Raw genomic sequence first — 57,671 nt, forward strand, 5'->3', positions numbered from 1 at the left:
GTAACAGAATCGATCCAGACGATGACATCCTATATCGTTCAGGTCAGCATGGGGGATGCCACCTATGGTTCTACGATTTATTACAGTATCTATGCGGTAGGGATGACGTTGTTCCTCTTCACCTTGTTGATGAACTTGTTGGCGAATTACATGTCCCGTCGTTTTAGGGAGGAATATTGATGAAATTAGTGGAAAAGAACAACAGCAGAATCAATAAGCGACTATTGCTGAACAGCGTGGTCAAAGGACTGTTTTTTCTGGCAACCTTCTTCGGAATCGTTGTTTTGGCCATTCTGGTCATGCGGATCGTGTCGCAGGGCGCGGCTTATCTTGATTGGGATTTCTTGAGCAACTATGCTTCGAGAAGACCGGAAGACGCCGGCATCAAGGCTGCCATCTATGGAACGGTCTGGATCATGGCCATCATCGCTCCCTTGTCACTCCTTTTGGGTGTCGGAACGGCGATTTACCTTGAAGAATACGCGCCCGACAATAAATTTACGCATTTCATCGAGTTGAACATTTCGAATCTTTCCGGTGTACCATCGATTGTTTTCGGGCTGTTGGGACTGACTGTGTTTGTCCGTTTGTTGGAAATGGGCCGGAGCGTCTTGGCTGGTGGTCTGACCATGAGCTTGATGATATTGCCTGTCATCGTGGTTTCCAGCCAAGAAGCCATCCGTGCCATCCCGAGAGAGCAATATGAAGCCTCTTATGCGATGGGTGCCACGAAATGGCAGACGATTCGGACGGTCGTTCTGCCGGCAGCTGTGCCAGGCATCCTGACCGGTTCGATATTGGCGCTATCAAGGGCTGTCGGAGAGACTGCACCGTTGTTGATGATCGGAGCGATGACCTTTATCGCTTATATCCCGGAGAGTATCTGGTCCGGGTTTACGGCAATGCCGATCCAAATCTTCAACTGGGCAGGTCGTCCCCAAGAAGAGTTCCAGGCAGTCGCTGCAGCCGGAAGTATTGTCCTAATGCTTATGTTGGTCATCATGAACTCATTGGCGATCTACATCCGCAACAAGTTTTCGAAGCGTTATTAAATTAGGAGGTTACTCATTTGAACCCAGAAGTGAGCTTAAAAGATAAAAAAATGATCTATAGTGTGAAAGATTTCAATCTATGGTACGGAAATACCCATGCCTTGAAGAACATCCAACTAGATATTCCCACTAAGGAAGTCACAGCGATCATCGGACCATCAGGCTGCGGAAAGTCCACTTTCATCAAGACCTTAAATCGGATGGTAGAATTGGTTCCAATCGTAAAAATGACGGGATCAATCATTTACAATGAACAGAATATTTTTGATCCGCGGTACAAAGTGGAGCAGTTGCGTACAGATGTGGGCATGGTTTTCCAAAAGCCGAACCCTTTCCCGAAATCAATCTATGAAAATATCGCCTACGGACCAAAAATCCATGGCGTAAAAGACAAAAGCGTACTGGATGAAGTCGTTGAGAAAAGCTTGAAAGGTGCAGCGCTGTGGGATGAAGTAAAAGATCGTCTGAAAGAAAATGCCTTCGGGTTATCTGGCGGACAACAACAGCGTTTGTGCATCGCCAGAAGTCTGGCGGTCGAACCGGAAGTCCTTTTAATGGATGAGCCGACTTCCGCTTTGGATCCGATTTCGACATCCAAAGTCGAAGATCTTATCCAGACTTTGAAAAAAGACTACAGCATCATCATCGTCACCCATAATATGCAACAGGCAGCCCGGATTTCGGACCAAACGGCCTTCTTTTTAAATGGAGAAGTGGTAGAATATGATAAGACAGAAATCATTTACTCCAATCCGAACGATAAACGCACAGATGATTATATCTCTGGCAAATTCGGTTAAGACTGGGCTATAATGGGATGAGAGATGCACTGTGATGCATAATGACATGTAACAGGGGGCGAAAAGATGAGAAAAATTTTTGAAGAAGAATTGCAGGATCTGCACGTACTTTTCTCTGAAATGGGAAAAATGGTGAACGAAGCAATCTACATATCTGTTAAAGGTTTTGTGAATCATGATAAAGAGCTTGCTGCAGAAGTGATTGCGCATGATGTCGCCATCAACCAAAGAGAAGCGGAAATCGAGAAAAGATGCTTTGAATTGATTGCGTTGCATCAACCGGTCACCGGCAATCTCCGCAGAATCGTCACCATCATGAAGGCGTGCGCGGACTTGGAGCGTATGGCAGATCATGCCGTCAGTATTGCGAAGTCGACTATCCGCGTTAAAGGCAACAAGCGCAATTCCGATATCGAAGCAGCGATAGCCGAGCAGTCGGAAAAAGTAAAAGTCATGGTGGAGGAAGTACTTGCCGCCTACATCAAAACGGACATCGAAAAAGCCAAAGAAGTTGCCCTGAGCGACAAAATGGTCGATCAAGCTGCCGAACATATCTACGGACGCGCCATCGAAGAGATGAAGTTGGATCCGGAACTTGTTCTGGGTGCGACCGATTACATCATGGTTGCCGGCTATCTCGAGCGAATCGGCGATTATGTAACAAATATTTGTGAATGGATCATTTATTTGGGTACAGGGAAAATAATTGAATTGAACACAAACAACAAGTTTGAAGACTAACACAATTATGAATGCAGGATGAGAAAAGATAAAGCCAGGAAGGCCACGCAATCGAACCCGATTACGTGGTAGCTTCCTGGCTTTTTTTATGCGTTTTTGGATCACAGCAGTCAACTGCAGGTCATTGAAAATACTCATGAAAATGTAATATATATTTCTGCACCAGATATAAGACAAGCGTTCCGCCAATTTGTTATAATGTGGATAATCAGAGCGTAAATTTACAGAAAAAAAACGTGAAATCAACGTTAAAATGTTCCATCGATAAAATATATGGTGGATTTACATAAAATTTACAAAAGAGATACGAAACATTTACAAACATTCGTTACGATGGATAAGTATGTGTTCAAGGTAAATAAATGGGAGGTACACAATGAAATTAAAATACGTTTCAGCCATAGTCAGTCTCGCTGCCGTTTTCGCTCTGTCAGCCTGCGGCCCCGTAGTCGATGAGGAATCCATCACGGCGGTCGGTTCTTCTGCGCTGCAACCGTTAGTCGAGGCCGCTGGGGAACAATTCAGTGCGGAAAATCTGGGGAAATTCGTCAATGTCCAAGGCGGCGGTACCGGAACAGGCTTGAGTCAGATTGCCGCAGGTGCGGTTGACATCGGCAATTCGGATATTTTTGCTGAAGAGAGGGAAGGCATCGATGCCAGCCAATTGGTCGATCATCGTGTCGCCATCGTCGGCATCACGCCTATCGTGACACCAGGCGTCGGTGTGACCGATCTTTCCATGGAGGAGTTGCGCGGCATTTTTACCGGCAAATACAGCAATTGGTCCGAGTTGGGAGGAAAAGATTTGCCGATCGTCGTCTTGAACCGAGCCAAGGGAAGCGGAACCAGGGCAACATTCGATAAATGGGTTCTGGCCGGAGAAGAAAGCATCATCACCCAAGAGCAGGAATCCAACGGAACCGTCCGTCAGATTGTTGCTTCAACACCGGGAACCATCAGCTATGTGTCGTTCTCGTACGTCAATGAAGATGTCGAGGCGCTTTCCGTCGACGGGGTGAAGCCGACGCCTGAGAACGTTACGACAAACGCATGGGTCATCTGGGCATATGAACATATGTATACGAATGGCGAACCGACAGGCTTGACGAAAGAATTCCTGGATTACATGCTGTCGGAAGATGTCCAAGGAAGTCTGATTGAAGCGTTGGGATACATTCCTTCCACAGATATGAAGGTCGACAGGGACCTTGAAGGAAACGTAACACCGATCGAATAAAACAACTGAAATATCATTGTGATGAATGGCATCCGCCTTTTCATAGGAAGGCGCCTTTCGTCGCGGCTCAAAGTTTAAGAGGAGGGTTTCTCTTGGAAATGACACCAGGAAACTTAATGAAAAAGTCAAGTAAACGCAGATTGGAATCGTTTGGACGCACCATCAGTCTGATCAGCACGACAGTCATCGTCTTCATCGTGCTGTCCATTCTATATTTTGTCATCAGCAAAGGGATATCCACCTTTGTCACGGATGGTGTATCATTAGGGGATTTTTTGACGAAAAGCATCTGGAATCCCGGCACCGTCGCTGATGACGGCACACCATTGGTCGGAGCCTTACCGATGATCGCAGGCTCATTTTTGGTCACTTTGATTTCCGCAGCCTTGGCAACACCTTTTGCCGTTGCTGCAGCTTTGTTCATGACGGAAATTTCACCGAAATCCGGGAAAAAAATTCTGCAGCCGGTCATCGAACTGCTTGTCGGTATTCCGTCCGTTGTATATGGTTTCATCGGCTTGACTGTTGTTGTGCCGTTTGTCCGTTCCTTGTTCGGCGGTACCGGATTTGGTATTTTATCTTCTACTCTGGTTCTGTTCGTTATGATTTTGCCGACTGTGACCAGTATGTCAGTGGATGCTTTGAATGCTGTTCCGCGTCATTACCGTGAGGCTTCACTCGCTATGGGCGGGACACGGTGGCAGACCATCTATAAAGTGGTTCTGCGGGCAGCGACCCCCGGATTGTTGACGGCAGTCGTCTTCGGGATGGCGCGTGCGTTCGGAGAAGCCTTGGCGGTTCAAATGGTCATCGGAAATGCGACTTTGATGCCGAACAGCCTGGTGACCCCAGCTTCGACATTGACAAGTATTTTGACGATGAGCATGGGGAACACCGTAATGGGAACTTTGGAAAACAATGTCCTCTGGTCATTGGCGACCATCCTCCTTTTGATGGCTCTATTCTTCAATATTTTGACACGTTACATCGGTAAGAAAGGAGCCGTTAAAAAATGAATCTGAATCCCAAAAAAGTAGACAAATTTATGGTCGGCCTGATTTATTTGTTTTCCGGAACGATCATCCTTATTTTGGCCAGTCTGCTGCTCTTTATTCTATGGCGCGGCTTGCCCCAGTTTTCGTGGGAATTTTTGACGGCTCCAGCAAAATCCTTCCAGGTAGGCGGAGGAATCGGAGTACAGTTGTTCAATTCGTTCTATTTGTTGGTCCTGACCTTGTTGATCAGTACGCCACTTGCCTTGGGCGCGGCGATTTATCTTTCGGAATATGCACCTCAAAATTGGTTTACCGACATCATCCGTACTGCTATCGAAGTTTTGAGTTCTTTGCCATCCGTTGTCGTCGGTCTCTTCGGATTCCTGATTTTCGTCATCCAGTACGGTTTTGGCTTCTCGATCCTTTCGGGAGCTTTGTCCCTGACTATCTTTAATCTGCCGCTTTTGACGCGTACGATCGAAGATTCCTTGCGGGCGATCCCGTCTTCCCAGCGTGAAGCTGGCTTAGCGTTGGGCCTTTCCCGTTGGGAGACAGTGACGTTGATCATTCTTCCGGCTGCCTTGCCGGGTATTTTGACCGGAATGATTTTGGCGGCAGGACGTATTTTCGGTGAAGCTGCCGCTTTGATTTATACAGCCGGGCAGAGCGCGCCGGCTTTGGATTTCACAAACTGGAATCCACAATCCATCACAAGTCCTTTAAATATTTTCCGGCCTGCCGAAACATTGGCTGTGCACATCTGGAAGATCAACAGTGAAGGCGTAAAACCGGATGGAGCGGAAGTGTCAGCTGGTGCCTCAGCAGTACTGGTATTGGCTGTCCTCATCTTCAATCTGACTGCCAGAAGTTTGGGCAGAAGATTGCAGAAGAAGGCTACTTCAGCATAGAAACGGAAAATTGACTTGAAGGAGGGACCCTTGATGGGAAATGAAAAGATATTGGCAACGAACATCATCCAGATGCGTCCTGAGGCCGAAGTCGCCCTCAAAACAAATGATCTTCACGTTCATTATGGCGATTTTGAAGCGATCAAAGGCGTTTCCATGGAATTTGAAAAGAATAAAATCACCTCGTTGATCGGACCGAGTGGGTGTGGAAAATCGACTTATCTCCGTTCGTTGAACCGAATGAACGACACTGTTCCCGGTGCAAAAGTGACTGGGGAAATCATTTATCAAGGCATCGATGTGAACGTGCCTGAAGTTGATGTGTTCGAGATGCGGAAAAATATTGGGATGGTATTCCAAAGGCCGAATCCTTTCAGCAAATCGATTTATGAGAACATCGCTTTCGCACTGAGAAGGCATGGTCTGAAGGACAAGGCGACATTGGACGAAATCGTCGAAACCAGCCTGAAACAAGCTGCTCTTTGGGACCAAGTGAAGGATCAGTTGAACAAGAGCGCCTTAGCGCTCTCTGGTGGTCAACAGCAGCGGCTCTGCATCGCAAGGGCGATCGCTCTGAAGCCGGATATCCTGCTTCTGGATGAGCCAGCCAGTGCGTTGGACCCGATCTCGACTTCCCAAGTCGAAGAGACGTTGTTGGAGCTGAAGGAGAAGTATACAATCATCATTGTTACGCACAATATGCAGCAGGCATCCCGAATCAGTGATTATACAGCGTTCTTCTATTTGGGCAATGTCATTGAATATGATGAGACCAGAAAAATCTTTACTCGTCCGAAGATCCAACAGACGGAAGATTATGTTTCTGGGCATTTCGGCTAGGAGGAAAGCAACGTGAAAAGCACTAAACCCATTATTGAAACGCGTGATGTACATTTATATTACGGAAAGAACGAAGCGTTGAAGGGCATTTCGCTTGATTTTCATAAAAAAGAAATCACGGCTTTGATAGGGCCGAGCGGATGCGGAAAATCCACCTATTTAAGAACCTTGAATCGGATGAACGATCTGATTCCGGATGTGACGGTCACCGGAAAAATCAGTTTCAATGATCAGGATATCTATAGTCCGCAAATGGACACGGTAGAGCTGAGAAAAAAAGTCGGTATGGTTTTCCAACAGCCGAATCCATTCCCGTTTTCAGTTTTCGATAACGTGGCGTATGGTCTGCGCATCGCCGGGATGAAGGATAAGGAAAAAATCGCCCAAATCGTGGAAGAGAGCCTGAAGAAAGCAGCTGTATGGGATGATGTCAAAGATAAACTGGATCAGAGCGCCTTATCTTTATCTGGTGGCCAGCAACAACGTGTCTGCATCGCACGGGTCTTGGCGATCGAACCGGAAGTCATTTTGTTGGATGAACCGACGAGTGCCTTGGATCCGATTTCCAGTGCACAGATTGAACGGATGCTTATGGAATTGAAAGAAGATTACACGATGATCATTGTTACGCATAATATGCAACAAGCATCGCGGATCTCTGATAACACCGCCTTTTTCTTGAACGGTGAACTGATCGAATACGGGGAAACAAGCCAAATTTTCACGAATCCAAAAGAAAAACAAACGGAAGATTATATTTCTGGACGTTTCGGCTGATCCATTGCATAATGAAATATATTTACAAAGGGGTTGGTTTTTGATGAGACGAGTGTTTGAAGAAGAATTAGAGAGTTTGCACGCTCACTTTTTGAAGATGGGTGTATTGGTCAATGCTGCAATCCATAAGTCAATCGATGCTTTTGTAACGCACGACAAGGAACTGGCGCAGCAAGTCATCGATGAAGATGCAGCCATCAATAAGCTTGAGAACGATCTGGAAATCGAATGCTTCGAGCTGATTGCTTTGCAGCAGCCTGTGACTACGGACTTGCGCAAAATCGTGACCGTGATGAAAGCCAGCGCAGACTTGGAGCGGATCGGCGATCATGCAGTCAGTATCGCAAAATCGACGATCAAGGTGAAGGGCAAGAAGCATGATGCCGATATCGAAACGGCCATTGCAGAAACAGCTTTGAAGGTCATGGATATGGTCAAGGAAGTCCTGGACGCTTATGTCGTCCTTGATGTCGAACGTGCGCGGGAAATTGCGGCGCGGGATACGGAGATCGACGCGGCCGCCAAAAATATCTATGAAAACTGCATCGAACAAATGAAGCAAGATCCTGAGATCGTTTTGGGCGGAACAAACTATATGCGTATCTCCACTTATTTAGAAAGAATCGGAGATTACGTAACAAATATTTCCGAGTGGATCATTTACTTGGACTCCGGAGAAGTAGTAGAATTGAATGTCCATCATAAAATTTAATGATAAAAGCGTTGTGATACCCAAAGCGGTGTTGCAACGCTTTTTTTCTGTGTCAGTCAGAGCTTGAGCCAAGCCGGATTGCATACAGTTGCTTGATTTTGGCAGCAAGGGCAATGGCTTTCATAGAACGGATGAATTTGCTAAAATAAGGATTGAAGTAAGGGATAGGGGTCTAGGTGAGATGATGTCAGACTTGAATACAGAAACGATACAGGCAGTTACAAAAATATTCAAATTGATCGGCGATCCAACGCGTTTTTTGATTCTCCATGTACTGGAAAATCGGGAACTGAACGTAAATGCTATTGCGGAGGAACTGGACTTGGAGCAATCCGCGGTGTCGCACCAACTGAAAAAGCTGAGGGAAGCAAAGTTGGTGAAGAGCAGAAGAAACGGGAAAAACATCCTGTACAGCCAAGAGGATCAGCATGTCTACGCAATTCTCCACATGGCTGTCGAACATGCCGAACACGGTCGGGAGGATGCAAAAATTAAAACAAGTACAACAGCATCAGATAAGAAACCGCATTGAACAGGGGAGCGAACTAGTGTTCTTTTCAGGGCTGGATATGGTATACTACAGTCAAACAGGAAATCGACGAAAACCAAAGAATAAGTCAAAAAAGGATCTGAAATTATGGCAAAAGACCAAATCATCGTACGGGGAGCCCGTTCGCATAACTTGAAAAATATAGATGTCACCATCCCCAGGGACAAACTTGTCGTCATGACCGGTCTTTCTGGGTCGGGTAAGAGCTCATTAGCTTTCGATACGCTTTACGCAGAAGGTCAAAGGCGGTATGTGGAAAGCCTCTCAGCCTATGCGCGCCAGTTTCTGGGTCAGATGGACAAGCCGGATGTGGACAGTATCGATGGCTTGAGTCCAGCCATTGCAATCGATCAAAAGACGACGAACCGCAATCCCCGTTCGACAGTCGGAACAGTCACGGAAGTCAATGATTTCCTGCGCCTGCTTTTTGCACGTGTGGGTCATCCGATTTGTCCGAATGATGGCACCCCGATCAGCAGTCAATCGCCCGAGCAGATGGTGAATCAGGTGCTTGAGTTTCCGGAACGCACGAAAATGCAAATATTGGCACCGATCGTCAAAGGAAAAAAGGGACAGCACAAAAAAGTATTCGAGGACATCAAAAAGCAAGGCTATGTCCGTGTCCGCGTTGATGGGGAACTGTTTGATATTTCCGAAGATATTGAATTGGAAAAGAATAAAAAACATGACATCGCGATTGTTGTGGATCGGGTAGTCATCAAGGAGGGCATCCGTTCGCGCATCTTCGATTCGATCGAAGCGGCGTTGCATTTGGCTGATGGCTACGCCATTGTTGATGTCATCGGCAGTGAAGAACTTTTATTCAGCGAACACCATGCTTGCCCGTATTGCGGATTTACGATTGGCGAGATCGAACCGCGGCTGTTTTCTTTCAACGCGCCCTATGGAGCCTGTTCCGAATGTGACGGGTTAGGAATGAAGTTGGAAGTCGATCTTGATTTGATTGTTCCGGATAAGCAACTTTCTTTGAATGAAGGGGCTTTGGTACCGTGGAACCCGATCAGTTCAAATTACTATCCGGAAATGCTGCGTCAATTTTGTGCACAGAACGGCATCGATATGGATCTTCCGTTTGCCGAGCTTGGCCCCGACACCCAGCAAAAACTGCTGTATGGCGCTGGAGGCGACTTGTTCCATTTCCATTACCAGAATGAATTCGGTGGTGTCCGCGATGTTGATATCCCCTTTGAAGGGGTCATCACTAATGTCAATCGACGCTACAAAGAAACATCGAGCGATTTTACGCGCGAAGCGATGCGCCAGTACATGACCGAGTTGCCTTGCCATACCTGCCACGGCTATCGTCTCAATGAGCAAGCCTTGGCCGTGAAGGTGGCCCAACACGACATCGGGCAAGTAACGGAGTTTTCCATCGAAAATGCCGTCGCTTTCTTCGAGGGAATTTCTCTTTCGGAACAAGAGCAGCAGATTGCGGCACCTATACTGAAGGAAATCTTGTCACGCTTGACTTTCCTCAAGAATGTCGGCCTCGATTATTTGACGTTGAGCCGGACGGCGGGCACACTTTCTGGAGGAGAGGCGCAGCGGATCCGCTTGGCTACACAAATAGGCTCCAATCTGTCCGGCGTGCTCTACATCTTGGATGAGCCGTCCATCGGGTTGCATCAACGCGACAATAATCGGTTGATTGAATCGATGAAAAATATGCGCGACCTTGGAAACACGCTCATCGTCGTGGAGCACGATGAGGACACGATGATGCAGGCGGATTATCTGATCGATATCGGACCGGGTGCTGGCGAACTCGGTGGTGAAATTGTGGCTGCCGGAACGCCCGAGCAAGTCATGAAAAATAAGAAATCCTTGACCGGAAAATATCTGTCAGGGAAATTGTTCATCCCGGTTCCGGAGACGCGAAGGACAGAGGACAAAGGTGCCGTGAAAATCACCGGGGCTACTGAAAATAACCTGAAGAATGTGGATGCTGCCTTTCCTTTAGGGAAAATCGTGGCAGTCACCGGCGTGTCCGGCTCAGGAAAAAGTTCCTTGGTCAACAATGTCCTGAAGACGGCTCTCGCCAAAGAATTGACCCGTACGAAAGAAAAACCGGGCAAGTTCAAAACAATCAGCGGGTTCGAAGGTCTGGAGAAAATCATCGATATCGACCAAAGCCCGATCGGACGGACGCCGCGAAGCAATCCGGCAACCTATACCAGCGTCTTCGATGACATGCGCGACCTATTTGCCAGCACCAATGAAGCCAAAATCCGCGGCTACAAAAAAGGCCGCTTCAGCTTCAATGTCAAGGGCGGACGTTGTGAAGCTTGCCGCGGCGATGGCATTCTGAAAATTGAGATGCATTTCTTGCCGGATGTTTACGTGCCTTGCGAAGTTTGCCACGGCACACGCTATAATTCCGAAACGTTGGAAGTGCAGTACAAAGGCAAGAATATCGCCCAAGTATTGGATATGACCATTGAGGAAGCTCTGACATATTTTGAAGCTATCCCTAAAATCAGGCGCAAACTACAGACCATCGTCGATGTCGGACTCGGCTATGTGACATTGGGACAACCCGCAACGACTTTATCCGGTGGTGAAGCCCAGCGGATGAAATTGGCCAGTGAACTGCAGCGCGTATCAAGCGGCAAGACATTCTACATACTGGATGAACCGACCACAGGGTTGCATACGCATGATATCGCTAGATTGTTGCAGGTTTTGGACCGTCTGGTGGAAGCCGGCAACACGATCGTCGTGATCGAACACAATCTGGACGTGATCAAAACAGCCGATTACATCATCGATATGGGACCTGAAGGCGGAGCCGGCGGGGGAACCGTGCTCGCTACCGGCACTCCGGAAGAAATCGCTGAGGTAGAGGGCAGCTATACCGGCCAATTCTTGAAACCTATTCTCGAACGGGATAAAGTAAGGGATAAAAAAAATAAATAGCCAAAACAGGCTGCCTCATTTAATGATGAGACAGCCTGTTCGTCGTTGCTGTCAGATAATTTTTTTGAGGCAATTCTCTATAATTTGGAAATGTAGCATTCTTCTCCGGTGAACTGCCCTCGCTGGAGCTTAGGACAGCTAATACGCACTTTCTTTTTTCAGCAGGCAACCCTACTGTGTCCGCTAGCTTCTAGTCATTTCTGCTGAAGAGAAAATCAAACTTAAGACCTATGACAAGAGGAACGAACTTGGGCATAATAAGGACATAAGCAATAGATATCCAGAAATAGGCAAATTGAGTCCCCTGTCAGCGAATAGATAAATGGATAATCATCAAGGAGGAACTACCATGAATGAAAGAGACCGAATTTTGGCGTTGGTAAGAGAAGGCATCATCACTACAGAAGAAGCCTTGGTACTTTTAGAGAACTTAGCGAAGCGCGAAGGAAAAGATGCAGTGAAGTTCAATCAGCAGCAAGATTTCACAGATGTACCCGATACTTCATCAGAATCCTCAGAGCAAACGGCTCCAGTTTCCGATAAGGAACGGGAAGACCGCAGAAATTTGGAAAAGATTTTGGATGAGCTGGCCAGCGAAATTTCTTATTTCTCCTCTCAGATCGATGCGAAAGGCGAAGCACTCCAGTCATTGCAAAAACAAATCAACGACAAATCCGAAAAAAGGCAGGAACTGGCCACAGCAGATGAATTGGGCGATTTGACTGGCGAACAAGAAATTACGTTGATGCGTTTGGATGAAGAACTGGAGGCTCTTCGCGGACAAGTTGCCGCGCTGGAAGCCGAAAAAAGCGAGATGGAACAAAAAATGCGCAGCCTCAAGAAGGAGCATGTGGAAAATAGCGTGAAATCTTTTGGTGAGAAACTGGGCAATAAAGAGGAATGGAAAGACACAGCCACCAATTTCGCGGAACGTCTCACTAAAGCAGGCACCCAACTAAGCAAATTTTTGGTCGATACGGTCCAGACGGTCGCAGAGAATGTCGATTGGAAAGACACTGATTTCAACATCAAGATCCCAGGCTTGATCACAAGTAAATTCCAGCATGAATTCATATTCGATCAGAATACCGCGACAATCCTTGATTTTCAATTGGCAAACGGGAATGTGACGTTGCAGAGTTGGGATAACGAAACCATTTCGGTCGCTGCAGATGTGAAGATTTACGGAAAAACGGAAGAAGCGACAGCGAAGGAAGCTTTCGACGCCCGAAGTACGATTGTGATGGATGAGGATAAACTCACTTTCCGCGTTCCGAACAAACGGGTGAAATGCGATATCGTCGTCTCCTTGCCGAAACGCGAATACGATTACGTCGCAATTAAGATGTTGAACGGGAATGCGACCTTGAAAAACATTGAAGGAAAAGATTTTTACATCAAATCCACGAACGGCAATATGGTTATTTCAGGTCTCAAGGCCATCATGCTGGAGACGGATGGAGTCAACGGGAATCTGGACGTTTCGGAAAGTACGATTGTTGATGTGTTGGCGAAAACAATCAACGGCAGTCTGACGATCAAAAGCGATGTCGTCAGTGCAACTGTTTCCGTGGTGAATGGGGATGTGAAACTGTCCTATCCAGGAACAAACGCCAAACAGATCCAAGCTAGTTCCGTCAACGGTTCTGTCAAGCTGTCTTTGCCTGCTGCCAAAAGCGCAGAAGTGAAAGCAAGCAGTTCGTTGGGGAAAATCATGAACCGGATGGAGAATATCGAAATCCTCCGCCAAAAAAATGAACACACAAACAAGTATCTGGAATTCAGACGAATGGACGAAGAATCTCCGGTTATGGTAGAATTAAAGACAACAACAGGAAACATATTTTTAAAAAATAACTAAAAATAGCGATAATAAATGGCACAAATAAGGAGAGAACGAACATGAAAAAATTAACCAAATCTGCTACAGACAGACAAGTCAGCGGTGTTCTGGGAGGTATTGCCGAATACTTCGGCATCGATTCGACGATTGTGCGTGTGATCTTTCTGATTGCCGTCTTTGCGGGAGTCGGATCGCCCGTATTGCTGTACATCCTGATGGCGATCCTGATGCCTGAACCGGGCCAAAGCGGCAGCGGACAATCATTCGGGGGAACATATGGATCATCATCTTCCCGCCGCAGTTCTGACGCTTCAAGACCAGTAAAAGAAGCAAAACCAGTGGATAAACAAGAAGAGGACGACTGGAGTGATTTCTGATGGGATTCTGGAAAAAAGCAGCGGTGAACTCGCTAGTGTTCATCGCCTTAGCTTATTTCATGGCACCTTCCTTCTATGTGCATAGCCTTTGGACAGCGTTCTGGGCCAGCATTGTCTTGGGTATCGTCAATTTTCTGATCAAACCAGTGTTTTTGATCCTCTCGTTCCCGATTACGCTCCTTACTTTCGGTTTGTTCAGCTTCGTGATCAATGGATTCATGCTGTATCTGACGTCTTGGTTGGTGGGACCGGGATTCCACTTCACAAGCTACGGTACAGCGTTTCTGGTGGCTTTGATCATGTCGATCGTGCATATGTTCCTGAGCAGGGACGATGCGCATTAGTAAATTGGGTTCAACAATAGCAGTCAGTATCAAATAACCTAAATGAAGGCAGCTGAAACGATTGTTTCAGCTGCCTTTTGTTCTTTCGTATGCATGGATAAAATGTTATGATGGATAGGAATACAATAAACCACAAGCGATTCAATTATTGTTTGAGGAGAGATGAAAAAGAGAAAATCCTGCCTGATCGAGGTCAGGAAATTAAATGATAGAGTGAGGGATAAGAATGGCGAATACAGTCACTGTAAAGGAATTAGTGGATTCTTCAGGTTATGTTGTGCTGAGCGGAGAAGAGTTCTTGGGAAATAAAATCACAACCAGCGAAATCTCCAGACCCGGCGTCGAGTTGACCGGTTTCTTTAATTTTTACCCGTCGGCCCGTATCCAATTGTTGGGGAAAACGGAACTGACATTTATCGAGCGGATGACTGCAGAAGAGCGCCTGATCGTTATGAGACGCCTCTGCAGCAAAGAAACACCTTGCTTCGTTATCGGACGCAGATTGCCTGCGCCCTCAGAATTGACGAAAGCCGCTCAAGAAGCTGGTATACCGATTCTTTCGGCGCAATCCAGAACGACAAGAGTTTCCAGCAACATCACCAATTTCCTTGAGGGCAAATTGGCTGAACGCGTTTCGATGCACGGGGTTTTCGTGGATGTATTTGGAATGGGGGTCATGATTACAGGGGATAGCGGCGTCGGGAAGTCGGAGACGGCTTTGGAATTGATCCAAAAAGGACACCGGTTGGTCGCTGATGATCGTGTTGATCTGTATCAGCATGACGAAAATACGCTGATAGGTGAGGCACCAGGCATTCTTCGCCATCTGATCGAAATCCGCGGAATCGGAATTATTGATGTGATGACGCTGTTCGGGGCCGGCGCGGTCAAACAGGCTAATGAAGTCAATCTTATTGTTAACCTGGAACTTTGGAGCAAAGACAAGAAATTTGAACGTCTGGGCAGTACCGAGGAAATCGTGAACATTTTGGATGTCGGCATCCCTAAAATCACAATTCCGGTAAAGACAGGGCGAAATCTTGCTATCATCATCGAAGTGGCTGCCATGAATTTCCGTGCGAAAACGATGGGCTATAATGCCGCTGAGACTTTCGAAAGAAATCTGGAAGCTTTGATTAAAGAGAATACCCAAAAAGGCGAATAGCTTGAACAAAGGAGATTAACATGACTAATTTGATAGCCGCATTAAACCCCGTCGCCTTGTCGTTCGGCGGTTTGGAGATCCGTTGGTATGGTGTCATCATAGCGGCAGGGATACTTGTTGCCATGGCATTGGCTACGAAAGAGGCCGAGAAAAAAGGACTGGATCCGGACTTTATCGTCGACATGATGTTCTGGACGATACCGATAGGAATCATCGGCGCCCGCATTTACTATGTATTGTTTGAATTGGATTATTATTTGCAGAACCCAGGCGAAATCATTCAAGTCTGGAATGGTGGCATCGCCATTTACGGTGCGTTGATCGCCGGTATTTTGACGATCTATTGGTACACAAAACGAAAAGGAATTTCCTTTGCATTGACGATGGATATTTTGGCACCCGCAGTTCTGATTGCACAATCCATCGGCAGATGGGGGAATTTCATGAACCAGGAAGCCCATGGTGAGGAAGTCAGCCGCGTCTTTTTGGAGAATTTGTTCCTGCCTGAATTCATTATTGAACAAATGAACATCAATGGGATTTATTACCACCCGACCTTCTTGTACGAGTCGCTCTGGTCGTTGGCCGGTTTTGTGCTGATTCTGTTCCTGCGCAGAAAAGAACAACTGTTGCGTGTCGGTGAAGTAATGTTCACTTATGTCATGTGGTACTCGTTCGGACGCTTCTTCATCGAAGGGATGCGTACAGACAGCCTGTACCTTTTCGGGCCTATCCGCGTTTCGCAGGCGCTGTCCATCCTTCTGTTCCTCGGAGCAATGGTGTACTGGGCTTACAGACGCCGAAATAATTATCCGCCTGATCCCTACTACACGGATATCAGTAGAAAGAGAGTATAATAGACGAATGGAATTTAAAACAATATTATTTGATTTTGATGGCACTATCGCTGATACGAACCGACTTATCAGTGAAAGCCACTTTGTTGTCATGGAGGAAAATTTCCCGGGCCGGTTCAAAATGAAGGAAATGGCTCAGTTCAACGGTCCCAGTCTAGAGGAAATATATGGGCGTCTTGATCAGGACAGAAAAGATGAGTTGGTCGCACGTTACCGGGAAGTGATGCTGGAGAAGCATGATGAAATGATCGGACTTTTTCCTGGTATCAAAGAAATGCTTGGAAATCTCAAACAAGAAGGCTTGCGCTTAGGCGTCGTTTCGACAAAACGTACCGATGTGCTGAAAAGAGGCATATCCATTTTAGGCATCACGGATTATTTTGATACGATCATTGGGTCAGGCGATTTTTCACAACCCAAACCTGATCCGGAGTCGCTCTTTCTGGCTATGGAACGTTTGGAAGCAAAAAGAGAGACCAGCGCGATGGTCGGGGACAATCACCACGATATAGTCGCAGGCAATAATGCGGGAATCACAAGTATTTTTGTGGGCTGGTCCGAAAAAACGACTGCCTTTATCCAACCCTATCAACCAACAAAAATAGTCAAAAACCCACATGAGTTGGAAGAGTACATTCTTTCCGGCGTGAGAGTTTAATGGAGGGGAAGAGATCAAAATGAGACAAAAAGTTGCTGTACTAGGGGCTGGTTCTTGGGGAACAGCCTTATCGATGGTATTGGATGAAAATGGACATGAAGTCCGTCTTTGGGGGAATGACCCACAACAAATCAAAGAAATCAATGAGCAGCATACGAATGAGCATTACTTACCCGGTGCAAAGCTGAGTGAATCGATTGTAGCGTACACCGATCTGAAAGCTGCTATAGGTGACGCGGATGCGCTTTTGTTCGTTCTGCCGACAAAAGCAATCCGTGTAGTTGCGAAAGAAGTCGCATCATTATTGGACGGCCAAACAAGGCCGCACCTGATACATGCCAGCAAAGGATTGGAACAGGATACCCATAAACGGATTTCCGTCATCATCCAAGAAGAGATTCCGACAGAGAAATACGATAGCTTGGTTGTCCTTTCCGGACCAAGCCATGCGGAAGAAGTCGCAAAAAAAGACATCACAACGATCACTGCCGCATCCCAGGACGAAGAGGATGCAGCTTATGTGCAAAAACTGTTCATGAATCCTTATTTCAGGGTCTACCGGAACACGGATGTCATCGGAGTTGAATTGGGTGCTGCTTTGAAGAACATCATTGCCGTAGGTGCTGGGGCGCTTCATGGATTGGGTTACGGCGATAATGCGAAGGCGGCTTTGATGACACGCGGATTAGCGGAAATCAGTCGTCTGGGGATCGCTTTCGGTGCAGATCCTATGACATTCTTCGGTTTGAGTGGCGTGGGCGACCTGATCGTGACCGGCACCAGCCGCCATTCGCGGAACTGGCGAGCAGGGGATCTGATCGGAAAAGGCCAGGATCTGGATGAGGTGCTGAACAATATGGGGATGGTCGTTGAAGGTGTAGCAACAACAAAGGCCGCTTATGAGTTGGCGCAGGAAAAAGGCATCGAAATGCCGATCACAGAAGCCATCTATAAAGTGTTGTACGAGAAAGTCGATGTCAAAAAAGCAATCGAGGAATTGATGCTGCGCGAAGGCAAAGCGGAGCAATCTTCTCAAAATGTGGAAAAGGGGAGCCAATCAATATGAAGAAAGTCAGAAAAGCAGTGATTCCTGCTGCGGGATTCGGAACGCGTTTTTTACCGGCAACGAAAGCGATGGCAAAAGAAATGTTGCCGATCGTCGATAAGCCGACCATTCAATTCATCGTCGAAGAAGCAATCGCATCAGGGATCGAAGATATCCTGATCGTAACCGGAAAAAGCAAACGTCCGATTGAAGACCATTTTGATTCAAATATTGAATTGGAAGCGAATCTGCGTGAAAAAGGCAAAAATGAATTGTTGGAATTGGTTCAGGAAACGACCGGGTTGCGCATCCATTTCGTCCGCCAGTCTTATCCATTGGGGCTGGGTCATGCGGTTCTGCAGGCGAAAGCTTTTGTCGGAGATGAACCATTTGTCGTCATGCTGGGTGATGATCTCATGGAGGATGAAGTGCCGTTGACCAAGCAGTTGATGGATGCTTACGAGCGCACGCATGCTTCCAATATCGCCGTGATGGAAGTGCCGCATGAAGAAACATCCAAATACGGCATCATCGATCCGGATCAGGAACTGGAACCAGGCCTGTTCAACGTCCGCAGATTCGTCGAAAAACCGAAGCCGGAAGACGCACCGAGCAATTTGGCTATCATCGGCCGGTACTTATTGACTCCGGAAATTTTCGAAATTCTGGAGAATCAAAATCCAGGTGCCGGCGGAGAAATCCAATTGACCGACGCAATCGATACTTTGAACCAAACGCAGCGCGTCTTCGCAAAACGCTTCGACGGCAAGCGTTTTGACGTTGGAGACAAATTCGGTTTCCTGACGACAAGCATTTCCTATGGCCTCACCCATCCGGAAATAAAAGATAAATTGAAAAATTATCTGGTGGAGCTTGGTGAAAAACTGACTGCCGAGGATGAAGGCAAATAGCCGTTTTGGTAATCCGAATCCAGCCGAATATTGAGTGATAAACAATAGAAGCCGAGCCATCAATCGTTCTGCGATCAATGGCTCGGCTTCTTCTCGCTGACTTTGGAGCCATGAGCAGAATTGTGGCACAAACAATCAAGTCAGAGTAAACTATATTAGAACCAGATTCCGGCACCTGACCGGAACAGACTTGACACAAGAAGGAGATACAAAAAATATGGAACAGACTGAAACAATTTATGACGTCATCGTCATCGGAGCCGGACCAGGCGGAATGACCGCAGCACTGTACGCATCCCGATCAAATTTGAAGACGTTATTGCTGGAGCGTGGCATTCCCGGTGGGGAGATGAACAATACAGCTGAAGTTGAGAATTACCCTGGTTTCAATTCGATTTTAGGCCCTGAGTTGGCTGAACGGATGTATGAAAGCACAATGCAATTCGGGGCGGAGCATGTTTATGGCGATGTAAAACGAATTGTTGTCGACGGCGATTACCGTATCGTTGAAGCAGGCAAAAAAACCTATAAGACACGTGCCGTCATCATTGCGACCGGGTCCTACCACCGAAAATTGGGTGTTCCCGGTGAGGAGCAGTACAACGGCCGCGGCGTTTCCTATTGTGCCGTCTGTGATGGAGCTTTCTTTAAAGGCAAAAAACTAGCCGTGGTCGGCGGCGGAGATTCTGCCGTGGAGGAAGGGACTTATTTGACGCAATTCGCGGATGTCAACATCGTGCACAGACGGGATGAGTTGCGGGCTCAAAAAGTCATCCAGGATCGTGCCTTCAAAAATGAGAAAGTTTCCTTCACTTGGAATGCCATTGTGGAAGAAATCAAGGGCGACGGACAAAAGGTCACTGGCGTGGTGATCCGCAACAAAAATACCAATGAAATCACGGAAGAAGCTGTTGACGGTGTCTTCATCTATGTTGGTATCCTGCCGCAATCGGATGCTTTCCTTGATTTAGGGATCACGGATGAAGAGGGCTGGATCATCACGAATGAGCACATGGAAACGGCGATACCGGGCATCTTTGCCATCGGGGATGTGCGTCAAAAACTTCTGCGTCAAATTACGACTGCTGTCGGTGATGGCGGAGAAGCCGGAAACCGCGCATTTGCTTACATAGAAGACTTGCATGACCGCTTGGCAGCCGCCGAAGCGGCTGCTGAGACGGTGGACTGAAAATATTGTCCACACAACAACAATTTTATTGTCCAGTTCATTAGTACCCCGAAAGTTCACGTTCTGAAATCAGAGCGTGAATTTTTTTGTAGATTCAATCTTTTCGCTCAATTGGCATGCAAATAATGTTATAATATGATTAAACTAATATGGGAAGGATGATGAAAATGTCTTATCAAGAAACCATCGAGCAATGGAATGATTTTGCCTTATTAGAACCTACATTAAAAGAAGAATTAAAATCTTTGGAGGGAAATGAAGAAGCACTGAAAGATGCTTTTTTTGCTCCGCTGGAATTCGGAACTGCCGGAATGCGCGGCATCCTGGGAGTCGGGATCAATCGGATGAACATCTACACAGTCCGCCAAGCGACCGAAGGCTTGGCTCGTTTGATGGAGGCAAAAGGTGAAGAAGCGAAAAAACGCGGCGTCGCGATCGCTTACGATTCCAGACACCAATCTCCGGAGTTTGCGATGGAGGCTGCGAAAACATTGGGTGCACACGGCATTCCGGCTTTCGTTTTTGAAAGCTTACGCCCCACACCTGAATTATCCTTTGCGGTAAGACATTTGAATGCGCTAACGGGGATCATGATCACAGCGAGCCACAACCCGGCTGATTACAACGGTTATAAAGTCTATGGAGACGACGGCGGCCAGATGCCACCTGCCGATGCGGACGCTTTGACTGATTATGTGAGAGCAATTGAAAATCCACTGACCATCCAAGTGGGCGATGAAGCAGAGCTGAAAGCAGCGGGCTTGATCAAAATGCTTGGGGAAGAGGTCGATGCAACTTACCTTGACCTTGTCAAAACAGTGACCGTCGATCCTGCCCTTGTCCATGAAATGAGCAAAGAAATGAAATTGGTCTTCACGCCGCTGCATGGAACCGGGCAGATGCTGGGTGAACGTGCTTTGAAGAATGCCGGGTTTGAAGGCATCTATCTCGTGCCGGAACAGGCAGTGGCCGATCCAAATTTCTCAACCGTGAAATCACCGAATCCGGAAGAAGCTGGCGCATTTGAGTATGCCATCAAACTTGGAACGGAATTGGATGCGGATATTTTGGTTGCGACCGATCCGGATGCTGACCGCTTGGGCGCGGCCGTCCGCAAAGCAAAAGGCGAGTACGTTGTTCTGACAGGTAACCAGATTGCTTCATTGATGCTGGATTATTTGTTGCGCGCGAAAAAAGCGGCTGGTACATTGCCAGCCAACGGTACAGCCCTGAAATCGATCGTATCGAGCGAGTTGCCGACAGCAATCGCCAAATCTTATGGAGCGGACATGGTGGATGTACTGACCGGTTTCAAATTCATCGCAGAAAAAATCAAGCAATACGAAGAAGATCACAGTAAAGAATTCTTGTTCGGCTTCGAGGAAAGCTACGGCTATCTTGCAAAACCTTTCGTTCGCGATAAAGACGCCATCCAGGCCCTCGTGTTGATTGCCGAAGTAGCTGCGTACTACAAGAAAAAAGGTCAAACGCTGTACGATGGCTTGGTCGAAATTTTCGAAACACATGGCTATTATAAAGAACAGACGATTTCCGTTACGATGTCCGGCATCACCGGAGCAGAAAAAATCAAAGCGCTGATGGCCCAATTCCGTACGGAAGCACCAGCGGATTTCGCAGGCATCGCCGTATCGATCACGGAAGACTTCGGCAACTCTACAAAGACATTCTCTGACGGCTCCACTGAAAGCATCGATATGCCGAGCTCGAATGTGCTGAAATATTTCCTGGAGGACGGCAGCTGGATCGCCATCCGCCCAAGCGGAACAGAACCAAAAATCAAATTCTATATCGGTGCCAAAGCGGAAAGCCAAGCCGCAGTCGATGAAAAAGTCGCTGCTTTTGAAACAAGCATCCGTACTTTGACCGCTGAATAATCCGAAATAAACTAAAAAAAGGAAGTCCGAAGATTACGGACTTCCTTTTTGCTGTGGATTGTTCATCAGAATGTTTTGGCCAGTTGTTTGGCTTTTTCGATCGCATCCGCAACGATTTCATCGGCACGATCCGGATATGTGTCCATACCTTCAACGAATAGTTGTGAAATCTCCTCGACCCCCAGAAAATGGAAAATGCTCTTGATGTACTGGCTGGCAGGATCGCTTCCGTCGAAAATGCCGCCATTCGCTTGGATATGCAACAATTTCTTGTCCGGGACCATTCCGACTGCTCCGGATTCCGTGTAACGGAATGTCTGACCAGCAACTGTGATAGTGTCGATCCATGTCTTCAGGCGACTGGGAACATGCATGTTCCATAATGGATTGGCGATGATGATCTTATCCATGGAAACAAAATCATCGGTATAGTGATTGAACAGCGTCACTTTTTCTTGCTGACGGGAAGTCAACTGATCAAAAAGCACGCCTTTCGATAATTCCTTCCAGGCTGTCAAAAGATCCCGATCGATCTCAGGGATGGCGACTTCATAAAGATTCATGTCTTTGATGCGATCATAAGGATTCAAAGCTTTGTATTCCTCCAGAAAAGCATCCAAAACTTTCATGGAGCGGGATACACTGCTGTCGAACGGATGCGCGCGCACAACTAAAACTCTGGCCATAGAAAAACCTTCTTTCCAATTTTTATACCTTAATGATACCATTTGCACGCAAAGATAAGAAAGCATAACCCATCACCGACAGGATGATTCGCTGACCAAAAACAGAAGGGGATTTCCCGGATGAATTGAAGCAGCAATCAGTGGTCTGTTCTCCTCTGGCGAACGGAGGCTTCGCCGGAGTTCGGCCCACAGACAGTATGCGTACTCCGGTTAGGGGTGGTTCGCGGGAGTTCAGGCTGATTGTCGGTGGCGTTCTCCGGCTAAAGACCGCTCACCGGAGCTAGGCAGCATTTCGGACGCGCTCCTCCGGTCAGCTGGCCGCGCAGAAACAGGCGCACAAAAACAGGAGCCTCCGCGCTAGGAGGCTCCTGTTTCTGATTTATGTAATCTTAAGCTACGAAAGCTTCCGAAGACAGAGGTGTTTCATCAATGAAGAAACGTTTGTACCAGACGAGGAAGATATAGGCTGTCCAGATTTGGCGGCCATAATCCAATTTTTTCGTATAGTTGTCGTCGAGAATCTGTACAAGCTTATCGGTGTCGAAAAATTCTGCTGCATAGTCGGAAGCGAAAGCTTTTCTGACTTCGTTGTAGAATTCTTCTTCGCGCAGCCAGTGACGGATCGGAGTCGGGAAGCCCAACTTCGGACGTTTCGCCCATTCTTCAGGCAGGACATCGGCAGCGGCTCTACGGAGCACGTATTTTGTATCGATTTCGTTGACACGATAATCGGATGGGATGCGTTTCGCCAATTCCATGACTTCTTTATCCAGGAAAGGTACGCGCAGCTCCAACGAGTGGGCCATGCTCATCTTGTCGGCTTTCAACAGGATATCCCCAGGCATCCAAAGGTTCAGATCGAGATACTGCATCTTCGTCACATCATCCTGACCTTTGACTTCGTCGTAGATCGGTTTGGTTATCGAACGGATATCCGGACCGTTTTTGTAGGCCGGCTTCAGGATATCCACAGCTTCTTCTTCGTCCCAGACGATGGCCTGGCCGATGAAGCGTTCTTCCACTTTTTGACCGCCTTTGACCAGGAAGGTCGTCAGCGTATTTTTCGGCAATTTATGTGCCAATTTGCCGATGCCTTTTCTTAGGCTGTAAGGTACTTTTTCATAGGTCTCCATTTTCTTGGATGGCTCATACCAAGAGTAGCCGCCGAAAATTTCATCAGCGCCTTCACCCGAAAGTACGACCGTCACATCTTTCTTCGCCAATTCAGCCAAGAAATACAACGGAACGGAAGACGGATTCGATTGCGGTTCATCCATATGGTATTGGATGGTAGGCAGGGCATGAAAAGCTTCCTCAGGCGAGATGTACTTGCGGACATTCTCGATGCCGAGGATGTCGGAAAGATCAGCAGCTTGGTTGGTTTCGTTGAACATTTTTTCATATTCCGAGAAGCCGACCGAAAAAGATTTTTCCGGTTTCATCAAGGCTGTGACCAAGCTGGAATCGACACCGCCGGAAAGGAAGGCGCCTGTCTTCACATCACTGATTTTGTGGGCACGGACGGAATCTGCCATTGTCGCTTTGACTTCTTCCACATAGCTCTCCAAAGTGCCATTTTCGGCATGGAATTTTTTGTCCCAATATTCGACCGTATGGATATCGTTGCCTTTCAGCACCATATAATGCGCCGGTTTCAATTTGTGGACGCCTTTGAAGAAGGTTTCGCCCATCGAAGAGTATTGCAGCGTCAAATAAGGGCGCAAAGCATCTTTGTTCACTTCTTTGATGAAAGCAGGGTGAGCCAAAAATGACTTGATTTCAGAACCGAAAAGCAGGCTGCCGTCGGTTGTGTTCGTCGTGTAGTACAAGGGTTTGATGCCGAAGCCGTCACGGGCGATGAACATCGTGTCGTTCACTTTGTCCCAGATCGCGAACGCGAACATGCCGCGCAGTTGTTTCACGAAGTCATAACCGTATTCTTTATAGCCGTAAATCAAAACTTCACTGTCCGTCTTGGAATGGAAGATATGTCCTTTTTGCTTCAGATCTTCGCGCAACTCCTGGAAGTTGAAGATTTCACCGTTGAACACCAATACCAAATTTCCGTCGGCACTGTACATCGGTTGTTTTCCGTTATCGGAAAGATCGATGATGCTCAAGCGGCGGAAGCCTAACGTTACTTTGTCATCAGAATACATGCCGCCACTGTCTGGTCCGCGGTGGACGATTCTGTTCATCATACCTTCAATCACAGTCTGATGGTTCCATGCAGTCGATCCATGGATATATCCAACAAAACCACACATTTATACCACTCCTTAAGTATCTCTTGCTAGATCAGAATTTCTGTCCGTCTAGAGTCCAATCTATTCTATCACAAATGGAAAATCATTAAAAGAAATTATCCAATCGGGAATCTAAACGGAATATCCAAAAATCAAAGGACAAGATGTTCCACTTTTCATGGAACAGTCTTGTCCTTCGAATTCAGTGCTTACGTTTTACTTTGCTGGAGGGATCCAGACGTTTTTCCATCAGACCCAACAACCAGTCGGCCAGAACGGCCATCAAAGCGGTCGGAATAGCACCGGCGAGGATGATGGCTGTCCCGTTCGTCGCATTGACGCCGCGGGAAATGATATCCCCTAATCCGCCGGCACCGATGAAGGTACCGATGGCAGTGATACCGATCGCAACGACCAAAGCATTACGCAATCCGGCCATGATGACGGAAAGGGATAAAGGTAATTCGACCAGATAGGTCAATTGCATCCGCGTCATGCCCATGCCTTTGCCCGTATCCAACAAGGCGGCATCGACATTCCGGACACCCGTGTAGGTGTTTTTGATGATCGGCAGCAACGAATACAGGAAGACGGTCGCAATGACGGTGTCCGATCCGAGTCCTAGTCCGAGCATCAAAATGGACAACAGCGCCAACGAAGGGATTGTCTGGATGACATTGGCGGCGCCGATGATCCAATCCGCCAACTTCTTGTGGCGCGCAATCCAAAAACCGAGGGGGATCGCCACAATCGCCGCGAACAGCACACCGTAAATGGAAATCAGAAAATGACGGGTGAATTGTTCGAATACATAGCCGGCGTTCTCTCTATAATAGTAGAGCAATTGCTGAAGTGTGTTCATTTCACTTAAGTTCATCATTTTCGCTCCTTTAGGGGTGTGACTTCTTTATCTTCGAAATAGTTGTTCTCTTCCAAGAAAGTTTGCGCGACGGTTTGGGCTTCCACCAAATCGTTGTCGACTTCATAGTTCATTGCCTGCATCAGCTCATCCGTCAGCGTATCCTCAAGTTTCAGAAGGATGGCCTCCAGTTCGGGGTAAGCCTCAAGAATCTCTTTAGTGGCAACCGGACTGGCGTCGTATGGCGGGAACAGTTGCAGATCGTCTTCGAGAACGACCAGGTCATAGCTTGCGATCCGGCCGTCAGTGGAGTAGCCTAAAACGATATCCATTTCGTCCGCCTGCAGGGCATCATAGACAAGACCGACTTGCATGGGATAGACACGCTGGAAGTCAAAACCATATGTTTCTTTGAAGGCTTCATACCCGTCGCCTTCCCGCTCCATCCAGGAGTTGTCCACTCCAGCCCGCAGATTGGGTGCCAATGCCGCGAGGTCGCTGACAGTCTTCAGATTGTTTTCTTCGGCAAATTCACGTGTTACCAAGAAGGCATATGTGTTGGCAAACCCGTAGGAAGGGAACCAAACCTGATTGAATTTATCATCGAAGCCCTTCACAACAGATTCGAAAGCCAATGTGGGATCGGTGATAGGATCCATGGCCAACTCACCGGTCAGAGAAGTCCCTGTATAGCGAGCGGCCGAAACATTTGCATCGCCGCCGATCATAGCTTGGTGATTCAAAGTCGATGAACCGAGGTTGTTGACCATATCCACGGAAGCATCCGGCAGATAGTGTTCGACCATCCCTCTGACCATATAACTCAATATTTGCATTTCTGTCGTTGTCCCACCGGTGATGACGATGCCGTCATTGTTTACGGAGGCACCCAGACCAGGCAGAGAGCAAGCCGCCAATAACAGTACTGTCAGCGGGAAAAGCAACCATTTTTTCATATATTTCTTCATCATCAGTTTCCTCCTTTTGCAGATGTTGTCTGTGGAGAAACGAATCGTTCAAGCTTACCGAGGAGGAAGTCAACCAATAAAGCCAACAAGGTTACCGGCAGGGTTCCCCAAATGATCATTTCCTGATCGTATACATTCAATCCGTTGAAAATGTAATCCCCTAAACCACCGGCTCCGATATACGAAGCAAGAGTCGCCCAAGCGATGACGTACACTCCCGCCAACCGGATCCCGGACATGATGACCGGGGCAGCAAGCGGCAATTTCACCTGCAGAATAATCTGATTATCGGTCATACCCATCCCTTTTGCGGAGTCAACGATCGTGCTGTTCACATTTGAGATGCCGATGAACGTATTTCTCAGAATCGGCAAGAGTGAATAGATGAACAAGGCTACAATCGCGGGAAGCTTTCCGATTCCGAACAAGGGAATCATCAAGGCAAGCAAAGCCAGAGAAGGGACAGTTTGTAGAATCGAAACAAAACTGATGATAAAACCGGAATAGCGTTTGAAACGTGTCAAGGCGATGCCTAAAGGAACAGCAATCAGAACGCCAAGCACCAGCGCCATCGCTGAGATGTAGAAATGTTCTCCTGTTTTAAAGAGCAACTCGGAACCATTCGCTTTCAAAAAGTCCATATCATCACCCCTCAACCGTTTCGATGTCCGCGGTTGTCTCGATTACTTCTTCCGCCGGCATTTCGGGCTCTATGTCTCCCCAAATTGTGTCATAGACCATATCCACAATGGATGTGCGGGTGATCAAGCCGATAAGCTGATTATTTTCATTGACCACAGGAATATTTTTGTAACCCAATTTCAGGATCCGTTGTAAAGCATCCCGGACGAGTGTGCCTTCACGAACAAAGGAAACCTCACTCATGACCTCGCCGGCAGTGACTGGACGGCGTCGGTTGGTATCGATCGCTTCGACACTCAACATGCCCAACAAGATATCATCCACATCGGTCACGAACAAACTATCGACACGACGGGTGCGCATCAATTTGATGGCTTCAGACAGATTTTGGTCTGACGAAACCGAAACTGGGCCGCGGATCATGATCTGCTCAACAGTGCGGAAATTCGTGCGCGCTTGGCTCAGACGTTCTTCACCTATAAAGTTTTCGACGAATGCGTTCGCCGGATCCATCAGGATATTATCGGGTGTGTCGAATTGAACGACTTTTCCGTCCTGCATGATGACGATCCGGTCTGCCAGTTTCAAAGCTTCATCCATATCATGCGTGACGAAGATAACCGTTTTTCCCAATTCACGTTGCAGTTCTTTGAGGGTTTCCTGCAGGGAATCGCGAGTGATCGGATCCAAAGCTCCGAAAGGTTCATCCATCAAAATGATGTCCTGGTCAGCTGCCAAAGCCCGGATAACACCGATACGCTGTTGTTGCCCGCCAGACAGTTCGGATGGGTAGCGTTCGAGAAACTCCAAAGGAAGGTCGACTTTTTGAATCAGCTCTTCTGCAATTTTCCTTTGTTTTTCGACAGGCCATTTCAATAGTTTTGGAACCATAACGATGTTATCGAAGATGGTCATGTGGGGCATCAGGCCGATCTGCTGGATGACGTAGCCGATTTGGCGTCTCAGTTCCACCGCGTTCATGTCCTTGCTGTTTTTTCCGTTGATCAAAATTTCACCGGAGGTTGGTTCGATCATGCGGTTGATCATCCGCATAGAGGTTGTTTTGCCGCTGCCGCTCGTCCCGATGAATACAATGAACTCTCCGTCATTGAATGTCAGGTTCAGAGAATCCACAGCAATTTTCCCGCCTGGGAATCGTTTAGTAAGATTTTTAAATTCTATCATGGTTTCACCTCTTAGTATTTTTAGGTTCACAAGTGTCTTACTCTACCTTAACGCGCAACAAAGCCTTTTTGCAAATGATAAGGTTGAAATCTTGTGAAAAAAACGCATTTTCGGAAGCGTTCCCATCGTTGCGATGACGGTATATTTGCGACAAATTTTTATATTTTTAAATTCGCACATTCTGAATATCTCTAAATTGACAAACGTGACAGTAAATATAAGGTTAGAGATAATCCGGCATCATGCTGGGAACGAATAAAAATTATTGGGAATCATAAAAAAGAATGCTAGGATAATAGCGAGAGCAAATGCGCAGAGATGTGAATAAATGAGAACGTTTTCTCGTTTGCGTACAACAACAAATTTTAAGGCAGGAAAGAGGATTTCAAGTGGAAAAAAAATACATCATGTCTATAGATCAGGGAACAACCAGCACACGTGCAATCATCTGGGATAAGAAAGGCACAATCATCTCCTCTTCGCAAAGAGAATTGATGCAATATTATCCTGAACCGGGTTGGGTGGAACATGACGCGAATGAAATTTGGATCAGTGTCCAGTCGGTCATAGCGGATGCCTTGATCAGAGGAGCTATTCGTCCGGAGGAGATTGCGGCAATAGGTGTAACGAATCAGCGCGAGACGACGGTTGTGTGGGACCGCGTTACCGGAATGCCGATCCACCATGCAATCGTTTGGCAATCCCGCCAAACTTCGGAGATCGCCGATAAACTGAAGCAGGAAGGCCATAACGATTTCATCCATTCGAAAACGGGTCTGATCATTGACTCTTATTTTTCAGCCACAAAAATAAAATGGTTGCTGGACCATATTCCGAGTGCTCGAGAGCGGGCCGAAAAAGGAGAATTGCTCCTCGGCACCATTGATACCTGGATTGTCTGGAAACTGACCGGGAAAAAAGTGCACGTGACGGATGTTTCCAATGCCAGCCGGACGATGCTGTTCAATATTTATGATCTGAAATGGGACGAGGAAATCCTGGATTTACTGGCTATTCCGAGAACGCTATTGCCTGAAGTCCGCTCTTCATCAGAAGTATACGGCTATACGGAGGAAAACGATTTTTACGGATCGCGTATCCCGATTGGCGGAATAGCCGGCGATCAGCAGGCTGCTCTCTTTGGACAGACCGGTTTTGAACAGGGAATGGTGAAAAATACTTACGGTACGGGGGCGTTTATCGTCATGAACACCGGCCTTACACCGGTGAAATCGGAAAATGGCTTGCTTACGACGATCGCTTATGGGTTGAACGGCGAAATAAACTATGCTCTTGAAGGCAGCATTTTTGTGGCCGGTTCTGCTTTGCAATGGTTACGCGATGAAGCTGAGCTGATCCGATCAGCGGCGGAATCGGAAGAGTACGCCGAACTGCTTGAATCGAACGATAATGTCTACATGGTTCCTGCTTTTGTTGGATTAGGTGCCCCCTACTGGGACCAAGATGTGCGCGGCGCTTTCTTCGGATTGACCAGAGGGACTTCAAAGGCGCATCTGATCCGTGCGACACTCGAATCGCTGGCTTATCAGACGAAGGATGTTGTGGACACGATGCAGAAGGATTCCGGACTAGTCATCACGAATATGCGTGTTGATGGAGGGGCAGCGCACAACAACTTTCTGATGCAATTCCAAAGCGATCTGCTGAATACAACCTTGACCAGATCCAAAGTATTGGAGACAACGGCACTGGGAGCCGCATACCTCGCTGGTTTGGCAGTAGGATTCTGGAAGGACACCGATGACATTATCCAAAATTGGCAGCCTGACTGCGAGTTCCACCCACAAATGGCGACTGAAAAACGCGAAGACCTCTATGCTGGCTGGCAAAACGCAGTAGCCGCCGCCCGCCACTTCAAACACAAACCCAAGAGAGCGTGATGATTCGCGGTTAGGGGGTGAGCACTAAGCGGGCTAGCCGTAATGGGTTTGTTTTCGCCCATGAAGGTTAGCCAGATTAGGCGGAATCCCCTGCGAATCAGAACGCGTTTAAGAAAGAGCGTGATGATTTGCGTTCAGATAACCGAACAAAACTTAAGAATCACTAAAATATTCAGAAACAGACAAATGATACACCCGGTATGTTATAATAGATATATCTATTTTTTTGACTGGAGGAATTATCATGGCAGACACTCTCGAATTGGTAGTCATAACGGGGATGAGCGGCGCCGGAAAAACGGTCGCCCTGCAGACATTTGAAGATTTAGGCTATTTCTGTATAGACAATATGCCCCCAAGTTTGTTACCGAAATTTTGGGAACTTGTAAAAGAATCGGGTAAAATAAGCAGAATCTGCTTAGTGATCGATCTGCGCTCCCGGGCATTCTTTGATGAAATCATGTCTGCTGTGGACAGCTTGGACAACACTACTTTCATAACGACTAAGGTCATCTTCCTCGATTCGAAAGATGACGTGCTTGTTTCCCGATACAAAGAAACAAGAAGAAGTCATCCCCTGACCCAATCAGGCGGAACCGTACTGGAAGGAATCCGTAAAGAGAGAGAATTGCTTGAGGACATCCGCAATCGCTCACAGTTGGTCATCGATACAAGCGAGACAACACCCCGTCAATTAAGGGAACGCCTTCTCGACACTTTCAAAGTGGACGATAATGACGTTTTCCATATAGAAGTCGTATCTTTTGGTTTCAAGTATGGTTTGCCGATTGATGCTGATATCGTAATGGATGTGCGCTTTTTGCCCAACCCGCATTACGTAGATGAATTACGTCCACTGACTGGGCTTGATAAGCCAGTCTATGATTATGTCATGAAGCAACCGGAGACGGAAATATTTTACAAGAAATTTCTTGATTTATTGGAATACATCATTCCTGGTTATAAGAAAGAAGGCAAGACCAGTGTGAATATCGCCATTGGTTGTACAGGCGGGCAACACCGCTCGGTTGCTTTAGCAGAAAGAACCAGCCTTCAATTAGAAAGCGCGGGGTATCAAGTGAATACAACCCACCGCGATCGTAATAAACGCAAAGAGACGGTGAATCGGTCATGAGTCAAAATCCGAGCAGAACGAAGAAAATCGTCGTAATCGGCGGCGGAACGGGCCTGCCGGTCATTCTGGAAGAACTGAAGAATCACAATACAGACATCACGGCTATTGTCACAGTCGCGGATGACGGCGGCAGCAGCGGCATCATCCGCGACCATGTCAACATTGTGCCTCCCGGGGATATCCGCAACTGTATGATCGCGCTTTCCGATATGCCAAAACTGGAAAAGGATATTTTCCAGTACCGTTTCCATTCGAAGGATTCCTTCTTTTCCGGGCACGCCATCGGCAACCTCATCATCGTGGCCCTGACTGAAATGAAAGGGAGCATTTTCGATGCCATTCGGTTGCTGTCCGTTATGATGGGCGTTAAAGGCAAAATCTATGCCGCAGCTGACGAGCCGCTCTCACTCTATGCAGAGTTCAAGGACGGCACTGTCGTCAAGGGTGAATCGAAAATCGCAAAAGGCCGTAAAAAGATCGAGCGCGTGTATGTCAAACCTTTGGATGAAACAAGGGAGGCTGTCGCTTCCCGTCACGTCATCAACAGTATCCTGGAGGCTGATATGGTCGTTATCGGACCGGGAAGTCTGTACACGAGCATTTTGCCTAACCTGATGATCCATGACCTCGGCCAAGCGGTCATCGATACCAAAGCCGAGAAAGTCTATATCTGTAACATCATGACGCAATTGGGCGAAACAGAGGGCTTCACTGATGCTGAGCATATCAAGGTATTGCATGATCATCTGAAAGCGAAATTCATTGACACCGTCCTGGTGAACACTGAAAAAGTTCCGGATGAATACCTGAATCAGCAAGCTGACGAAGAATATTTGCTGCAGGTCCGCCATGATTTCAAAGGATTGCGCGAAGAAAACTGCCGGGTCATTTCTGCCGATTTCCTGGATATGAAGAACGGCGGCGTATACCACGACGGCAAAAAAGTCGTTTCGGAACTGATCAATCTCATTTCCAATATCAAAACTATCTGTTGACCTTTTTTCTGATCGAAAGAAGCTGTCGGAAAGGAGGCGTATATGTCTTTTGCATCTGAAGTAAAAAAAGAATTGACGACATTGGAAGTGCACCGCGAGCATGCGAAAGCCGAGTTGACCGCATTGATCCGGATGAGCGGTTCGGTCAGCATCTATAATCAGGCTTTCGTCCTGAATGTCCAGACGGAAAATGCGGCAATCGCAAGACGGATGTATGTACTCTTGAAGGACCACTATTCATTCGAAAGCGAATTGCTGGTCCGTCGGAAAATGAAACTGAAGAAAAACAACGTCTATATTGTGCGCCTGAAACAAGGCGTCCGGGAACTGCTGAGTGATCTGAATATTTTCGATGGACTGTCGTTCAAGACGCAGGTTTCCGAAGATATCATGAACAATAACCAGAAGGAGCGCTCCTACCTACGCGGAGCTTTTATGGCCGGGGGATCGGTGAACAGCCCGGAAACGAGCCGTTACCATCTGGAAATCTATTCCAATTATGAGGACCATAATCAGGACATCTGCGACATGATGAATCACTTCGACCTGAATGCGCGGACGATCGAGCGGCGCAACGGTTTCATCACGTATCTGAAGGAAGCCGAGAAGATTGCTGATTTTCTGGCATTGATCGGTGCCCATAACGCGATGATGAAATTCGAGGACGTCCGGATTATCCGCGATATGCGTAATTCTGTCAATCGTTTGGTGAATTGCGAGAACGCCAATATGAACAAAACAATCGATGCGGCAGCAAAGCAAGTAGCCAACATCGAATTCATCGAAGCAATAGTAGGTCTGGAGAAATTACCGGATAAGCTGAAGGAAATCGCAGTCATCCGTTTGGAGAATCCCGACATCAGCCTTAAAGAGCTGGGCGAAATGATCCCAAGTGGAGCCATATCAAAGTCCGGCATCAATCACCGTTTACGAAAAATCAATGATTTTGCAGATTCGTTGCGGATGAGAAAAACCATCCGCTGATAAAAAAATAAACTCGGAGACAAAAAAGTCTTTGGGTTTATTTTTTTTATTAAAATGCACACCTCATTTTTGGCGGATATTACAAACAGTAAGTCAAGCTGAAGGAGGAATGGAAGGATGAATCAAGTATCATTGATCGGGCGTTTGGTGCGGCCCATCCAAGTGCAACAGGTGAATGGGGAAAGGCAAGTTTGCAACAACACACTGGCGGTGCAGCGTCTCAGGAAAGCGGATGAGGGTCAACCGCAAGCGGACTTTATACCTGTCGTGTTTTGGGGAGCAACCGCCAATCTGGTCGAACAGTATTGTGCTAAGGGCAATCAGATCGGTGTCAACGGCCATTTGGTTTCGCGTTCCTATGTCAACAAGCAGGAGCAGCACGTCTATGTCATCGAATTGGTCGTAGAAGAATTGTATTTTGTTGAAGCGAAAAGAGAACAGGAAGCAGTCTGATGCTCCCGCCCAAAAGCCCCGGATTCTGGGGCTTTTTTTGGCATATAGGAATTTATAAATTTTTTCAACTCAGAAGTGCATCACCGTAGGTGTTTCACAAGATTGCAACATGTTTCATGCATCTAAAATGATGTCCAGCTTCACGGCTTAGCCCTTCGGAAATTAGATAAATCTGTCCTATTGCGCTCTTCGATGCTCAGTCGGACAGATTTCCTAAATTTCTTTCAGGGCTGAACGAACCCGTTCAGCTTTTCTTAATTGGAACCGGCGATTTCCCAATTATTTCACAGAAACTTCAAACGTATGTAGTATCGTAGACTGGAAATGATGCCGCTTATGGGAAAAAAAGATATAATGGAGGAAATGAAAAGGGGAATCGCTATGGAAATTTTGATGATAGAAGACAATGAAGCCGTCTGCGAAATGATGGCGATGTTTTTTGAGAATGAGGGCTGGCAAGCTGTATTCAAGCATGATGGAAAAGAAGGTCTGGAGACGTTCGCGGCAGCAGACAGAAAATGGGACATGATTATCCTCGATCTGAACCTGCCGAGCATGGATGGGATGCAGGTCTGTCGCGAAGTAAGGAAAATTTCCCAGTTCGTACCGATCATCATGCTGACAGCGCGCGATTCTGAAAGTGATCAGGTTATCGGCCTGGAAATCGGGGCGGATGAATATGTTACGAAGCCGTTCAGTCCGTTGACGTTGATAGCCCGCATCAAAGCGATGCACCGTCGCGCTAAGGTCGATCACGCGCAAGCGCAGGCCACTGATGATTTCGATGTACTCACTGATCATGTCAAAATCAGCACGATCACGCGCGAAGCCTACCTTGACGGGAAACAAATCGAAAGCTTGACGCCGAAAGAATTTGAACTGTTCGCGCTTTTGGCCGAACACCCGAAACAAGTATTTTCGAGAGAGCACCTTTTGACCCGGATCTGGGAAGACCCTTACTACGGGGATGAGCGCACAATCGATGCCCACATCAAGAAATTACGGCAAAAAATAGAAGCGGTCGGACCGCAAGTGATCCAGACGGTTTGGGGAGTCGGCTACAAATTCGATGATAGTGGAGTAGAGGATAAATGAAGTATGTCTATCAACAAATCCTGGCCTTTTTTGCTCTGATTCTGATAACCGTGAGTACGACAGGCATCCTGATCATCCAATACGTCACCAGTAATATCTACGACGAAAAAGAGGCACAGCTTTACGGCTATGCCGAATCGATCATCGATCAGAACATGACGATCCAACAATTGGAAAATGGATCTACCTTGGTTTCCAACCAGGATGTCTCGTTCGCCATCTTCGATGCCGAAGACCGCATGGTTTATCCGCAAGCAACGGATCTGTATACGAGCGGAATCAGCGCGGAGGATTTTGAGAGGCTATCGGAAGGCGACCGGATTTCGTTGACTGAACGGGATCGTGGCTTCCTGAACGAAAAGAAGCGCTTCTTGACGGTCTATCTTCCTCTGTTCAATGCAACTACGAATGAATTCACAGGCTTCATAGCAGTCGGTTCGCCGGTAAAAGGCATCGAGGACGAAATCAATGAGATTGAACACAACCTGCTTGTGGCTGTGCTGACTTCCGGGGGCATCGCGATTGTATTGAGTCTCGGCATCGCCAACTATCTGACAAGGCGCATTAAACGCATGCGCAGGGCCACCCATGAGATCGCTTCAGGCAATTTCGATATCTCACTGGAGAATCATCACAAAGATGAGTTTGATGAGCTGTCGGAGGATTTCAACCAAATGGCAAGGTCTTTGAAAGCCTCCAATGAGGAAGTCGAACGCCAAGAGAATTTGCGGCGCCAGTTTATGATGGATGTTGCCCATGAAATGCGTACGCCGCTCACGACAATCAACGGCATTCTCGAGGGAATTCAGCATCATATGATCCCCGAAGGCAGTCGGGACCGGAGTATGCAACTGATGCAGAAAGAAACCAAGCGGCTGATTCGTTTGGTTAATGAGAATCTTGATTATGAAAAGATCCGCTCCAACCAGATTATTTTAGTGAAACAGGAATTTTCGGCTAAAGAAGCATTGGAGAATGTTGCGGAGCAGATGCGGACAAAAGCGCAGGCGAAGGACGATCTGATCATCGTTCAGGTGGATGCAGCGGACCGGATTTACGCGGACTATGATCGCTTTATCCAGATCATGGTGAACCTCACCCAGAACGCTATCCAGTTCACGAAAAACGGAACCATCACCCTGTCGTCTTTCCCGGATGGCGATCAGCAAATCATTCAGGTCAAAGACACGGGCATCGGCATCGAGAAGAAGGATATCACGAGCATCTGGGAAAGGTTCTACAAAGTGGATGTTTCCAGAAAGAACACGAAATTTGGCGAATCAGGAATCGGTTTGGCGGTGGTCCAATCATTAGTGATGAACCATAAGGGAACCATTGATGTGGAGAGCAATCCGGGCGAGGGAACAATTTTCACGATTACATTACCGACGAAAGCAGCAATCGAAAAAAATAGTTAAAAAAATAGCTGCCGGAATTTTTAAATTCCGGCAGCTATTTTGGTTATTCAACTGTTTCTGTCTGTCCTTCTGCTGGGACTTCCTCAGCAGCGGGTTGTTCTTGCATTGCATTTTCTTCAGCAATGGCTTGGTTGGCCGGGAACTCAGGAGCGTCCGTCTGATAAAGCGGCACGGTTGAAACGCCGTTGTTCGTATAGTACAAGGAAGTGTTCAGGTCACCCAATTCTGCGATGTCCTCTTCCAATCTTGAAGGGGAATCCACATAGCCGTGCAGGCTTTTATCAACCGGAACGAATCCATCCGGTGTGTAGAAGCGCAACAAATCACCGTTGATGATCTGATCGGAGATGGCCAACTGCAGTTCAGCTTGCGCCCGGATCTGAGCAACTTTTTCGACTACTTCTTCTGTCTGATAAGCAAGCGTGCCTGTTTGGGTATGATAAACGGTATTTCCTAAGATGGTATATTCGCTCGTCACGATGCTGCCATTACGGAAAACAACGATCCCCTCATTTTGCGCTGACATCAGATCCTGTCCAAGTTGGACATAGGCTGAAGTGTCGACACCCAGAAGATGCATCACGGTAGGCAAGATATCGATCTGGCCACCATAAACATCACTGATTTGCCCGGTACCGGAACCAGGATTATGGATGATGAAAGGAACACGCTGCATCATGGCATCGTCATAGGCACCCCACAAATCCGGATTGGCTCCGATGAGCGGCGCCAACGTTTTGTTGCGGGAACTGGAAATACCGAAGTGGTCGCCGTACAATACGAAAAGCGTATTATCATAAAGGCCTGCGTCCTTCATATATTGGAAAAATTCAGCCAAGGCTTCATCGGCATAATGAGCAGTATTGAAATAACCGTCAATCGTTTCGTCACCGGTATCCAGTGTGAAGGTGTTATTCATCTCGTCTTCAGGGAACGGGAAGTGATTCGAAACGGTTATGAACTTTGCATAGAAAGGCTGCGGTAATTGCTCGAGGTATTGCGCCGATTCTTGGAAGAACAATTTATCTTTCAAGCCGTACTCGACTGAGTTCTCATCCGTCAGTGTGTAACTGCTGCCGGCATCAAAGAAATAATCATAGTCGAAAGATTTATAAACATTATCGCGATCCCAGAAAGAACCGACATTCCCGTGGAAAACAGCTGATGTGTAGCCAAAGGTTTCGCCCAAGATGGCCGGTGCTGATTGGAAGGTGTTGTCCGCACCGATTTGTGTAAAGGCCGAACCTTGCGGCAATCCGAACAGTGAATTGTCCAGCATCAGTTCGGCATCACTTGTTTTTCCTTGGCCCGTCTGATGGAAAATGTTGCTGTAACTGTAAGAATCACTGCTGTGATACAAGCTGTTCAGGAATGGTGTCACTTCAGCCGTCATGCCTGTTTCATCAGTCAATGACAGATCGATCAGGAACTGCTGCATACTTTCCAGATGGATGTAGACGACGTTTTTGCCTTCTGCTTGCCCGAAGTTTGCTTCGTTGGGTTCGGCATAATGTGTACCTAAGTAATCAAGAACGGCAGCCATATCTGAGCTGTCCGCACTTGCGCGCACTTGGTTGGCTTGAGCAGTCTTGATGCCATCATAGAGGGTGAAGACATTGATACCCAAGTATTTGACGATGTAGTTGCGATCAAAAGTTCTTGTCAGCAATTGCGGTCGGCTTATTTCAGCAAGGCCTAAGTTAGCGGCGAAGAGAGCGATCGAGGCAGCAACTGTCGCAAACGCCCATCTTTTCTTGAAGATACGTTCGTCGCGATTTTTGCTAACGAATTTCTTATAGACATAGATGAGGACAAAAGCATCGATCCAATAGAACAGATCCAGCGGCTGCATCATGGCGATGACTCCGGAACCTAAGTTTTTGGTTGCGTTGGCTGAACCGAAGATGGTTTTGATTGTCAGGAAGTCCGTAAATTCGCGGTAGTAGATGATGTTCGCGAACAACAGGATCGAATTCAGTACATACAGAGCAATCAAGCTTCTGTAGCCTTTTTTAGGGCTCTTAACAAAAAGCGAAATCCCGAGAATCAATAAAGTCGTGGCAATTGGGTTGATAAAAAGAATCAGCTGCTGAAACCAACCGTCTACGCCTAAAGAGAACGCTGTGTGATAAGCGAAATAGGTCTTCAGCCAGAAAAGGACGACGGCGAAAAGGAAAAATCCGAATCGCGTCTGCAACTGTTCAGTTAATTTTTGTTTCAAAAAAGAGACCTCCTATGATATCGTGTGGAACACATGTAAATTTCCTGTGAATTTTTTTGGTTTATGTGTGTTGTTTGTGAATTTTATGTAAAATGAGCTAGTGTCATTATATTCTGAATGCTTTTGATAGTCAATCGAAGCCCCGTAAAGTTTTTCCTAAGTTTTTCTCAAGAATAGTTGCTTTTTTAAGGATTTTTCGAGAAAATGGGACTTTCAAAGTATCTGTTTAAAGGAACAAAACTGACAAAGGTGAGCGTAGATTATGATATTTTTACAAGGGCTGTATGAGTGGGTGGCTGCTTCGCTGGAGTCATCCGTTAATCATTTTCCGCTCATACAATTAGTTTTCAACAGCGTGGACAAGACCATACTGTACTATTTGATTTTTCTGGTTCTAAGAGCCGCCTACCTGCTGCGCAGACACCGCAAGACGGGCAAGAAAATCCCCTTATATAAGGAAGGGTTGCTGCATGCTTTGTTTATCTACATCGTATTGTTGCTTCAACTGACGGTTTTCCGCAATGAGGTGACCTTCTGGACCGTCGAGTATCACAAAATCGATTGGTCAGCGATCCATTGGCTGCCGTTGGTGGATACGGTCAAACTCTTTTATGGGGATTCCGGATTTTCGGCATGGTACAATTCATGGGGGAACGTTGTCTGGTTTATGCCGCTGGGCTACATGGGGCCTTATCTGTTCAGAAAAAAATGCAGTTTCTCCAAAGTGACAGCGATGGGCTTGCTTTTTTCCAGCATGATTGAGTTCCTCCAGCTCATCTTTCAGACGGGCGTCACGCATATCGATGATGTCTTCTTTAATACGTTGGGTGCCGCAATCGGCTACAGCATATGGGTATCATCAAAAAAAGCAGTGCAGAACGGATAATCGACTATAAAGGAAGTAAATTATGAAAAAAATTACGATTACACAAATAAGCGAGAAAAAAATTAAGGCAGGCAATCCCTTGCTGCAAATGGAAGATTTCCCAAACGAGCTCAGCTTCGATGAAGGGGAACTGGTCGAGCTGGTCGATTCCCGCCAAAAATTCGTCGCAAAAGCCTATTTGGCTAAACAGAATAAAGGCGTCGGTTGGGTATTTTCTTTGGATAACGCGGATAGTTTCAATGAAGCATTCTTCAAAAAACAGTTTGAAAAAGCGAAACGTAAGCGCACGGACCTGCAATCGGACCCGGAAACGACTACCTATAGGCTTTTCAATGCGGAGGGGGACGGTATCCCAGGCGTTACCATCGATCATTACGACGGGTTTGCGGTGGTATCTTGGTACAGCGAAGGCATCTTCCGCTACCAGACCGCCATTATCGCTGCCTTCCAAGCGGTCTTCCCGGAAACGAAGGGCATCTATGAAAAATTCCGTTACCAACAGAAGGATGGCCTGATCAGCCGCTACGTCAGGGGTGATGCAGCCCCGACGCCCCTGATCGTGAAGGAGAACGGCATCAACTATGCGACGTATCTGGACGATGGGCTGATGACGGGCATTTTTCTGGATCAGCGCGAGGTACGCGGCGCTCTGACGGAGCGTTATGCGGCAGGCAAACGGGTCTTGAACACGTTCAGCTACACCGGCGCGTTCTCCGTGGCAGCAGCCATGGGCGGGGCGATCGAAACGACGAGTGTCGATGTTGCGAACCGTTCGTTGGAACGGACAAAGGAACAATTCGCCGTCAATAACCTGGATGGCGAGCAACAGAAAATCTATGTCATGGATGTCTTCGATTTCATCCGCTACGCGATCCGCAAGGAATTGCAGTATGACGTGACCATCATCGATCCGCCAAGCTTTGCCCGCACAAAAAAGCGCACATTTTCGGTAACGAAAGATTATACGCAATTGTTGGAGGAATTGATCCAGATCACCGCACCGGATGGCACGCTGATTGTGTCGTCCAACGCTGCCAACTACAAGGAAAAGAACTTCAAACAGGATATCGCCCAAGCCTTCAAGAACAGCCGATGCGATTACCGCATCATGGAGACATTCCATCTGCCGAACGATTTTGCTGTTCCGCCAGGCAGCAAAACAAGCGATTACCTTAAAGTCTTCATCATTAAGAAACTGGCGAGATAAGAAAAGCTAACTCAAAATATACAAAAAGAGAACGGAGCTGCCTCATTGGGAGGTTGCCCCGTTCTCTTTTTGTATGGGATATTTTTATGTATGCAGACCCGCAGCGGCATGTTGTCCGGCAGTGTGCCCTGTAACAAAGGCGCCGGTGATGTTATATCCGCCTGTGTAGCCGTTGTAGTCGATCAGTTCACCGCAGAAATAAAGTCCTTTTGTCAGTTTGCTTTCCATCGACTTCGGATTGATTTCCTTCGTTGAGACGCCCCCGCCAGTGACGAAAGCTTTATCCAACGGATGCGTGCCGTTCACTTCGAATGAGAAATTTTTGCAGAAGTCCGCGAAAGCTTTGATTTCTTTCGGAGTCAATTCCTTTAATGACTTCTGCGGATCGATGGCCGCCTGCGTGCAACCGAACAACAGGTAGCGTTCCGGCATGAGGTCTTTCCAGCCGTTTTTGACGCTCTTTTCCGGTTGGGCCTTGATGAGCTTTTGCAATTGTTGTTCGACAGCGCCCAATGAAAGTTCCGGCAGGACATCCAAGGACATCGTGACCGTCTCGGTTTTATCGCGCTTCATTGTCTGGTGGACAAACATCGAACAACGCAAAGCTGCGGGACCGGACACACCGAAGTGGGTGAAGATCATGTCCATCTGGTGGGAAACGACTGTTTTGCCTTTTTTATTTCTGATGCTGAGTGCAACGTTGCGCAAGGAAAGTCCCTTCAGTTCGCTTGCACGGATGAAGTCCGCATCGGAAGTTATCGGCGCTTCGGTCGGGTATAATTCCGTGATGGTATGTCCAGCAGCTTTGGCAAACTTATAGCCGTCGCCTTTGGATCCAGTTCGCGGCAGAGCTTTTCCTCCAGTTGCCAGGATAATCCGATCGGCCGGGAGAATCTCGCCATCTTCCAAAAGGACACCGGTCACCTGTTCATTTTCGATCAGGATACGCTCGACTTTTATGTTGGTCCGAATCTGGACCTGCAGCCGCTTCAGTTCCTCGATGAAAGCTTCGAGAATTGTTCTGGCTTTATCTGTGACAGGGAACATCCGACCGTGATCCTCTTCCTTCAGGGCGACGCCGCGTTCGATGAAAAAGGTCATGATGTCATATTGACTGAATTGGGTAAAGCTGCTGTGCAGGAATTTTCCGTTTCCGGGAATGTGCCGGATGATTTCTTCTTCGGGACGGTTGTTGGTGACGTTGCAGCGGCCCCCGCCTGTCAAGAGTAATTTTTTTCCGAGACTGGGGTTTTGTTCGAGGAGCGTCACTTCCGCTCCCGCTTCGGCAGCCGTACAAGCCGCCATCAGACCGCTCGAACCGCCACCGACTATAATGATGCGTGTTTTCATATTATGTATTTTCTCCGTTCTTTTGCTGCACTTACTTTATCACAGATATGTCCAACTGAAAATGGCTTTTTTCCCGGAAGGGTTACGAAAAAAGATGCTTTCCTTCATTAAATATTCAAAGATTGCGCCTATACTGTATCCATACCCAAAGATAATCATTTTTTTCTGCTGCCCAGAATTTCCATTCTATTTTTATGCCCGAAAGAGTATAATGAGTAAAGAGTTATTTTTGAAGAAGTGAGGGAATTGAAATGGATTTTATGAAAGTAATGCATACGAGACAAACAACACGCAGCTTCCAGAAGTTTGCACTTTCCCAAGGGCAAGTGGAACTGATGCTGCAAGCCGGGCAAAATGCACCGATCAGCCGCGGTCGCTTTGAGGATTACCATATCACAGTCATTAAGAATCCAGAAATATTGGCAGCGATTACATCGGCGGCAAAGGAAGTGACGGGCAGTACGGACAAGGATCCTTTGTATGGAGCGCCGGCCTTTTTCGTTGTTTCCGCTAAGGAACCGGCCAAACCTGGAAGTATCGCAAGCGCAGCAACCATCGTCGAAAATATGCATCTGCAAGCAACAGCAGAACTTTTAGGTAGCTGCTTCCTGATGGGAATCATGGCGAACGGCACGTTGGACGCTGAAGGGATCCGTGAAAAAATGCAGATTCCCGACGGTTTTACGCCTGTCGCCGGAATGGTGGCGGGCTATCCGCACGGCTATCTGCATGATCGGCCCCGCACATTGGAAAAGATCGCCGTCAACATCCTCGAATAGGACAGTTTGGACAATGAAAAACGACTGCAGGAGAAACGTTCAAGTTTCCCGGGTCGTTTTTTGCATACTCGTCCGGGGCAGTCTTATCCAGAGGTGGAGGTGCCGATTGCATATCCGCGCTCTTTTGTATACCATAGTACTATTACGATAGGTAAGTGTATTACGGATAAGTTTTCCGGGATGCTTCAAAATAAAAATCACTCAAGAAATGAAGGGATACATAATGGCGTACATTTCCTTAAAGAATGTCAGCAAATTCTATCAGATGGGCGAAACTCGGATCACAGCCAACGACAAGATCAGCTTCGACATCAACGAAGGGGAGTTTGTCGTGATACTGGGCCCCAGTGGAGCCGGAAAATCCACTGTTCTGAATATCCTTGGAGGAATGGATGATGCCGATGAAGGCCACATCAGCATCGACGGGGTTGATATCTCACAGTTCACTTCAAAAGCGTTGACGACCTACAGGCGGAGGGATGTCGGTTTTGTCTTCCAATTCTATAATCTGGTGCCTAACCTGACCGCTAAGGAGAATGTGGAGCTTGCTTCGCAAATATCCCCACATGCCCGCGATGCTGCCGAGGTCATGCGGGAAGTAGGCTTGGGCGAGCGCATGGATAACTTTCCGGCCCAACTATCCGGAGGCGAACAGCAACGCGTCGCCATCGCCCGTGCGTTGGCTAAACAGCCCAAGTTGCTGCTTTGTGATGAGCCGACTGGGGCACTGGATTACGAAACGGGCAAACAAGTGCTGAAGCTGCTGCAGGATACATGCCTTGATACGGGAACAACCGTCATCGTCATCACCCACAACCAAGCTATCGCAGCCATGGCGAACCGCATCATCGAAATCAACAATGCTAAAGTAAGGGCAATCCATGAAAATCCAAACCCTAAACCAGTATCAGAAATCGAATGGTAGGAGGGGGAGAAGACGATGAAGAAGAAGGCGCTATGGAAAGACATCTGGATAGAGATTGGCAAAAGTAAGGCACGTTTCCTCGCTTTATTGGCCATCATCACTTTGGGCGTGGCTTTCTTTGCCGGCATCAAAGCGGCGGGTCCGGATATGCTGGACACCGCCAACCAATATTATGAAGACAATAACCTGTATGACCTGAAAGTTTTGTCTACCTACGGATTGGAAGAAGCGGACATCGCCATTTTGGATGAAACGGCCGATCTGTCTGTCCATCCGATGCGGACAGTGGACATCGAAATGGAAGGCAGTGACTTTCTCGTAAAAGTATTCCCGCTGCAAAGCGGTGCGGATCCGGTCAACGCATATGCGCTAGTAGACGGCAGACTGCCGGAAACAAGCGGCGAAGTCGCCTTGGATGCGAAACAGAATCTGAGCAGTACTTATCAGATCGGCGATACCATCACTTTCCGCCATGAGTCCGACGAAGACCTTAGCGATGAAGAAAAAGAAAACCGCATCTCCTTGAAGGAACAAGAATACACGGTCGTCGGCTTCGTTGATTCGCCGATGTACATCGAAACGATAATGCGTGGTTCCACCAATGTCGGGAAGGGCAGCCTGGATGCTTTCGTTGTCGTACCCGAATCGGATATTCTCGGCAGCATCTATACGGAAGCTTATCTGACGATGGCTCCGACTGTGGCGGAAACAGGCTACACGGACGCCTATGATGAACAAGTGGACAGATTGGCCGATGAAGTGGAGCTTGCTTTGAACGGGAGACCGTTGGAGCGCATCAATGAAATCCGTGCGGAGGGTCAACGGAAGATCAGAGATGCGGAAGATGAACTGCAGGAGGGCAAAGACAAACTTGCGGAAGCCGAGCAGGAACTGCAGGATGCCCGCCAACAATTGGATGACGGCACAGCACTCTATGAGGAGAATCGCCAGTTGTTTCTGGACGAAATCGCCCAAGCCGAGAGCACTTTGACTGCAAGCCAAGCTGAAATCGATGCGGGCATGGCGGAGTACCGAGCAGGCCTGGCGACCTATCTGGAAAATAAAGCGCTCTACGATGAAGCAAAAGTTGCCTGGGAGGCGCAGAAAAAAGCCATGCAAGGACAGAACGATTCCGACGCTTCATTGGATGCGCTGCTGGCAAGCCTGCCCGATACACCGGAAGGACGCGAAATCGCTGAACTGGCGCAAATGCTGCTCGACGGGCAGGCTGAAGTTGAAGCGACCCAAAGTTCGCTGGAAATGAAAGCTCTAGAGCTGCAGGAACGGGCAGCGGCCTTATCATCAAAAGGCGAGCTGCTTTTGGCGGAGCAGGTGAGTTTGGAGGCGGATGCAGCAGCCTACCAGAAAGAGCTGGCTATTTTCACTGCTGACATGACGGCTTTCCAAACGGAAAAAGCAATCAAACAAGCGGAATTCTCCACACGACAAGCCGCTATCGACTCAGAAAGGGCAGCCTTGGAAGAGCTGGATCCGGAGACGGATCCGAGCGTGGCAGAACGCTTAACTGCTCTGGATGAAGAGCAGGCAGCTTTGGATGCGGAACGGGCCGCGCTGGCGCAAGCCGAAACGGAATTGACTGTCCGCCAAAGTGAGCTGGAGCAAGAGGGTGCCTCCTTGTCCACCCGCCAAGAAGCCTTGACCGCCGCAGCCGCTGCTTTTCAGGCAGAACGAGCCAGTGAAGAGGCCGCCTTCCTGGAGGAACAGCGCCTTCTTGAGTCGGCCGGCAACGAATTAGCCGCCAGAGGGGAAGAGTTGCTGGATCAACAGCAACTGCTGGAAGAAAAGATTGCGGCATTCATGGCAGATGCCGAAGCCCAAATCGCAGCTGCTGACGCTCAATTTGCTGAACAAGGGATTGCGTTGGAGAATGGTCGATTGGAATTGGCATCGGCCTTCTCGCAACTGGAGGATGGCCAGATACAGATCAATAATGGTTGGTCAGAGTTGGAAAGTCAACGTGTGAGCGGTGAACAGGCCCTCGGGGAAGCTTGGCAGGAAATCCAGCAGGGCGAAGCGGCTTATCAGGAAGGTTTGGTCACTTTTACAGCCGAACGCGTCGATGCAGAAATCGAAATAGCCGACGGGGAACGTCAGGTCGCAGAAGCGAAGCAAGCCTTGGCCGATCTGATTGAGCCGGTCTACTACGTGACGGATCGGTCCGGGAACCCTGGTTACCAGGAATACCGCGACAATGCGGACCGCATCTCGGCCATCGCAGAGATTTTCCCGGTGTTTTTCTTCCTGATTGCGGCTTTGGTGAGTTTCACAACGATGGCCCGGATGGTGGATGAGCAGCGCCAGCAGATGGGGACGCTGAAAGGCCTCGGTTACAGTGATTTCGATATCGCCAAAAAATATCTGATCTATGCAGCGATCGCCTGCATCGTAGGGACCTCACTCGGTTTGGTGGCCGGATACAATATTTTCCCTGCGGTCATCTTTGATGCCTATGGATCCATGTACAGTCTGCCTTCCGTAAAGATTACCTACTACTTGTCCTATGCACTGATTTCCATTGCTATCGCGCTGCTGTGCACCATCGGACCGGCTGCGTGGGCGGCACATGCCTCGTTGCGGGAAAACCCGGCTATGATGATGCGTCCGAAAGCGCCGAAGAATGGCAAACGTGTGCTTTTGGAACGCGTGACGTTCATTTGGGACCGTCTCAGCTTCAACTCGAAGATTACGGTACGTAATTTGATGCGCTACAAAGCGCGCAACATGATGACGATCTTGGGCGTTGCCGGCTGTACCGCCTTGATATTGACCGGATACGGTATCAAAAATTCCATCTCCGGATTGGCGGATACCCAGTTCAACGATGTGATGCGCTATAACGCAATCACGGCGATGCGTCCGGAAGCGAGCGCAGAAGAAATCGCCTCCTATGATGAACTGGTCGCTGCAACTCCTGAAATAACGGATCATCTCAAGGTAGTGCAAGAAAGCTACAAACTGGATAAAAAAGGGGTAAACCTGCAGAACGTCACGGTCTTTGCGCCGCTGGAAAGCGAAAATCTCCCGGATTTTGTCAGCTTACGCGATCGTATAACTCAAGAACCGATCGCGTTGACGGATGAGGGAGCCGTCATTTCGGAAAAATTAGCGAACCTGGCAGACGTCGGACCGGGCGACAGCATCGAAATCCGCAATGATGAAATGCAGACCTATCAGATTCCGATCCAGGCTGTCACCGAGAACTACGTCAACCATTACATTTACTTGACGCCATCCCTTTATGAAGAGATTTTTATCCAAGCTGCGGAACCGACAACTGATCTTTTGCTGTTTGACGAACCGGAAAGTTGGGAACGGAGCTTCGGATCTGAAGTGATGGGAGAACAGGCGGTGGCGCTGGTGACATTCATTAATTCCGTCGATCGCAGCTTCGCTGAAACCTTAGGGAGCCTGGATGTCGTCACCTTGGTATTGATTGTGTCGGCAGCCTCATTGGCTTTCGTTGTGCTGTACAGCCTGACGAACATCAATGTTTCGGAGCGGATCAGAGAACTGTCGACAATTAAAGTTTTGGGGTTCTATGATGTGGAAGTGAGCATGTACATCTACAGAGAGTCATTGGTCTTAACTTTGTTGGGTATTTTGTTCGGTTTTGTCCTCGGAAAAATTTTGAGTACAGTCGTTCTTAAAATGGTGGAAATTGACTTCATGATGTTCCCACCGACCATTATGCCGATCAGCTACCTGTATGCAGGGTTACTTTCGTTGTTGTTCTCAAGTGTTGTCATGTTGATTATGCACCGCAAACTGAAACAAGTGGACATGATCGAAGCACTCAAGTCAGTTGAATAAAAGTAAGAATAGAAAAACGCGCAAGAGCCATCAAATAGGCCGCTTGCGCGTTTTTCTTCTTTGGAGACATCAACAATTATCGGCTGGTGTTTGAGGTGAACCAGGCAATAGGTAGTTGACTCCGATGGCGATGGAAGTGCCGATGACGGTATCCAGTACCCTTTGGATGGCATAGGTGATTTTCTCTGCATCGTCTATGTTGTAGAAAACGACAAGAAAAGTCGCGGTGGCTCCGACGATAGCTGTGGACATGTCCAGGACGTTGCAGACTGTGATCAGGATGATGATGGCGATGATCGTACCGAAGAAATCCACAGAAAAATCCAGTCCGAGGAAATCTTTGACTGCGATCAAGGTTACCCCCAAGACACCGGCGACAGTATTACCTCCGACACGGCGGATGCCATGATGCAGTGATTGTGAGCAATCTTCACGCAAAGCAAAGACTGCCGCCAAGCCGGCCAACATAGGCGAACCTCGGTCCAATAATTTGAACAGCAGCACACAAAAGCCGACAGCAACGCCGGATTTGGTCGTACGCATGCCTACGTGGAATTTCTCCTTATCCAAATGAATCATAGTAAGTACGATACTTCCTCTCGAAATGAAATAATATCTCAATCATAAGCATTTTTTGATTTTTATCAAGGCATTTTCACATTATTGTGCAAATAATACACTTGCATTTACTTCATTGTTCAGAGTAGCTTTTCGAAAAATGAGAAAAAAACGGCTATTTTTGGATGAGAAATGTCCTTTTTTGGACAAGTCATTTTATTGGAATTGTTGCAACGGCGGCTTTTTCAGGTAGGGTGAAAAAAGAACATTCGCTTTTTGCCAAAAAAGGCCAAAATTGGGTTGCTTAAATTGTCAGAATATTCTATACTAATGACATTAAATTTTAAGGAGAAGGATGAGGGCCTTTTCTTTGAAATTGCAACGAATTATGAATATATAGTGAGATGGGGAGGATTATTTAGATGAAAAAGAAATTTTTGATGGGTCTAGCATCTGTATTCGTACTTGCAGCATGCGGCAATGGCGCAACGACAGAAGAGAGCGATACAATCAAATTGGGTGGTAACTTCGAATTATCAGGCGGTGCGAGTGCATACGGTACGCTGATGGACGAAGGGATCAAAATGGCTGTTGCGGAACAGAACGCTGCAGATGGCTTATTGGGTAAAGAGATTGAATACGTATCTTACGATAATAAATCTGAGCCTTCAGAATCCACATCGGTTGCGACTCGTTTAGCTACCGAAGACAATGTTGTCGCAATTCTGGGGCCTGCTACAACGGGTGCAGCAAATGCACAATCTCCAGCAGTCACTAGAGCAAAAGTACCAGCGATTCTTCCGGCTGCTACAGGCGATGGTGTAACAATGGATGGCGATTCCGTGTTGGAATACGTGTTCCGCGTATGTTTCCAGGATTCTTTCCAAGGTAAAGCATTGGCTGAATTCGCTCAAACAGATCTGCAAGCAACAAAAGCTGTCATCTTAGTCGATAACTCGACTGACTACGCAATCGGCTTGGCTGATGCGTTCAAAGAAACGTTCACTGGGGAAATCGTTGCGGAAGAAAACTTCACAGCCGGCGATACAGATTTCAAAGCGATCCTGACGAACATCGCGCAAATGGATTACGATGTTATCTTCTTGCCTGGATACTATGAAGAAGGCGGACTGATCATCAAGCAAGCCCGCGAAATGGGTATTGCTCAACCGATCCTTGGACCGGATGGCTTTGCTAACTCAACATTGGTTGAATTGGCCGGTGCCGACAACGTCGATAATGTATTCTACGCCAGCCACTTCACTCCGAACAGTGAAGATCCTAAAGTACAAGAATTCTTGGCTGCTTTTGAAGCAGAGTACGGTAAACCTGCAGATTCATTCGCGGCTTTGGCTTACGATGCTGCCCAATTAGTATTCGATGCAATCGCGACTGCTGACAGCACAGATCCTCAAGCAATCACAGATGCTTTAGCGGCAACTGAAGATTTTGAAGGCGTCACGGGTACATTCTCCTTTGACGAGAACCACAACCCTATCAAGTCCGCTTTCGTTATTGAATTACAAGATGGTGTAGAAGTCGGCAACTCTGTTGTGGAACCAGCTAAATAAAACTGGCGCACACACTTGCGGCATTGAAACCTGAATAGACCGTTTGATTCTAAAGTAACACAATGAGGTGCTGGCAGAATTTGCTTAGCACCTTTCTTTATGTTTTACCTCATCGTAAAGTAATCCCTCGCCATGCGTGAATAATAGTAAACTATATCCGAACAATACAGTATAATGAAAGAAAGACTTCTGCAAAGCAGAAGAAAAAAGAGGTGTAAAATGGAAAATTTAGTTCAACAACTGATAAACGGTATATCGTTGGGAAGTATCTACGCCTTGATTGCGCTAGGGTACACCATGGTATACGGCGTCATCAAATTGATTAACTTTGCCCACGGGGATATTTATATGGTGGGCGCGTACCTTGGCTATGCTTTGATCCAAAACGTCGGCCTCGGCCTTTTCCCATCCATTCTGATTTCAATGATTTTTTGTGCCATTTTAGGGGTGGTCATCGAGAAGATCGCCTACAAACCATTGCGGGGTGCAACAAGGGTAGCGACGCTGATCACAGCCATCGGGGTTTCTTATTTACTTCAAAATGTCATGATCTACATGATGGGGCCCGAAGTGAAGGCCTTCCCGACAGCCTTGAAGGTCCAGAATTGGACCTTCAGCGGTGTGACCATCAACTCGCAACAGATTTTGATTTTCCTGACGACAGTCATTTTGATGATCGCGCTGCAGGTCATCGTGAAATACACAAAGATGGGGAAAGCCATGCGGGCGGTCAGTACCGATCCAGAAGCAGCACAACTGATGGGGATCAACGTGGATAACGTCATCTCCTTTACGTTCGTGCTGGGATCTTCCTTAGCCGGAGCGGCAGGCGTATTGGTCGGTATCTATTACAATTCGATTTCGCCATTGATGGGTGTGACACCGGGTCTGAAAGCCTTCGTTGCGGCAGTGTTCGGCGGCATCGGCATCATCCCTGGGGCCATGGTCGGCGGTTACGTCATCGGTGTCATCGAGACTTTGGTCAGCGCATACGGCGGATCGATGTTCAAAGATGCGGTCGTGTACCTGATCCTGATCATCATCCTGATCGTTAAACCTTCCGGAATCTTCGGGAAAAATACAAAAGAGAAAGTGTAGGTGATAATGATGAAACAATTGAACAAAACAAATCTAGGTTGGCTCATTCTTATCGCTTTGATGGCTGCCGTCCTGTTCATCGGCGTCAGCTCAAATGTCATTTCTCCCTTCTATCAAATTACTTTAGTGACCATCATGATCAACATCATCCTGGCGATCGGGCTGAATCTGGTCATCGGGTTTTCCGGCCAGTTCTCGCTGGGGCATGCCGGTTTTATGGCGATCGGTGCATACAGCGGCGCCATCATCGGCGATAGGATGGAAGGCTTGGCCGGCTTCTTTGTCGGCCTGATTGTGGGTATGGTCATCTCGATCATCGTGGCCTTGATCGTCGGAATCCCGACGCTGCGTCTGAAAGGCGACTACTTGGCGATTGCGACCTTGGGTGTAGCGGAAATAATCCGAATCCTGATTCTGAACATGGGTGAACTGACCAACGGCGCGCGCGGAATCAGCGGCATCTCTTTCCCGTTCGAATCGAACACCAGCTTCATCATGGTCTTGTTCGTGATCCTGATCGTAACGACGATCATAACCGTCAACTACATCAACAGCAGCCCTGGCCGCGCGACGATCGCCATCCGCGAAGATGAGATCGCTGCTGAGTCGATGGGTGTCAACGCAACGACATACAAAGTCATCGCCTTCATGATCGGTGCCGCGACTGCCAGCATCGCAGGCTCGATGTACGGCACTTATTTCAGCGTAATCAATCCGAGCGATTTCACTTTCCAAAAATCGATCGATGTGCTGATCATCGTCGTGTTCGGCGGTATCGGCAGTGTAACCGGCACTGTCGTTGCAGCCGTTGTGCTGGGTGTCCTGAACACGTATCTGCAATCGTTCGGTGAGCTGCGGATGATTTTCTACGCTCTGGCCATCATCGCCATCATGGTGTTCCGTCCAGGCGGACTGTTGGGCAACCGCGAATTCACGATGTCCGCATTGCTGAAGCGCTTTGCCAAAAAAGATTCTGCTAAGAAGGAGGTCCAATAATGAGCCTATTAGAAGTAAAAGAATTGACGAAAAATTTCGGCGGTCTGGCTGCAGTATCCAATGTCGATTTTGTGATCGAAGAAAATGAATTGGTCGGTCTGATCGGCCCTAATGGTGCTGGCAAAACGACCTTCTTCAACTTGCTGACGGGCGTCTACGTCCCGACAGCAGGAACGGTCGAATTGGAGATCGACAATAAAAAGGTGCTCCTGAACGGGAAAGCACCTTATAAAATTACGGACCTCGGCTTGGCGCGTACATTCCAGAACATCCGTCTCTTCAAGGAATTGACGGTTCTCGATAATGTACTGATCGCGATGCACAGCACTATGGGAGAGAATACTTTCCACAGCTTGCTGCGCACGCCGACTTATTACCGCAAGGAAGCCGAAATGCGCGAAAAAGCTTTGGAATTGTTGGCCATTTTCGAACTGGAAAAGAAATATGAGGTTTTGGCGAAAAATCTTCCTTACGGCGAGCAACGCCGTCTGGAAATCGTCCGCGCCTTGGCGACTGACCCGAAAATTCTTTTCCTGGATGAGCCGGCTGCCGGCATGAATCCGCAGGAGACTGCGGAATTGACAGCTCTGATCCGAAAAATACAGAAAGATTTCAAAATCACGGTCGTTTTGATCGAGCATGATATGTCCTTGGTCATGAATGTGTGCGAAAGAATCTATGTGTTGGAATATGGCCGTCTGCTTGCCAAAGGAACACCGGAAGAAATCCAAAAAAATCCAGCCGTAATCAAGGCTTATCTAGGAGGCGACTAACGTGCTGAAAGTAAAAAATCTATCTGTGCATTATGGCATGATCCAAGCCATCAAAGATATCAGCTTTGAAGTGAATGAAGGCGAAATCGTGACGTTGATCGGAGCCAATGGAGCAGGGAAGTCCACCATTTTGCGCACGATTTCCGGGTTGGTAAAACCGTCTTCAGGCGAAATTGAATATTTGGGGAAACCGATCCATACTGTGGCGACCCGAAAAATCGTCGAACAAGGGATCGCCCAAGTTCCGGAAGGCCGCCATGTCTTCAAAGGGTTGACGGTACAGGAAAACCTTGATCTGGGAAGCTTCACCCGCAAAGACAAACAGAACCTTGCTGGTGATCTGGAAGCGGTATTCGAACGTTTCCCGATCCTGCACGAAAGAAAAAATCAGGATGCAGCCACTTTGTCCGGCGGGGAACAACAGATGCTGGCGATGGGCCGCGCTTTGATGACGAAACCGAAACTTTTGCTTTTGGATGAGCCTTCAATGGGATTAGCGCCTATTTTCATCAAGGAAATCTTCCACATCATTCAGGATATCCAGAAACAAGGCACAACGATCCTCTTGATCGAGCAAAATGCCAACGTTGCTTTGAAGATCGCGAATCGCGGGTATGTATTGGAGACGGGAAATATCGTATTGACCGGAACCGGGGAAGAATTATTAGCAAGTGACGAAGTTCAGAAAGCTTACTTAGGAGGCTAAACAATGGATGTACAAAGCTATATGTCAACGGATTTAGTAACGATTCAACCTTCAACAAAAATCATCGAAGCTTTGGATTTGATGAAAGAGCACAAGATCCACCGTCTGCCGGTCGTTCAAGGCGAGACTATCGTAGGATTGATCACGGAAGGCATCATCGAACGCAACACACCTTCCAGCATGACCAGCCTGGATATGCATGAAGTCAACTACCTGTTGAACAAAACGACAGTGTCCGACATCATGGAAAAACGCGTCGTGACCATCAACAAAGAAGCACTTTTGGAAGAAGCGGCCGTAACGATGCGCGAAAATGGCATCAGCGTTCTGCCAGTAGTTGAGCCGGGCAACCGTCTGATCGGAATCATCACCGAAAAGGATATCTTCTCTGCCTTCATCGATGTGCTGGGCTATTATACACCCGGTGTCCGAGTTGTCGTCAATATCCATGAAGACAAAAAAGGCGTCCTCGAAGACCTGACGGATATCTTCTCCGAAGAAAACATCAACATCCAACAGATCGCCACGTATCGCAAAATGGGCTTTGTCCAAGTCGTTATCCAATTGGAAAGCAAAGACGTCGAAGGCGTCCGCGCCAGACTCGAAGAACACGGCTACGAGATCGGATCCATCATCTACAAACCAGAAAGAGTATAGGATGTGATGATTCGCGTTTAGATACCCGTTCGTTGGAACAAACGACTACCGTTCAGGGTATCTGCGATTCAGAACCGTTCTAAATAGAGTCTGATGAATCCCGTTCAGCAAGCGAAACCATCCAAATAATCAAACCGCTCACTCCAACCAAAACGGAGCGAGCGTTTTTTTTCAGGCAAATCATTTCTTTTATCACGTAATAAGTGTATAATTAGAACATGAAAGATTGGAGGTTACATAAATGAATAATGCACTAATAACAATTGTCTTGTATACGATAAAAGAGCAATATGTCAGTGAAAAAGCTTTTTATGCCAATCAACTAGGGATCTCGCCGCAAAGCTGGGATCGCTGGAAAAAAGGAGAGCATGGTTTAAAACCCGAGAACATGCAGATCATTTCCAAATTGTTTACCGATTACGAATGGATGCTTGTCCAGAAAGTTTGCCGCAATGCCGAAATTCTTCCTGAGGTGGCAGAGAACCCTGTAAGAGAATATCAATTCCTGAAGTATCAAGTCGCCAAAAAGTGGATAGCGACGGATTTGGCCGACTTCAAATGGTACACCACCGATGAAACCGTCCATGATTCAGAAATCCATAAACCGGCAATCACGACACTCCGACTCGAGTGCAACTATGATTTCTGGAGCTACAAAGATATCATCGATCTACGCTTGCCCAGCATCATCCGTCATCAGATCGATTCGAAAAAGATCAATCTGCTTGAATGGTTCAATGAAAATACACCGGATACCATCCCAAAAATTACAGAATAAGTTAAATATAAACCAGAGAGCCGAGATGAAACTATCTTGGCTTTTCGTATGGATTCTAACCCGGGCTTACTTTTGGGTGTGGATTGGCGGCGAGTTGTGCTAAAATAGGCATAGCAAAAAATATAGACCAGAAGAGGTAAAAAGATGGAACCGAAAAAAAAATACTCCCATACGCCTGAGCGGTACGCACAAAGACGGCGTTTCCTAGCGGGACTCTTGCTGGCGATGCTCTTTTTCACAGGATGCACAACTGATGACGATGAACCGTCAAACAGTCAGCAGTACTCGAAAATAAGCGCCCATTCCGAAGAATCACAAGACTCTTCCTCAGCCATAGTTGCTGAATCGGAGTCCAAAGTGATCGTGACACCAGCAGCTTCCTCAGCCGATTGGAATCTGGTATTGGTGAACCGAGAAAATCAGCTTGCTGAAGAAATTGTGATGGAGCTGTATCTGACCGAGAGCGGTTATCAGATCGACAGCAGGATACAAGAGCCTTATCTGCAACTGATGGAAGCCGGGAAAGCTGCGGGTATGGATTTCACGATGATTTCAGGTTATCGCTCCATCGAGCAACAGCAAACAAACTATGACGTCAATTATCAGAATTATCTAGCTTCGGGCTTGTCGGAAGAAGAAGCACGCACGAAAACAGAGGAATATATCGCCTTGCCGAATGCCAGTGAACATATAACCGGACTTGCAGTAGACATCACGTCGACCGCCTTGGCCAATCAAGAAGGCAATTCAGGATTATTTCCGGATCTGGAGAATTATCCTGAGGGACTGTGGCTGAAAGAAAATGCACCCAAATTTGGTTTTGTGTTGCGTTATCCAAAGGAAAAAGAAGCCATAACCGGCATCAATTTTGAACCTTGGCACTTTCGCTATGTAGGCATCGAAAACGCCATGTACATGACCGAAAAAAATCTGACATTGGAAGAATACATAGCGATCCTGAAGCAAAACGAAGCACTGGGCAACAACAATCAATAGCAGCTAAAGCAACCCAAACAAACAGACGGAGGAACATATGGTACGAAAGAGGAAGCGGACTCGAAAACAACCGCAATCTGCACCCGCTAAAGCCGTCAAGATATTATTTTTTCTGCTGATCAGTTTTATGGCCAGCCTGTCGCTGATCGGCGATTTTTCCCCAATCGTTCCCGAAATCCCGCAGTACGGCAATAATCAGGGGTCCGACTTCATCGCTGATATCGCCCCTGCCGCACAGCAGATGCAAGCGAATTACGGTGTCCACGCCAGCATCAGCATCGCTCAGGCGATCCTTGAATCGGATTGGGGAGAGAGCGACCTGTCCGCTGTCTACAACAATCTGTACGGCATGAAGGGAGATAACCCGGAAAACACGGTCCGCTTGATGACCAGTGAGTACTACAACGGCGAGTGGGTCACCATCCAAGCGAACTTCAGGGTATACGGCAGCTGGGCGGAATCGGTCCAGGACCACGCGTTGCTGTTCGTCAACGGTACCACTTGGGATCCAGATCAATACGCTCCTGTTCTGCAGGCAGCCACTTACCAGGAAGCGGCCCAGGCTCTCCAGGATTGCGGTTATGCGACTGATCCGGATTATGCCGAAAAATTGATAGCGGTCATCGAACAGCATGCGCTTTATGAATATGATATTTGAAGGATGAAAACAGAAACGCGCGGACAGGCTGGACTCTTTTGAAGAGGCAGCCTTTATCCGTGCGTTTTTTGCGCCATGTGCCCGAAATTTCTACGAAAATTCGACAAGCAGACAGTTTTTGGATGGCGACATTCGTCGAATATAGTGATAAAATGGTTTGGTAAAGACTTTTTTAGCGAATTTTAATGAAAAATCCAAGAGAGTAGTGTGATCACATGCCGAATCAAATTTTACCCGGGAAAACAATCGGTATTATTGGCGGAGGACACGTCGCCCGTATGATTGCTTTGGAAGCCAAAAAATTGGGCTACCAAATAGGCATCTTGGACGCCGATGTTGCCTGTCCAGCGGGGCAAATAGCGGATTGGCAGATAACCAAGAAATATACAGATTTCGATGCGCTGACGGATCTCGCTGCGAAATCGGATGTCCTGACTTTTGAGTCGGAAGCCGTAGATACGATGTTGTTGACGCAAATCAATCCTTATATCTCTATACCGCAGGATCCGGACAGCCTTTCGATCACCCAAGACCGGTTAATCGAAAAAGCGTTTCTGGAATCCTTGAACATCAACGTGACGCCTTACGCGACGATAACCGCCATCGAAGATATGGAAGAAGCGGTCAAGAGCATCGGCTTTCCGTGTGTGCTGAAGCCGCTCCGAATTGAAATGGCCACACCGGTACAGCATCTTTTGTACAGTGAGGAGGACTTTGAAAGGGCGGCAGCCTTGCTGAAAAAAGGGACGTGCATTTTGGAGGCATGGATCCCATTCGAGATGGAACTGGCCATCACAGTCGCACAGGACGCGAACAATGTGTTCACGTCATTCCCTGTCACGGAAACAATCTACCGGGAGCAAAAACTGGTGAAGACCATCACGCCTGCACGCGTAGGCGGAAATATTCAGAAAGAGCTGGAGCATATCGGCAAGCTGGCTGCGAAGGCCATGAATCTGACCGGAATTTTGACGATCGAGACATTCATGACTTCATCAGGAACGCTGTATGTGAACCGTTTGGTCGTCCGCCCGCACCATTCGTGCAATTATTCGCTGGATGGCTGCAGCATCTCTCAATATGAAGTCCTGGTCCGCTGCATCTGCGGCCTGCCCATTCCGGAAATCCAGCTGTACGATACTAGCGTGACGTTCAATATCATGGAAGAAAAACTTGATGAAGCGCTGATTCTCTTGCTGACCAAACCGGATTGGCATTTCCATTTTTATGGAAAAAAAGAACACCGCGCGAAACGGAAAATGGGACACGTCACCTTATTGG

At 47.5% G+C, this 57,671-nt stretch carries 53 protein-coding genes (2 of these 53 only partly in view); 44 read left to right on the top strand and 9 right to left on the bottom strand.

Annotated elements, in window-relative coordinates:
- The 22 genes from pstC (ACKPCD_RS04525) to ACKPCD_RS04630 form a co-directional block, all read left to right on the top strand.
- Positions 1-180 carry the final stretch of a phosphate ABC transporter permease subunit PstC gene (gene pstC / locus ACKPCD_RS04525; protein ID WP_321434128.1) on the top strand. The gene continues 750 nt to the left of window position 1, outside the view, so 180 of the gene's 930 nt are visible here — the last part of the coding sequence; the start codon falls outside the window, past its left edge; its stop codon occupies positions 178-180.
- A complete protein-coding gene (gene pstA, locus ACKPCD_RS04530; protein WP_276642129.1) occupies positions 180-1,052 on the top strand; it encodes a phosphate ABC transporter permease PstA in 873 nt (290 codons plus the stop codon). The genes pstC (ACKPCD_RS04525) and pstA (ACKPCD_RS04530) overlap by 1 nt, the downstream gene beginning before the upstream one ends.
- A gap of 50 nt (positions 1,053-1,102) precedes the next feature.
- Positions 1,103-1,852 (top strand): phosphate ABC transporter ATP-binding protein PstB, encoded by a 750-nt coding sequence (pstB, locus tag ACKPCD_RS04535; RefSeq protein WP_086988732.1) that lies wholly within the window; start codon positions 1,103-1,105, stop codon positions 1,850-1,852.
- A 66-nt stretch (positions 1,853-1,918) separates the two neighbouring features.
- The gene (phoU, locus tag ACKPCD_RS04540) at positions 1,919-2,593 is read left to right on the top strand and encodes a phosphate signaling complex protein PhoU (RefSeq protein WP_068560967.1); all 675 of its coding nucleotides are present in this window, start codon (positions 1,919-1,921) and stop codon (positions 2,591-2,593) included.
- A 376-nt stretch (positions 2,594-2,969) separates the two neighbouring features.
- On the top strand, positions 2,970-3,830 hold the full coding sequence (locus ACKPCD_RS04545; protein ID WP_086988689.1) for a phosphate ABC transporter substrate-binding protein PstS family protein: 861 nt from the start codon (positions 2,970-2,972) through the stop codon (positions 3,828-3,830).
- A gap of 98 nt (positions 3,831-3,928) precedes the next feature.
- Entirely contained in the window at positions 3,929-4,846 is a 918-nt protein-coding gene (gene pstC / locus ACKPCD_RS04550; RefSeq protein ID WP_068561056.1) for a phosphate ABC transporter permease subunit PstC, read from the top strand.
- 2 nt (positions 4,847-4,848) lie between these two features.
- The gene (gene pstA / locus ACKPCD_RS04555; RefSeq protein WP_086943739.1) at positions 4,849-5,733 is read left to right on the top strand and encodes a phosphate ABC transporter permease PstA; all 885 of its coding nucleotides are present in this window, start codon (positions 4,849-4,851) and stop codon (positions 5,731-5,733) included.
- A 33-nt stretch (positions 5,734-5,766) separates the two neighbouring features.
- Positions 5,767-6,573 carry a phosphate ABC transporter ATP-binding protein PstB gene (gene pstB, locus ACKPCD_RS04560; protein ID WP_068560963.1) on the top strand — a complete coding sequence of 269 codons (807 nt, stop codon included), beginning with the start codon at positions 5,767-5,769 and terminating at the stop codon, positions 6,571-6,573.
- A gap of 12 nt (positions 6,574-6,585) precedes the next feature.
- The gene (pstB, locus tag ACKPCD_RS04565) at positions 6,586-7,350 is read left to right on the top strand and encodes a phosphate ABC transporter ATP-binding protein PstB (protein WP_068560961.1); all 765 of its coding nucleotides are present in this window, start codon (positions 6,586-6,588) and stop codon (positions 7,348-7,350) included.
- A 43-nt stretch (positions 7,351-7,393) separates the two neighbouring features.
- A complete protein-coding gene (phoU, locus tag ACKPCD_RS04570; protein WP_068560959.1) occupies positions 7,394-8,062 on the top strand; it encodes a phosphate signaling complex protein PhoU in 669 nt (222 codons plus the stop codon).
- Between the two features lie 184 nt (positions 8,063-8,246).
- Positions 8,247-8,594: an ArsR/SmtB family transcription factor gene (locus tag ACKPCD_RS04575; RefSeq protein WP_068561054.1), complete on the top strand. Its 348-nt coding sequence runs from the start codon at positions 8,247-8,249 to the stop codon at positions 8,592-8,594.
- A 105-nt stretch (positions 8,595-8,699) separates the two neighbouring features.
- Complete coding sequence (uvrA, locus tag ACKPCD_RS04580) at positions 8,700-11,549, top strand: excinuclease ABC subunit UvrA (protein ID WP_086988686.1); 2,850 nt, start codon at positions 8,700-8,702, stop codon at positions 11,547-11,549.
- A 349-nt stretch (positions 11,550-11,898) separates the two neighbouring features.
- On the top strand, positions 11,899-13,410 hold the full coding sequence (gene liaX, locus ACKPCD_RS04585; protein ID WP_288926948.1) for a daptomycin-sensing surface protein LiaX: 1,512 nt from the start codon (positions 11,899-11,901) through the stop codon (positions 13,408-13,410).
- 41 nt (positions 13,411-13,451) lie between these two features.
- The gene (locus tag ACKPCD_RS04590; protein ID WP_068560953.1) at positions 13,452-13,769 is read left to right on the top strand and encodes a PspC domain-containing protein; all 318 of its coding nucleotides are present in this window, start codon (positions 13,452-13,454) and stop codon (positions 13,767-13,769) included.
- On the top strand, positions 13,769-14,113 hold the full coding sequence (locus ACKPCD_RS04595; RefSeq protein ID WP_068560951.1) for a phage holin family protein: 345 nt from the start codon (positions 13,769-13,771) through the stop codon (positions 14,111-14,113). The genes ACKPCD_RS04590 and ACKPCD_RS04595 overlap by 1 nt, the downstream gene beginning before the upstream one ends.
- 226 nt (positions 14,114-14,339) lie before the next feature.
- The gene (hprK, locus tag ACKPCD_RS04600; RefSeq protein WP_068560949.1) at positions 14,340-15,278 is read left to right on the top strand and encodes an HPr(Ser) kinase/phosphatase; all 939 of its coding nucleotides are present in this window, start codon (positions 14,340-14,342) and stop codon (positions 15,276-15,278) included.
- Between the two features lie 20 nt (positions 15,279-15,298).
- Positions 15,299-16,135, top strand: a complete 837-nt coding sequence (lgt, locus tag ACKPCD_RS04605; RefSeq protein ID WP_086988682.1) for a prolipoprotein diacylglyceryl transferase — start codon at positions 15,299-15,301, stop codon at positions 16,133-16,135.
- Positions 16,136-16,142: 7 nt separating this feature from the next.
- Positions 16,143-16,793: an HAD-IA family hydrolase gene (locus tag ACKPCD_RS04610; RefSeq protein WP_276641482.1), complete on the top strand. Its 651-nt coding sequence runs from the start codon at positions 16,143-16,145 to the stop codon at positions 16,791-16,793.
- Positions 16,794-16,812: 19 nt separating this feature from the next.
- Positions 16,813-17,859 carry an NAD(P)H-dependent glycerol-3-phosphate dehydrogenase gene (locus tag ACKPCD_RS04615; protein ID WP_086988680.1) on the top strand — a complete coding sequence of 349 codons (1,047 nt, stop codon included), beginning with the start codon at positions 16,813-16,815 and terminating at the stop codon, positions 17,857-17,859.
- Positions 17,856-18,749, top strand: a complete 894-nt coding sequence (gene galU / locus ACKPCD_RS04620; RefSeq protein WP_321434129.1) for a UTP--glucose-1-phosphate uridylyltransferase GalU — start codon at positions 17,856-17,858, stop codon at positions 18,747-18,749. Before ACKPCD_RS04615 ends, galU begins: the two co-directional genes overlap by 4 nt.
- Before the next feature lie 217 nt (positions 18,750-18,966).
- Positions 18,967-19,938: a thioredoxin-disulfide reductase gene (gene trxB, locus ACKPCD_RS04625; protein ID WP_321434130.1), complete on the top strand. Its 972-nt coding sequence runs from the start codon at positions 18,967-18,969 to the stop codon at positions 19,936-19,938.
- 167 nt (positions 19,939-20,105) lie between these two features.
- A complete protein-coding gene (locus ACKPCD_RS04630; RefSeq protein WP_276641480.1) occupies positions 20,106-21,833 on the top strand; it encodes a phospho-sugar mutase in 1,728 nt (575 codons plus the stop codon).
- A gap of 65 nt (positions 21,834-21,898) precedes the next feature.
- Here ACKPCD_RS04630 and ACKPCD_RS04635 read toward each other — a convergent pair whose 3' ends face one another.
- The 6 genes from ACKPCD_RS04635 to ACKPCD_RS04660 form a co-directional block, all read right to left on the bottom strand.
- Positions 21,899-22,519 (bottom strand): NAD(P)H-dependent oxidoreductase, encoded by a 621-nt coding sequence (locus tag ACKPCD_RS04635; protein ID WP_068560934.1) that lies wholly within the window; start codon positions 22,517-22,519, stop codon positions 21,899-21,901.
- Positions 22,520-22,908: 389 nt separating this feature from the next.
- Positions 22,909-24,786 carry an asparagine synthase (glutamine-hydrolyzing) gene (gene asnB / locus ACKPCD_RS04640; RefSeq protein WP_086988676.1) on the bottom strand — a complete coding sequence of 626 codons (1,878 nt, stop codon included), beginning with the start codon at positions 24,784-24,786 and terminating at the stop codon, positions 22,909-22,911.
- A 181-nt stretch (positions 24,787-24,967) separates the two neighbouring features.
- Positions 24,968-25,645, bottom strand: a complete 678-nt coding sequence (locus tag ACKPCD_RS04645) for an ABC transporter permease (protein ID WP_321434131.1) — start codon at positions 25,643-25,645, stop codon at positions 24,968-24,970.
- Positions 25,642-26,592 (bottom strand): osmoprotectant ABC transporter substrate-binding protein, encoded by a 951-nt coding sequence (locus ACKPCD_RS04650; protein WP_321434537.1) that lies wholly within the window; start codon positions 26,590-26,592, stop codon positions 25,642-25,644. The genes ACKPCD_RS04645 and ACKPCD_RS04650 overlap by 4 nt, the downstream gene beginning before the upstream one ends.
- A 2-nt stretch (positions 26,593-26,594) precedes the next feature.
- Complete coding sequence (locus ACKPCD_RS04655) at positions 26,595-27,233, bottom strand: ABC transporter permease (protein ID WP_068560924.1); 639 nt, start codon at positions 27,231-27,233, stop codon at positions 26,595-26,597.
- A gap of 4 nt (positions 27,234-27,237) precedes the next feature.
- Positions 27,238-28,419 (bottom strand): betaine/proline/choline family ABC transporter ATP-binding protein, encoded by a 1,182-nt coding sequence (locus tag ACKPCD_RS04660; RefSeq protein WP_321434132.1) that lies wholly within the window; start codon positions 28,417-28,419, stop codon positions 27,238-27,240.
- A gap of 389 nt (positions 28,420-28,808) precedes the next feature.
- Here ACKPCD_RS04660 and glpK point away from each other — a divergent pair, with 389 nt between their 5' ends.
- The 7 genes from glpK (at position 28,809) to ACKPCD_RS04695 (ending at position 36,400) form a co-directional block, all read left to right on the top strand.
- The gene (glpK, locus tag ACKPCD_RS04665; protein WP_321434133.1) at positions 28,809-30,320 is read left to right on the top strand and encodes a glycerol kinase GlpK; all 1,512 of its coding nucleotides are present in this window, start codon (positions 28,809-28,811) and stop codon (positions 30,318-30,320) included.
- A 244-nt stretch (positions 30,321-30,564) separates the two neighbouring features.
- A complete protein-coding gene (gene rapZ, locus ACKPCD_RS04670; protein WP_068560919.1) occupies positions 30,565-31,455 on the top strand; it encodes an RNase adapter RapZ in 891 nt (296 codons plus the stop codon).
- Complete coding sequence (locus tag ACKPCD_RS04675; RefSeq protein ID WP_288926507.1) at positions 31,452-32,450, top strand: gluconeogenesis morphogenetic factor MgfK; 999 nt, start codon at positions 31,452-31,454, stop codon at positions 32,448-32,450. Before rapZ ends, ACKPCD_RS04675 begins: the two co-directional genes overlap by 4 nt.
- Before the next feature lie 42 nt (positions 32,451-32,492).
- Positions 32,493-33,434, top strand: coding sequence for a DNA-binding protein WhiA (gene whiA, locus ACKPCD_RS04680; RefSeq protein ID WP_321434134.1), 942 nt, complete (start codon positions 32,493-32,495; stop codon positions 33,432-33,434).
- Between the two features lie 117 nt (positions 33,435-33,551).
- Positions 33,552-33,887, top strand: a complete 336-nt coding sequence (locus tag ACKPCD_RS04685) for a single-stranded DNA-binding protein (protein ID WP_068560913.1) — start codon at positions 33,552-33,554, stop codon at positions 33,885-33,887.
- 381 nt (positions 33,888-34,268) lie between these two features.
- Positions 34,269-34,982 carry a response regulator transcription factor gene (locus tag ACKPCD_RS04690; RefSeq protein WP_086989326.1) on the top strand — a complete coding sequence of 238 codons (714 nt, stop codon included), beginning with the start codon at positions 34,269-34,271 and terminating at the stop codon, positions 34,980-34,982.
- The gene (locus ACKPCD_RS04695) at positions 34,979-36,400 is read left to right on the top strand and encodes an ATP-binding protein (protein ID WP_068560911.1); all 1,422 of its coding nucleotides are present in this window, start codon (positions 34,979-34,981) and stop codon (positions 36,398-36,400) included. The genes ACKPCD_RS04690 and ACKPCD_RS04695 overlap by 4 nt, the downstream gene beginning before the upstream one ends.
- Before the next feature lie 43 nt (positions 36,401-36,443).
- On the opposite strand, the gene ACKPCD_RS04700 is transcribed toward ACKPCD_RS04695, so the two are convergent.
- Positions 36,444-38,621 (bottom strand): LTA synthase family protein, encoded by a 2,178-nt coding sequence (locus tag ACKPCD_RS04700; RefSeq protein WP_321434135.1) that lies wholly within the window; start codon positions 38,619-38,621, stop codon positions 36,444-36,446.
- A gap of 262 nt (positions 38,622-38,883) precedes the next feature.
- Between ACKPCD_RS04700 and ACKPCD_RS04705 the strand changes: the two genes are divergently transcribed.
- Both ACKPCD_RS04705 and ACKPCD_RS04710 read left to right on the top strand, forming a co-directional pair.
- Entirely contained in the window at positions 38,884-39,507 is a 624-nt protein-coding gene (locus tag ACKPCD_RS04705; protein WP_276641612.1) for a VanZ family protein, read from the top strand.
- Positions 39,508-39,529: 22 nt separating this feature from the next.
- The gene (locus tag ACKPCD_RS04710) at positions 39,530-40,714 is read left to right on the top strand and encodes a class I SAM-dependent rRNA methyltransferase (RefSeq protein WP_321434136.1); all 1,185 of its coding nucleotides are present in this window, start codon (positions 39,530-39,532) and stop codon (positions 40,712-40,714) included.
- Between the two features lie 84 nt (positions 40,715-40,798).
- Here ACKPCD_RS04710 and ACKPCD_RS04715 read toward each other — a convergent pair whose 3' ends face one another.
- On the bottom strand, positions 40,799-42,064 hold the full coding sequence (locus ACKPCD_RS04715; protein WP_086989304.1) for a BaiN/RdsA family NAD(P)/FAD-dependent oxidoreductase: 1,266 nt from the start codon (positions 42,062-42,064) through the stop codon (positions 40,799-40,801).
- A gap of 251 nt (positions 42,065-42,315) precedes the next feature.
- Here ACKPCD_RS04715 and ACKPCD_RS04720 point away from each other — a divergent pair, with 251 nt between their 5' ends.
- The 3 genes from ACKPCD_RS04720 to ACKPCD_RS04730 all read left to right on the top strand — a co-directional run bounded on the left by ACKPCD_RS04720 (position 42,316) and on the right by ACKPCD_RS04730 (position 47,599).
- Positions 42,316-42,843, top strand: a complete 528-nt coding sequence (locus ACKPCD_RS04720) for a nitroreductase family protein (RefSeq protein WP_321434137.1) — start codon at positions 42,316-42,318, stop codon at positions 42,841-42,843.
- Positions 42,844-43,066: 223 nt separating this feature from the next.
- On the top strand, positions 43,067-43,768 hold the full coding sequence (locus ACKPCD_RS04725; protein WP_068560898.1) for an ABC transporter ATP-binding protein: 702 nt from the start codon (positions 43,067-43,069) through the stop codon (positions 43,766-43,768).
- Positions 43,769-43,783: 15 nt separating this feature from the next.
- Positions 43,784-47,599 (top strand): FtsX-like permease family protein, encoded by a 3,816-nt coding sequence (locus tag ACKPCD_RS04730; RefSeq protein ID WP_321434138.1) that lies wholly within the window; start codon positions 43,784-43,786, stop codon positions 47,597-47,599.
- Positions 47,600-47,668: 69 nt separating this feature from the next.
- Here ACKPCD_RS04730 and ACKPCD_RS04735 read toward each other — a convergent pair whose 3' ends face one another.
- Entirely contained in the window at positions 47,669-48,178 is a 510-nt protein-coding gene (locus tag ACKPCD_RS04735; RefSeq protein WP_321434139.1) for an FUSC family protein, read from the bottom strand.
- Between the two features lie 401 nt (positions 48,179-48,579).
- Here ACKPCD_RS04735 and ACKPCD_RS04740 point away from each other — a divergent pair, with 401 nt between their 5' ends.
- The 10 genes from ACKPCD_RS04740 to purK all read left to right on the top strand — a co-directional run.
- Entirely contained in the window at positions 48,580-49,728 is a 1,149-nt protein-coding gene (locus ACKPCD_RS04740) for an ABC transporter substrate-binding protein (protein ID WP_321434140.1), read from the top strand.
- 219 nt (positions 49,729-49,947) lie between these two features.
- A complete protein-coding gene (locus ACKPCD_RS04745) occupies positions 49,948-50,826 on the top strand; it encodes a branched-chain amino acid ABC transporter permease (protein WP_321434141.1) in 879 nt (292 codons plus the stop codon).
- Between the two features lie 9 nt (positions 50,827-50,835).
- On the top strand, positions 50,836-51,822 hold the full coding sequence (locus ACKPCD_RS04750) for a branched-chain amino acid ABC transporter permease (protein ID WP_321434538.1): 987 nt from the start codon (positions 50,836-50,838) through the stop codon (positions 51,820-51,822).
- Positions 51,822-52,595: an ABC transporter ATP-binding protein gene (locus ACKPCD_RS04755; protein WP_321434142.1), complete on the top strand. Its 774-nt coding sequence runs from the start codon at positions 51,822-51,824 to the stop codon at positions 52,593-52,595. Before ACKPCD_RS04750 ends, ACKPCD_RS04755 begins: the two co-directional genes overlap by 1 nt.
- A gap of 37 nt (positions 52,596-52,632) precedes the next feature.
- Complete coding sequence (locus tag ACKPCD_RS04760) at positions 52,633-53,301, top strand: ABC transporter ATP-binding protein (RefSeq protein WP_321434539.1); 669 nt, start codon at positions 52,633-52,635, stop codon at positions 53,299-53,301.
- 3 nt (positions 53,302-53,304) lie between these two features.
- The gene (locus ACKPCD_RS04765) at positions 53,305-53,958 is read left to right on the top strand and encodes a CBS domain-containing protein (RefSeq protein WP_321434143.1); all 654 of its coding nucleotides are present in this window, start codon (positions 53,305-53,307) and stop codon (positions 53,956-53,958) included.
- A gap of 241 nt (positions 53,959-54,199) precedes the next feature.
- A complete protein-coding gene (locus tag ACKPCD_RS04770; RefSeq protein WP_068560885.1) occupies positions 54,200-54,736 on the top strand; it encodes a hypothetical protein in 537 nt (178 codons plus the stop codon).
- 144 nt (positions 54,737-54,880) lie between these two features.
- A complete protein-coding gene (locus ACKPCD_RS04775) occupies positions 54,881-55,732 on the top strand; it encodes a M15 family metallopeptidase (protein WP_321434144.1) in 852 nt (283 codons plus the stop codon).
- 37 nt (positions 55,733-55,769) lie between these two features.
- Entirely contained in the window at positions 55,770-56,390 is a 621-nt protein-coding gene (locus tag ACKPCD_RS04780) for a glycoside hydrolase family 73 protein (RefSeq protein ID WP_321434145.1), read from the top strand.
- A gap of 215 nt (positions 56,391-56,605) precedes the next feature.
- Positions 56,606-57,671, top strand: the 5' portion of a protein-coding gene (purK, locus tag ACKPCD_RS04785; protein WP_321434146.1) for a 5-(carboxyamino)imidazole ribonucleotide synthase. The gene runs 65 nt beyond the window's last position; only the first 1,066 of its 1,131 coding nucleotides appear in the window; the start codon lies at positions 56,606-56,608; its stop codon lies beyond the right edge, outside the window.

The organism is Trichococcus flocculiformis (assembly GCF_963662535.1).
Classification (GTDB): domain Bacteria; phylum Bacillota; class Bacilli; order Lactobacillales; family Aerococcaceae; genus Trichococcus; species Trichococcus flocculiformis.

Bases quoted from the DNA above. Each gene is read 5' to 3' on its own strand.
- pstA (WP_276642129.1), top strand. From the start codon at position 180: ATGAAATTAGTGGAAAAGAACAACAGCAGAATCAATAAGCGACTATTG.
- pstB (WP_086988732.1), top strand. From the start codon at position 1,103: ATGATCTATAGTGTGAAAGATTTCAATCTATGGTACGGAAATACCCAT.
- phoU (WP_068560967.1), top strand. From the start codon at position 1,919: ATGAGAAAAATTTTTGAAGAAGAATTGCAGGATCTGCACGTACTTTTC.
- ACKPCD_RS04545 (WP_086988689.1), top strand. From the start codon at position 2,970: ATGAAATTAAAATACGTTTCAGCCATAGTCAGTCTCGCTGCCGTTTTC.
- pstC (WP_068561056.1), top strand. From the start codon at position 3,929: ATGACACCAGGAAACTTAATGAAAAAGTCAAGTAAACGCAGATTGGAA.
- pstB (WP_068560963.1), top strand. From the start codon at position 5,767: ATGGGAAATGAAAAGATATTGGCAACGAACATCATCCAGATGCGTCCT.
- phoU (WP_068560959.1), top strand. From the start codon at position 7,394: ATGAGACGAGTGTTTGAAGAAGAATTAGAGAGTTTGCACGCTCACTTT.
- ACKPCD_RS04575 (WP_068561054.1), top strand. From the start codon at position 8,247: ATGTCAGACTTGAATACAGAAACGATACAGGCAGTTACAAAAATATTC.
- uvrA (WP_086988686.1), top strand. From the start codon at position 8,700: ATGGCAAAAGACCAAATCATCGTACGGGGAGCCCGTTCGCATAACTTG.
- liaX (WP_288926948.1), top strand. From the start codon at position 11,899: ATGAATGAAAGAGACCGAATTTTGGCGTTGGTAAGAGAAGGCATCATC.
- ACKPCD_RS04590 (WP_068560953.1), top strand. From the start codon at position 13,452: ATGAAAAAATTAACCAAATCTGCTACAGACAGACAAGTCAGCGGTGTT.
- ACKPCD_RS04595 (WP_068560951.1), top strand. From the start codon at position 13,769: ATGGGATTCTGGAAAAAAGCAGCGGTGAACTCGCTAGTGTTCATCGCC.
- hprK (WP_068560949.1), top strand. From the start codon at position 14,340: ATGGCGAATACAGTCACTGTAAAGGAATTAGTGGATTCTTCAGGTTAT.
- lgt (WP_086988682.1), top strand. From the start codon at position 15,299: ATGACTAATTTGATAGCCGCATTAAACCCCGTCGCCTTGTCGTTCGGC.
- ACKPCD_RS04610 (WP_276641482.1), top strand. From the start codon at position 16,143: ATGGAATTTAAAACAATATTATTTGATTTTGATGGCACTATCGCTGAT.
- ACKPCD_RS04615 (WP_086988680.1), top strand. From the start codon at position 16,813: ATGAGACAAAAAGTTGCTGTACTAGGGGCTGGTTCTTGGGGAACAGCC.
- galU (WP_321434129.1), top strand. From the start codon at position 17,856: ATGAAGAAAGTCAGAAAAGCAGTGATTCCTGCTGCGGGATTCGGAACG.
- trxB (WP_321434130.1), top strand. From the start codon at position 18,967: ATGGAACAGACTGAAACAATTTATGACGTCATCGTCATCGGAGCCGGA.
- ACKPCD_RS04630 (WP_276641480.1), top strand. From the start codon at position 20,106: ATGTCTTATCAAGAAACCATCGAGCAATGGAATGATTTTGCCTTATTA.
- ACKPCD_RS04635 (WP_068560934.1), bottom strand. From the start codon at position 22,519: ATGGCCAGAGTTTTAGTTGTGCGCGCGCATCCGTTCGACAGCAGTGTA.
- asnB (WP_086988676.1), bottom strand. From the start codon at position 24,786: ATGTGTGGTTTTGTTGGATATATCCATGGATCGACTGCATGGAACCAT.
- ACKPCD_RS04645 (WP_321434131.1), bottom strand. From the start codon at position 25,645: ATGATGAACTTAAGTGAAATGAACACACTTCAGCAATTGCTCTACTAT.
- ACKPCD_RS04650 (WP_321434537.1), bottom strand. From the start codon at position 26,592: ATGAAGAAATATATGAAAAAATGGTTGCTTTTCCCGCTGACAGTACTG.
- ACKPCD_RS04655 (WP_068560924.1), bottom strand. From the start codon at position 27,233: ATGGACTTTTTGAAAGCGAATGGTTCCGAGTTGCTCTTTAAAACAGGA.
- ACKPCD_RS04660 (WP_321434132.1), bottom strand. From the start codon at position 28,419: ATGATAGAATTTAAAAATCTTACTAAACGATTCCCAGGCGGGAAAATT.
- rapZ (WP_068560919.1), top strand. From the start codon at position 30,565: ATGGCAGACACTCTCGAATTGGTAGTCATAACGGGGATGAGCGGCGCC.
- ACKPCD_RS04675 (WP_288926507.1), top strand. From the start codon at position 31,452: ATGAGTCAAAATCCGAGCAGAACGAAGAAAATCGTCGTAATCGGCGGC.
- whiA (WP_321434134.1), top strand. From the start codon at position 32,493: ATGTCTTTTGCATCTGAAGTAAAAAAAGAATTGACGACATTGGAAGTG.
- ACKPCD_RS04685 (WP_068560913.1), top strand. From the start codon at position 33,552: ATGAATCAAGTATCATTGATCGGGCGTTTGGTGCGGCCCATCCAAGTG.
- ACKPCD_RS04690 (WP_086989326.1), top strand. From the start codon at position 34,269: ATGGAAATTTTGATGATAGAAGACAATGAAGCCGTCTGCGAAATGATG.
- ACKPCD_RS04695 (WP_068560911.1), top strand. From the start codon at position 34,979: ATGAAGTATGTCTATCAACAAATCCTGGCCTTTTTTGCTCTGATTCTG.
- ACKPCD_RS04705 (WP_276641612.1), top strand. From the start codon at position 38,884: ATGATATTTTTACAAGGGCTGTATGAGTGGGTGGCTGCTTCGCTGGAG.
- ACKPCD_RS04710 (WP_321434136.1), top strand. From the start codon at position 39,530: ATGAAAAAAATTACGATTACACAAATAAGCGAGAAAAAAATTAAGGCA.
- ACKPCD_RS04715 (WP_086989304.1), bottom strand. From the start codon at position 42,064: ATGAAAACACGCATCATTATAGTCGGTGGCGGTTCGAGCGGTCTGATG.
- ACKPCD_RS04720 (WP_321434137.1), top strand. From the start codon at position 42,316: ATGGATTTTATGAAAGTAATGCATACGAGACAAACAACACGCAGCTTC.
- ACKPCD_RS04725 (WP_068560898.1), top strand. From the start codon at position 43,067: ATGGCGTACATTTCCTTAAAGAATGTCAGCAAATTCTATCAGATGGGC.
- ACKPCD_RS04730 (WP_321434138.1), top strand. From the start codon at position 43,784: ATGAAGAAGAAGGCGCTATGGAAAGACATCTGGATAGAGATTGGCAAA.
- ACKPCD_RS04735 (WP_321434139.1), bottom strand. From the start codon at position 48,178: ATGATTCATTTGGATAAGGAGAAATTCCACGTAGGCATGCGTACGACC.
- ACKPCD_RS04740 (WP_321434140.1), top strand. From the start codon at position 48,580: ATGAAAAAGAAATTTTTGATGGGTCTAGCATCTGTATTCGTACTTGCA.
- ACKPCD_RS04745 (WP_321434141.1), top strand. From the start codon at position 49,948: ATGGAAAATTTAGTTCAACAACTGATAAACGGTATATCGTTGGGAAGT.
- ACKPCD_RS04750 (WP_321434538.1), top strand. From the start codon at position 50,836: ATGAAACAATTGAACAAAACAAATCTAGGTTGGCTCATTCTTATCGCT.
- ACKPCD_RS04755 (WP_321434142.1), top strand. From the start codon at position 51,822: ATGAGCCTATTAGAAGTAAAAGAATTGACGAAAAATTTCGGCGGTCTG.
- ACKPCD_RS04760 (WP_321434539.1), top strand. From the start codon at position 52,633: ATGATCCAAGCCATCAAAGATATCAGCTTTGAAGTGAATGAAGGCGAA.
- ACKPCD_RS04765 (WP_321434143.1), top strand. From the start codon at position 53,305: ATGGATGTACAAAGCTATATGTCAACGGATTTAGTAACGATTCAACCT.
- ACKPCD_RS04770 (WP_068560885.1), top strand. From the start codon at position 54,200: ATGAATAATGCACTAATAACAATTGTCTTGTATACGATAAAAGAGCAA.
- ACKPCD_RS04775 (WP_321434144.1), top strand. From the start codon at position 54,881: ATGGAACCGAAAAAAAAATACTCCCATACGCCTGAGCGGTACGCACAA.
- ACKPCD_RS04780 (WP_321434145.1), top strand. From the start codon at position 55,770: ATGGTACGAAAGAGGAAGCGGACTCGAAAACAACCGCAATCTGCACCC.